Source organism: Gluconobacter cerinus (assembly GCF_002723935.1).
GTDB classification, from domain to species: domain Bacteria; phylum Pseudomonadota; class Alphaproteobacteria; order Acetobacterales; family Acetobacteraceae; genus Gluconobacter; species Gluconobacter cerinus.
The window spans coordinates 230,687-288,357 of record NZ_BEWM01000002.1; the positions used below are offsets into that span (position 1 = coordinate 230,687).

At 54.1% G+C, this 57,671-nt stretch carries 45 protein-coding genes and 1 pseudogene (2 of these 46 running past the window's edge); 28 read left to right on the forward strand and 18 right to left on the reverse strand.

Features of this window, described 5'->3' with window-relative positions:
• The 6 genes in view from GCE01_RS05020 to GCE01_RS05045 are tightly spaced (at most 59 nt apart) and all read left to right on the forward strand, a layout consistent with a single transcriptional unit that may run on beyond the window.
• Window positions 1-250: the 3' end of a DeoR/GlpR family DNA-binding transcription regulator gene (locus tag GCE01_RS05020; RefSeq protein ID WP_099211414.1), read on the forward strand. 590 nt of this gene lie to the left of the window's left edge; the window shows 250 of its 840 coding nt (coding positions 591-840); its start codon lies off the left edge, out of view; the stop codon is at window positions 248-250.
• Window positions 251-265: 15 nt separating this feature from the next.
• The gene (locus GCE01_RS05025) at window positions 266-748 is read left to right on the forward strand and encodes an RpiB/LacA/LacB family sugar-phosphate isomerase (protein ID WP_099211416.1); all 483 of its coding nucleotides are present in this window, start codon (window positions 266-268) and stop codon (window positions 746-748) included.
• Window positions 749-807: 59 nt separating this feature from the next.
• Window positions 808-1,728 (forward strand): substrate-binding domain-containing protein, encoded by a 921-nt coding sequence (locus GCE01_RS05030; protein ID WP_099211418.1) that lies wholly within the window; start codon window positions 808-810, stop codon window positions 1,726-1,728.
• A gap of 28 nt (window positions 1,729-1,756) precedes the next feature.
• The gene (locus GCE01_RS05035) at window positions 1,757-3,262 is read left to right on the forward strand and encodes a sugar ABC transporter ATP-binding protein (RefSeq protein ID WP_099211420.1); all 1,506 of its coding nucleotides are present in this window, start codon (window positions 1,757-1,759) and stop codon (window positions 3,260-3,262) included.
• Window positions 3,252-4,271 carry an ABC transporter permease gene (locus GCE01_RS05040; protein ID WP_099211422.1) on the forward strand — a complete coding sequence of 340 codons (1,020 nt, stop codon included), beginning with the start codon at window positions 3,252-3,254 and terminating at the stop codon, window positions 4,269-4,271. Before GCE01_RS05035 ends, GCE01_RS05040 begins: the two co-directional genes overlap by 11 nt.
• Window positions 4,272-4,310: 39 nt before the next feature.
• The gene (locus tag GCE01_RS05045; protein WP_099211424.1) at window positions 4,311-6,065 is read left to right on the forward strand and encodes a dihydroxyacetone kinase family protein; all 1,755 of its coding nucleotides are present in this window, start codon (window positions 4,311-4,313) and stop codon (window positions 6,063-6,065) included.
• Window positions 6,066-6,190: 125 nt separating this feature from the next.
• Here the strand turns inward: GCE01_RS05045 and GCE01_RS05050 are convergent, their stop codons facing one another.
• Entirely contained in the window at window positions 6,191-7,921 is a 1,731-nt protein-coding gene (locus GCE01_RS05050; protein ID WP_099211426.1) for a Hint domain-containing protein, read from the reverse strand.
• Window positions 7,922-8,473: 552 nt separating this feature from the next.
• Here GCE01_RS05050 and GCE01_RS05055 point away from each other — a divergent pair.
• From GCE01_RS05055 to GCE01_RS05070, 4 genes are all read left to right on the forward strand, one after another.
• The gene (locus GCE01_RS05055; RefSeq protein ID WP_046900504.1) at window positions 8,474-9,106 is read left to right on the forward strand and encodes a TetR/AcrR family transcriptional regulator; all 633 of its coding nucleotides are present in this window, start codon (window positions 8,474-8,476) and stop codon (window positions 9,104-9,106) included.
• 157 nt (window positions 9,107-9,263) lie between these two features.
• A complete protein-coding gene (locus GCE01_RS05060; RefSeq protein WP_099211428.1) occupies window positions 9,264-10,418 on the forward strand; it encodes a M24 family metallopeptidase in 1,155 nt (384 codons plus the stop codon).
• Window positions 10,419-10,490: 72 nt separating this feature from the next.
• A complete protein-coding gene (locus GCE01_RS05065; RefSeq protein ID WP_099211430.1) occupies window positions 10,491-11,834 on the forward strand; it encodes an MFS transporter in 1,344 nt (447 codons plus the stop codon).
• Window positions 11,835-11,934: 100 nt separating this feature from the next.
• On the forward strand, window positions 11,935-14,283 hold the full coding sequence (locus GCE01_RS05070) for a TonB-dependent receptor (protein WP_174694791.1): 2,349 nt from the start codon (window positions 11,935-11,937) through the stop codon (window positions 14,281-14,283).
• A 57-nt stretch (window positions 14,284-14,340) separates the two neighbouring features.
• Here GCE01_RS05070 and GCE01_RS05075 read toward each other — a convergent pair whose 3' ends face one another.
• Entirely contained in the window at window positions 14,341-15,141 is an 801-nt protein-coding gene (locus GCE01_RS05075; RefSeq protein WP_099211434.1) for a helix-turn-helix domain-containing protein, read from the reverse strand.
• An 89-nt stretch (window positions 15,142-15,230) separates the two neighbouring features.
• Here GCE01_RS05075 and GCE01_RS05080 point away from each other — a divergent pair, with 89 nt between their 5' ends.
• Window positions 15,231-15,626, forward strand: coding sequence for a nuclear transport factor 2 family protein (locus GCE01_RS05080; RefSeq protein ID WP_099211436.1), 396 nt, complete (start codon window positions 15,231-15,233; stop codon window positions 15,624-15,626).
• A 138-nt stretch (window positions 15,627-15,764) separates the two neighbouring features.
• Here GCE01_RS05080 and GCE01_RS05085 read toward each other — a convergent pair whose 3' ends face one another.
• The 4 genes from GCE01_RS05085 to GCE01_RS05100 form a co-directional block, all read right to left on the reverse strand.
• Complete coding sequence (locus GCE01_RS05085) at window positions 15,765-16,703, reverse strand: metallophosphoesterase family protein (RefSeq protein ID WP_099211438.1); 939 nt, start codon at window positions 16,701-16,703, stop codon at window positions 15,765-15,767.
• A gap of 19 nt (window positions 16,704-16,722) precedes the next feature.
• Window positions 16,723-19,257 (reverse strand): TonB-dependent receptor domain-containing protein, encoded by a 2,535-nt coding sequence (locus GCE01_RS05090; protein WP_099211440.1) that lies wholly within the window; start codon window positions 19,255-19,257, stop codon window positions 16,723-16,725.
• A gap of 91 nt (window positions 19,258-19,348) precedes the next feature.
• Complete coding sequence (locus GCE01_RS05095; RefSeq protein WP_099211442.1) at window positions 19,349-20,251, reverse strand: FecR family protein; 903 nt, start codon at window positions 20,249-20,251, stop codon at window positions 19,349-19,351.
• Between the two features lie 5 nt (window positions 20,252-20,256).
• Complete coding sequence (locus GCE01_RS05100; RefSeq protein ID WP_099211444.1) at window positions 20,257-20,739, reverse strand: RNA polymerase sigma factor; 483 nt, start codon at window positions 20,737-20,739, stop codon at window positions 20,257-20,259.
• Window positions 20,740-21,382: 643 nt separating this feature from the next.
• Here GCE01_RS05100 and GCE01_RS05105 point away from each other — a divergent pair.
• From GCE01_RS05105 to GCE01_RS05115, 3 genes and pseudogenes are all read left to right on the forward strand, one after another.
• Window positions 21,383-21,865 carry a hypothetical protein gene (locus GCE01_RS05105; protein WP_099211446.1) on the forward strand — a complete coding sequence of 161 codons (483 nt, stop codon included), beginning with the start codon at window positions 21,383-21,385 and terminating at the stop codon, window positions 21,863-21,865.
• Between the two features lie 15 nt (window positions 21,866-21,880).
• On the forward strand, window positions 21,881-23,284 hold the full coding sequence (locus tag GCE01_RS05110; RefSeq protein ID WP_099211448.1) for an aminotransferase-like domain-containing protein: 1,404 nt from the start codon (window positions 21,881-21,883) through the stop codon (window positions 23,282-23,284).
• A 380-nt stretch (window positions 23,285-23,664) separates the two neighbouring features.
• Window positions 23,665-25,046, forward strand: a pseudogene (locus GCE01_RS05115) (sugar porter family MFS transporter).
• Window positions 25,047-25,109: 63 nt separating this feature from the next.
• Here the strand turns inward: GCE01_RS05115 and GCE01_RS05120 are convergent.
• The 4 genes from GCE01_RS05120 to GCE01_RS05135 all read right to left on the reverse strand — a co-directional run bounded on the left by GCE01_RS05120 (window position 25,110) and on the right by GCE01_RS05135 (window position 32,105).
• Window positions 25,110-26,435, reverse strand: coding sequence for a UDP-glucose dehydrogenase family protein (locus tag GCE01_RS05120; protein WP_211516767.1), 1,326 nt, complete (start codon window positions 26,433-26,435; stop codon window positions 25,110-25,112).
• A gap of 90 nt (window positions 26,436-26,525) precedes the next feature.
• On the reverse strand, window positions 26,526-28,406 hold the full coding sequence (locus tag GCE01_RS05125; protein WP_099211452.1) for an AsmA family protein: 1,881 nt from the start codon (window positions 28,404-28,406) through the stop codon (window positions 26,526-26,528).
• A 124-nt stretch (window positions 28,407-28,530) separates the two neighbouring features.
• Window positions 28,531-30,186, reverse strand: coding sequence for an OprO/OprP family phosphate-selective porin (locus tag GCE01_RS05130; protein ID WP_099211454.1), 1,656 nt, complete (start codon window positions 30,184-30,186; stop codon window positions 28,531-28,533).
• 227 nt (window positions 30,187-30,413) lie between these two features.
• Window positions 30,414-32,105 (reverse strand): OprO/OprP family phosphate-selective porin, encoded by a 1,692-nt coding sequence (locus GCE01_RS05135; RefSeq protein ID WP_046900973.1) that lies wholly within the window; start codon window positions 32,103-32,105, stop codon window positions 30,414-30,416.
• Between the two features lie 323 nt (window positions 32,106-32,428).
• Between GCE01_RS05135 and pstS the strand changes: the two genes are divergently transcribed.
• Together pstS and GCE01_RS05145 are read left to right on the forward strand one after the other, a co-directional pair.
• Window positions 32,429-33,445, forward strand: coding sequence for a phosphate ABC transporter substrate-binding protein PstS (gene pstS / locus GCE01_RS05140; RefSeq protein ID WP_046900519.1), 1,017 nt, complete (start codon window positions 32,429-32,431; stop codon window positions 33,443-33,445).
• A 147-nt stretch (window positions 33,446-33,592) separates the two neighbouring features.
• Window positions 33,593-34,837, forward strand: coding sequence for a multidrug effflux MFS transporter (locus GCE01_RS05145; RefSeq protein WP_064275263.1), 1,245 nt, complete (start codon window positions 33,593-33,595; stop codon window positions 34,835-34,837).
• 43 nt (window positions 34,838-34,880) lie between these two features.
• Here GCE01_RS05145 and GCE01_RS16800 read toward each other — a convergent pair whose 3' ends face one another.
• Both GCE01_RS16800 and GCE01_RS05150 read right to left on the reverse strand, forming a co-directional pair.
• Entirely contained in the window at window positions 34,881-35,021 is a 141-nt protein-coding gene (locus GCE01_RS16800) for a hypothetical protein (protein ID WP_157091237.1), read from the reverse strand.
• A 278-nt stretch (window positions 35,022-35,299) separates the two neighbouring features.
• Window positions 35,300-35,803, reverse strand: coding sequence for a DUF2721 domain-containing protein (locus GCE01_RS05150; protein ID WP_064275264.1), 504 nt, complete (start codon window positions 35,801-35,803; stop codon window positions 35,300-35,302).
• A gap of 107 nt (window positions 35,804-35,910) precedes the next feature.
• Here GCE01_RS05150 and GCE01_RS05155 point away from each other — a divergent pair, with 107 nt between their 5' ends.
• From GCE01_RS05155 to GCE01_RS05165, 3 genes are all read left to right on the forward strand, one after another.
• On the forward strand, window positions 35,911-36,756 hold the full coding sequence (locus GCE01_RS05155; protein WP_099211456.1) for a creatininase family protein: 846 nt from the start codon (window positions 35,911-35,913) through the stop codon (window positions 36,754-36,756).
• The gene (locus tag GCE01_RS05160; protein WP_099211458.1) at window positions 36,753-38,039 is read left to right on the forward strand and encodes a YncE family protein; all 1,287 of its coding nucleotides are present in this window, start codon (window positions 36,753-36,755) and stop codon (window positions 38,037-38,039) included. The genes GCE01_RS05155 and GCE01_RS05160 overlap by 4 nt, the downstream gene beginning before the upstream one ends.
• Before the next feature lie 338 nt (window positions 38,040-38,377).
• Complete coding sequence (locus GCE01_RS05165; protein WP_099211460.1) at window positions 38,378-38,719, forward strand: hypothetical protein; 342 nt, start codon at window positions 38,378-38,380, stop codon at window positions 38,717-38,719.
• A 17-nt stretch (window positions 38,720-38,736) separates the two neighbouring features.
• Here GCE01_RS05165 and GCE01_RS05170 read toward each other — a convergent pair whose 3' ends face one another.
• A complete protein-coding gene (locus GCE01_RS05170) occupies window positions 38,737-41,109 on the reverse strand; it encodes a mechanosensitive ion channel family protein (RefSeq protein ID WP_244591094.1) in 2,373 nt (790 codons plus the stop codon).
• A 194-nt stretch (window positions 41,110-41,303) separates the two neighbouring features.
• Window positions 41,304-41,720 carry a winged helix-turn-helix transcriptional regulator gene (locus GCE01_RS05175; protein WP_099211462.1) on the reverse strand — a complete coding sequence of 139 codons (417 nt, stop codon included), beginning with the start codon at window positions 41,718-41,720 and terminating at the stop codon, window positions 41,304-41,306.
• Between the two features lie 107 nt (window positions 41,721-41,827).
• Here GCE01_RS05175 and GCE01_RS05180 point away from each other — a divergent pair, with 107 nt between their 5' ends.
• Both GCE01_RS05180 and GCE01_RS05185 read left to right on the forward strand, forming a co-directional pair.
• A complete protein-coding gene (locus GCE01_RS05180; protein ID WP_099211464.1) occupies window positions 41,828-42,892 on the forward strand; it encodes an SDR family oxidoreductase in 1,065 nt (354 codons plus the stop codon).
• Between the two features lie 123 nt (window positions 42,893-43,015).
• On the forward strand, window positions 43,016-45,139 hold the full coding sequence (locus GCE01_RS05185) for a protein-disulfide reductase DsbD family protein (RefSeq protein ID WP_244591122.1): 2,124 nt from the start codon (window positions 43,016-43,018) through the stop codon (window positions 45,137-45,139).
• 67 nt (window positions 45,140-45,206) lie between these two features.
• On the opposite strand, the gene GCE01_RS05190 is transcribed toward GCE01_RS05185, so the two are convergent.
• Window positions 45,207-45,692 carry a cupin domain-containing protein gene (locus tag GCE01_RS05190; RefSeq protein ID WP_064275269.1) on the reverse strand — a complete coding sequence of 162 codons (486 nt, stop codon included), beginning with the start codon at window positions 45,690-45,692 and terminating at the stop codon, window positions 45,207-45,209.
• Window positions 45,693-45,775: 83 nt separating this feature from the next.
• Entirely contained in the window at window positions 45,776-46,684 is a 909-nt protein-coding gene (locus GCE01_RS05195; RefSeq protein ID WP_046900529.1) for a LysR family transcriptional regulator, read from the reverse strand.
• Window positions 46,685-46,855: 171 nt separating this feature from the next.
• Here GCE01_RS05195 and GCE01_RS05200 point away from each other — a divergent pair, with 171 nt between their 5' ends.
• From GCE01_RS05200 to GCE01_RS05220, 5 genes are read left to right on the forward strand one after another with little or no spacing between them, the layout of a single operon-like run.
• Complete coding sequence (locus GCE01_RS05200; RefSeq protein ID WP_099211468.1) at window positions 46,856-48,307, forward strand: SidA/IucD/PvdA family monooxygenase; 1,452 nt, start codon at window positions 46,856-46,858, stop codon at window positions 48,305-48,307.
• A gap of 15 nt (window positions 48,308-48,322) precedes the next feature.
• Window positions 48,323-49,222: an allantoinase PuuE gene (gene puuE, locus GCE01_RS05205; RefSeq protein WP_099211470.1), complete on the forward strand. Its 900-nt coding sequence runs from the start codon at window positions 48,323-48,325 to the stop codon at window positions 49,220-49,222.
• Window positions 49,219-49,743 (forward strand): 2-oxo-4-hydroxy-4-carboxy-5-ureidoimidazoline decarboxylase, encoded by a 525-nt coding sequence (uraD, locus tag GCE01_RS05210; RefSeq protein WP_099211473.1) that lies wholly within the window; start codon window positions 49,219-49,221, stop codon window positions 49,741-49,743. The genes puuE and uraD overlap by 4 nt, the downstream gene beginning before the upstream one ends.
• On the forward strand, window positions 49,740-50,072 hold the full coding sequence (gene uraH / locus GCE01_RS05215) for a hydroxyisourate hydrolase (RefSeq protein WP_099211475.1): 333 nt from the start codon (window positions 49,740-49,742) through the stop codon (window positions 50,070-50,072). Before uraD ends, uraH begins: the two co-directional genes overlap by 4 nt.
• A gap of 6 nt (window positions 50,073-50,078) precedes the next feature.
• The gene (locus GCE01_RS05220) at window positions 50,079-51,485 is read left to right on the forward strand and encodes a nucleobase:cation symporter-2 family protein (RefSeq protein ID WP_099211477.1); all 1,407 of its coding nucleotides are present in this window, start codon (window positions 50,079-50,081) and stop codon (window positions 51,483-51,485) included.
• 57 nt (window positions 51,486-51,542) lie between these two features.
• Here GCE01_RS05220 and guaD read toward each other — a convergent pair whose 3' ends face one another.
• Entirely contained in the window at window positions 51,543-52,853 is a 1,311-nt protein-coding gene (guaD, locus tag GCE01_RS05225; RefSeq protein WP_167386118.1) for a guanine deaminase, read from the reverse strand.
• Between the two features lie 267 nt (window positions 52,854-53,120).
• Here guaD and GCE01_RS05230 point away from each other — a divergent pair, with 267 nt between their 5' ends.
• Both GCE01_RS05230 and trhO read left to right on the forward strand, forming a co-directional pair.
• Window positions 53,121-54,485 carry an autotransporter strand-loop-strand O-heptosyltransferase gene (locus GCE01_RS05230; RefSeq protein WP_099211479.1) on the forward strand — a complete coding sequence of 455 codons (1,365 nt, stop codon included), beginning with the start codon at window positions 53,121-53,123 and terminating at the stop codon, window positions 54,483-54,485.
• 112 nt (window positions 54,486-54,597) lie between these two features.
• The gene (trhO, locus tag GCE01_RS05235) at window positions 54,598-55,539 is read left to right on the forward strand and encodes an oxygen-dependent tRNA uridine(34) hydroxylase TrhO (RefSeq protein ID WP_174694808.1); all 942 of its coding nucleotides are present in this window, start codon (window positions 54,598-54,600) and stop codon (window positions 55,537-55,539) included.
• Window positions 55,540-55,885: 346 nt separating this feature from the next.
• Here the strand turns inward: trhO and uvrA are convergent, their stop codons facing one another.
• Window positions 55,886-57,671: the 3' portion of an excinuclease ABC subunit UvrA gene (gene uvrA, locus GCE01_RS05240; RefSeq protein WP_099211481.1), read on the reverse strand. Its footprint extends 1,247 nt past the window's final position; only the last 1,786 of its 3,033 coding nucleotides appear in the window; its start codon lies off the right edge, out of view — the gene reads right to left on this strand; it ends in the stop codon at window positions 55,886-55,888.

The following is a 57,671-nucleotide window of genomic DNA, read 5'->3' on the forward strand; positions in this document are numbered from 1 at the left end:
CATCAAAGCCAAGCAGGCCTTGATGAATATTTCCGATCGCAAAATCCTGCTCGTGGACAGTACGAAATTTGGTGTCATCACGCTCAATCGTTTTTCCGATTTAACGGAATTCGATGTGGTGATCACGGATTCAGGTCTCGAAAAAGACCTGGAGGACACGCTCCGCAATGCGGGGATCAATCTGAAAATTGCGGAAATCTCCACCGTCAGGGCGAGCGGATTAAGCACCTCCCCTGAACGTAACCCATAAAGACGGAGAAAAATCATGCGTATTGCGATTGGAGGCGATCGGGCCGGAGAAGGTCTTGCAGGTCTCATTGCTGCACATCTTCGCGCCACAACACCGCATACGGTTGTTGATATGTCCCATCCTGAAGATGATCATCCTGAGCTCTATTCGGAGCTTAGTGAGCGGGTCGGTCTCGCGATCACGCACGGGGATTTCGATCGGGGAATCCTGTGCTGCGGAACGGGAATTGGCGTTTGTATTTCCGCCAATAAAATTCCGGGAATTCGGGCCGCGCTAACGCACGACACCTATTCTGCAGAACGTGCTGCCCTTTCAAACGATGCCCAAATCATCACCATGGGGGCACGTGTCATCGGGCCGGAGCTGGCCAAAAGCATTGTGGATGCCTGGTTGGCGCATAGCTTTGACCCGTCTGGGCCGTCCGCAGGCAACGTTGCGGGCATTGAAGAATTGAGCCGGAAATATTCCGAGCATCATCTGCAAACATCCAACTTCTGAAAATACTTCACCTGTTTCCGATCTGATGCCGGAACGGGTTATCTGGAAAGACGACGAACATGAAAAAAGCTCTTTTCCTTGGTGCTGTTCTGGCTGTAACGCCACTTGCTGCACAGGCCGCTGACACCAGCACGCCGCTGCGCTTTGTTCTGATTCCGAAAGTTGTCCATCCGTGGTTTGACAAGCTCAATACGGGTGCTCGTGCCGCAGCAGACATGATCACCAAAACCACGGGACAAAAGATCGAAATCGAATACCGTGCGCCGCAAACAGCTGACGTCTCTTCCCAGAATGACATCATTGAAAGAGCAATTGCTACGCACCCTGACGGACTTATTCTCGATCTGCTGGATGAGAAGGGAAATCGCGCGACGATGGATGAAGCCATCGAGCAGAAAATTCCCATGACCGTTTTCGACTCTCTCCCTCCGGAGGGTATGAATATCACGGCAGTAGGCGCCGATTTCTGCGAGCAGGGAACGATTGCGGCCGAACGGCTTGCCACACTGATTGGCAAAAAAGGTGAAGTGGCCATCATGATGGGTGTGCCAACAGCGCCCAACCATACCTTACGTGCAGAGTGTGAAAAGAAGGTCTTTGCAAAATACCCGGATATCAAAGTTGTCGCGACCGGAATTGATAACGATAGCATCGAGACAGGTCAGAAACAGGCCTCTGCCATCATGCAGGCGCACCCCAATCTCGTGGGATGGGTTGCCTGTGATGCATCTGGTCCTGTGGGCATCGGGCAGGCCATCCGGGAAAGCGGGAAGGCAGGCAAAGTCCAGGAAGTCGGCCTCGATAACCTGAACGATATGCTTCAGCTTATTCGGGATGGTGTTGCGGAATCAACTGCGTCCAGCCGCCCGGAGATGCAGGGTTACTGGGCTGTCGTCTCTGCATGGCAGAGCGCGATGGGACAGAAAACACCCAAATACATCGATACGGGCATCGACGTCATCACCAAGAAAAACCTCTGAGTCTGGCTCTGAGGCAGGAGTAACGATCATGGCGGTTCTCCAGGTTGAAGCTGTCCGTAAAAGCTATCCCGGTGTGGTCGCGCTCGATCACGTCGATCTGACGCTGGAGCCGGGCAAAATCCATATCCTGGCCGGAGAAAATGGTGCGGGTAAATCAACGCTGATCAAGACCCTGACAGGTCTTGTCACACCTGACGAAGGAACGGTCCTGATCGAGGGGCAGGATGCTCTGGCGGATCATAGCCTTTTCTCCCGTATTGCTTACGTACCGCAGGAACTGAATCTGTTTCCGTCCATGACGGTTGCTGAAAACATGTTCATGCCGTTTCATCGTTCGGGATTTGGTCATCTGACGATTTCCCGGAAGGCCATGGAAGCGGAGGCATCCCGTTTTATCGAGCGCTTTGGGATTCATGCCCGACCGGGACAGACCGTCAGTCGCATCAGCGTATCAGATCAGCAACTGCTTCAGATTGCGCGTGCGGCCTGCCGGGATGAGTTCAAGGTTTTGATCCTGGATGAACCGACATCTTCCCTCACGGCGAACGAGACGGAACATCTTTTCCGCATCATCACCACGTTGCGGGACAGTGGCTGTGCAATTGTTTTTGTCTCGCACAAAATGGAAGAAATTTTCAGTCTGGGAGACACCGTGACCGTTCTGCGCAATGGTCGCAGTGTTGGGACGTACCCGATGGATGGCATGACGGAAGATCAGCTTATCCGTCTGATGTCTGGCAGTTCTGTTCAGCTTGAAGAGAAATTCCAGCCGCGGGGTGACATTGATGATTCTGATATTCTTCTGAGTGTGGAAGGCCTGACGGGACCGGGCTTTTCAGATGTCTCTTTTCAGCTCCGTCGTGGCGAAATTCTTGGTTTTGCGGGGCTGGTGGGGGCTGGTCGCTCGGAAGTGATGCAGACCATGTTCGGTTATCATTCCGCAAAATCCGGACGATGCATGTTTAACGGTAAAGAAATACCTCGCGGCAGAACAGATCGGGCTGTGGCTATGGGCATGGTCTATCTTTCCGAAGAACGAAAACACCACGGTATTTTTCCGCTTCTGAGCGTGCGTGAAAATATCAGTCTTTCCGTGCTCGAAAAGATGAAGCGCGGTGGCATCATTTCTTCTGGTAAAGAGAAATCAATTGTTTCTGAAACGATCCAGAAATTTGATGTGCGAACATCTTCTGTAGGCAAGAAAATTGTCTTCCTGTCGGGTGGAAACCAGCAGAAAGCCATTATCGGCCGTGCCATGGCGCGTCGTCCTCGCATTTTGATTTTCGATGAGCCCACAAAGGGTATCGATATCGGCACGAAATTCCAGATCTACCGCATCATGCAACAGCTCGCGGAAGAGGGTGTCGGTATTATCCTCGTCTCTTCTGAAATGACTGAATTGCAGCGTTGCGCAACGCGGATCATCACCATGTATGGCGGTCGGACCACCGGGTCCTTCGACCAGGCTACCACTGACGTCAATACGCTTGTGGGCGCGATCATCGGCGCCACGGAGACCCGTCATGTCGCTTGAAACCACGCTCCCTGGAGCAACTCCCACGCCTCCAAAGGTGTCCTCCATTCGTGCGCTTATAGCCAGAATGGTCGCCAATCCGCTGGGTGGCGTCATTGGTGCGATGATCCTGATTTTCGGGATTTCGTGTCTGTTGTCGCCGCACTTCCTGACATCATTCAACATGATCATCATCGCGCGTGCGCTTGCGTTCATCGGCTTGGTCACCATCGGACAGGCCGTCTTGATGATCCTTGGCGAGCTTGACCTGTCCGTTGGTGCGATTGGTGGCCTCGCTGGCGTCGTTGGCGGAATGTTGATGGTGCAGGTCGGTTTGAATCCCTGGCTCTCGCTGGCTTTGTGCCTGTTGATGGGAGCGGGATGTGGCTTATTGAATGGCCTGCTGATTACTCAGCTTCGTCTGCATTCTCTGGTGCTGACCATCGGTATGGCGGGCGTTTATGGCGGTGCCAATCTGGTGGCGACACGCGGCGTCGCCATTACCGGAGTGCCGCATGAAATCAGCTTCCTTGGTAGAGGTCTTGTCCTCGGCGTGCCGGTTCCATTTCTGGTGCTACTGGTCTGTCTGACGGTTGTTGCATTCGTCATGATGCGTACGCCTGTCGGGCGTTACATTTACGCCATCGGGAGCAACCCGCAGGCTGCAAGAATGCTCGGTATTCGCGTTAATGCCATTCGTATGGGCGCGTTTGCTCTTGCTGGTTTCCTGTCTGCTCTGGCTGGCATTCTCATGGTCGCGCGTCTTGGAACAGCACAGCCATCCATTGGTGACACATGGGTTCTGTCTCCGATTGCGGCAGCCGTCATTGGGGGCGTTGCAACAACGGGTGGCCTGGGAAGCCCGGTTGGCGCTGTTCTGGGGGCCGTGATCATCGGGATCATTGAAGACATCATCGTCCTCTTTGGTATCTCGCCGTACTGGCAGTCCGTTGTGAGCGGCGGCATCGTTGTGCTCGCCATCTCTCTGGACTCCCTCGCCCGTCATTATCTCAACCGCGACGCGTCCTGACCGTCAGCAGCTTTTCATCCTGATGAAGGAGAGACTCACATGACCAAGATCTGTGGCGATGCTTCCGAATTCGCAGCCTCGGCCCTGCATGGATACAGCATGGTGCATCGAGACCTTGTCAAAATGGTCCGGGGTGGTGTTGTGCGCGCCAAACCGGGTTCAAAAGGTAAGGTGGCTGTCGTCGTCGGGGGAGGATCAGGGCACTATCCGGCATTCATCGGATATGTGGGAACTGGTTTTGCAGACGCTGCCATTGCTGGAGATATCTTCGCGTCTCCGTCAACGCAGGCCATTCAAAGCGTCGTGCGTCAGGCTGATCTCGGAGGAGGCATTCTTCTGGGCTTTGGCAATTATGCTGGAGATGTTCTGAACTTCGGTATCGCCGCCGACAGGCTGCGGGCAGAGGGATATGACGTTCGCATTCTTGCAACCATGGATGACGTGGCCAGCGCGACAGAAAACGAGAGGGAACGTCGGCGCGGTATTGCGGGTGATCTGACAATTTTCAAGATTGTGGGTGCTGCTGCGGAAGAAGGGCTGGATCTGGACGCTGTCGAACAGATTGGTCATCGCGTAAACCGTCAGACACGAACATTCGGCGTTGCTTTCGATGGCTGCACACTGCCGGGCGAAGCAGACAAGCTGTTTCACGTTCCGAATGCCCGTATGGCGCTTGGGCTTGGTGTGCATGGGGAGCCGGGGATCGGGGAAGAGAGTATTCCGACACCGCAGGTCCTGGCACAGATCCTGCTGGAAAAAGTCCTAAATGAACTGCCTGCCGGGGCATCCCGGCGTGTGGCTCTGACTCTCAACGGGTTGGGAAGCACGAAACAGGAGGAACTGTTTGTTCTATGGGAAGCACTGGCACCCCTGTTGGAAAAAGCAGGCCTGACGGCTGTGGCCCCTCTGGTTGGAGAATATGTCACCAGCCTTGATATGGCAGGCTGTTCACTGACCTTGACCTGGCTTGATGACGAACTGGAGCGCCTCTGGTGTGCTCCGGTTGATACGGCCGCGTTGCGCCATGGTCTGATTGAAGAAGTAGATACAACCTTCGAAGACGCCCCGGCCGAGACCAGCGTGACATACATGAAATCGTCCACAGCAGAAGGGCGGCGAGGTGGTCAGTGCGTCTCGGGAGTTATGATCACCTTGGCCGAGGCTCTTGCAGCGGCAGAAACTGAGCTGGGTCATATCGATGCGGTGGCAGGAGATGGAGATCATGGTCAGGGAATGGCCCGCGGTTCGGCTGCTGCCAAGGCCGCGGCCGCTAGAGCCGCGACTTCAGGGGCTGGGCCTGCAACCACTCTTTCAGCGGCGGCAGACGCCTGGGCGGATCGTGCGGGCGGAACGTCTGGCGCTTTGTGGGGCGAGGGCCTGAGAGCGTTCAGTCTGGCGCTGGACGACAATGCGCTTCCCTCTTCAACGCAGCTTGCTCAGGGAGCAAGGCAGGCAATGGAGCGCATCATGTCTCTTGGGAAAGCAAAGCCTGGGGACAAAACCCTCATTGATGCTCTCGTGCCATTTGTGGAAATGCTTGAGCAGGAGCTTTCAGGTGGTGCGGCTCTGCCCGTTGCGTGGTCTAAGGCCGCCAATGCCTCACAAGCCGCTGCCGAGGCTACGAAAGATCTTCTCCCTCGCATGGGGCGCGCTAGAACCCATGGTGAAAGAAGCAAGGGTCACCCTGATGCGGGGGCTCTTTCTCTCGCGCTTTGTGTCGGTGTGGTGGGAAAGGAACTGCAGACTCAGCTTCTTGAAGGTGAGCAAAAACGCACAGTTTCTCTGGGGGAGTAAGGGAAAACCGGACGCTTTCTCAGAGAAACGCGTCAGGGGAGGCCTTTTCTTGAGAACTCCTTACCTGGCGAACGTGAAAGGTCAGGAGCTTTCTCTCCAAAAGCTCCTGACCCCTTTATAACGGCTTAGCCGAAAGAAAGCTGGAGCGCTGAATCTTCCTTGCTCTCAAGAAGATATGGCCCTGCGTTCAGAACCTGAACTTCCAGCATCCCGATCGCATCAGCATTCCGGTTCCCCAGAGACACCAGAGCATTGCCATTCGTCCAACGGGCTTCACCGTTGGTTTCAGCGTACCAGCCCGTATCCTCGGATGCAGAAAGATGGGACGTGATGGAATGGCAAATGGTGCTGTCCCAGAGTTTGATTTGCCCAACCAGAACGCCGAGATTGCGACGGTCATCAACAAATGGACCAATAACATCTGCTGGGCGGCTGCTTCTTGAAACCAGACGAACCGATGTGACGCCCGGCTGGATCTGGAACAGAACCGATCCCTGCATTGTCCGTGATGGATAAATCACGGTGTTGTCCGTCGTGACCAAATGCAAATCATGGTCATCAGTTTGTTCTACGGGAGGCGATGCGTCGCCGATATCCAGCGTGGTCGCACGTTCCAGGAGCGCAGTGTAAAGCGGTTCGACCTGCTCGCGGTTTACACCGAGCGGCGCCGCAGCATCAGACACCCATGTCTGATTGTTCAGGCGAACAACATCTCCGGTCTGTTCGAACGAAGTGCGGTTTCCCGTGTCCAGATAGCTTTCAGCTTCTGCTCCATCGGCGATAAGAACGCCGTGTGTTTCGAGTTCCACATGGAAGATTTCGAAAAAGCTCTCGGACGTATCTGTCGTGATGGAACGACCATTGACCAGCATCCGCGCCGGAACCATCAGATCATTCAGATGCAGGCAGTGCTCCGAGGTAATACGAAGGTCCTTGTGTGGGACGTTGTTGGCGAGTGCGTTGGCCTTGATGCAGACGGGCCATTTGTCCGGGTCTGCACTGGCTTTGACGTCCACAAAACGACGGCCCACCCAGCGGATTGGCTCTGGCTGAAGTTTGCCATTCCGTTTGACCATGACCAGATCGCCAATCTGCAAAGTTTCAACGGCCTTTTCACCATCGGGCGTTAAAATCATGGTGTTGGACAGATAGCAGACCGTAACCCGGATGCCGCCGCTATCGTACTGACCCGAAGACGCTGAGACGTCGAACTTATGACCATCATAGGCAGTCGTATCTAGGCCCACGGACTGTACAAGCTTACCTGCTGAATAAACATTCAAGGTCGAGCCACTGACACTGGCTGACATGCTGGAGCCAGCCTTGAAGTCTGCAAATGTCAGCAGAGAGCCAGAGGTAATGTCCAGGCCGCTGATAATGGCGCCTGAATGAACTGTATAAATTCCACCGGAAGACACCGTGGCGCTAATGGACGACGCCCCAGCCTGCACGGAGAATTCTCCGCCATTGGCAACAGTCGTATAATAGTCCTTGGATGGGCCGTAGCTGTTGCCGAATTCCTGGGCAAAGCCACCAGAGGAAACGGTGACGTTACTGAGCACACCGCCTCGGTTATTGATTTCAGCACCGGAAAAAACCGTGACACCTGTGACTGTCGCGCCGGAATAGGTGTAGAGCCGAGCGCCATTGGCAGCATATTTCGCGCCGCCAGAACTCAGTACGATGCCAGAGGCGCTTCCACTTTTGACATTGACAACGCCGCCCGAAGAAACAGCGATGCTGCTGGCTTTCCCGCCACCTGAGACATTCAGTGTGCCGCCACCACGGACAACGAAACCGCTTTGTGTTGTACCGCTAACGGTCGTGGAGCTTCCTGAACTGACTGTCGTTGTCATGTGAGTCCTATGCTTCTTCGTCGACGCTGAATGCGAGCGGTTTGTTTTAAGCAAACTAATGGTATGATTTCAGGTGGTTTTTGTAAAATGGAAATATTGATTTTCACGATTTTCCACGGCCGAAAAATCAAAAAGAAAACACTGAGTTTCTAAAAAGTCCTGATCTTTTCAGGAGAAATAATTTTTGAGAAAAATTCATTCTAGAGGGCGGCGTTAATCGGAATTTTCATATTGGATTCCGAATGTGAGATGGTGATAGGCCAGAAAAGCGGCCTGATATTTTCAAATCATGGATGGCCTTCGGTAGCATACTCTTTTCTGGAAATGCCTCCTTTCCGGCAAATCTGAGAGGCTCATTTGAGATGTGGAGAGACTAATGATCTCGATAACTTCATGTCCCGAGCTCTTTGCTTAGAACAGCAACCCTAAGAGAGTGTTGATTGGAAGAAGCGTTGGCGAATGGAATTGAAGAGGAATTTCCGGAAGCGGGAGCTTCACTGTAAGAGAATTTCCTATCGTTGATTTTGGTATCAGGGGCCTGTCTGTAATCTCATGAGTGTTTCTTCCGTCCCCGTGCGGCGGCGTACGCAGGCTGATCGTAGCGCCTCGACGCGTGCCAAGGTTGTGCAAGCGGCCGTCAATCTACTTCAGACGCAGGGCTATGCCGCGACAACAATACAGCGCATCGCAAAGGCGGCGGGTGTCAGTCTTGGGGCGTTGCAGCACCACTTCCCCACAAAATCACTGATTATGGCCACGGTCCTGCGTCATTATGCTCTTAAGCGCGCGCGCCTCTACAGGCAGGCCATCAGCAACAAGGAAACACCTGAGCAGCGTGTTGATGCCATGCTGGATACGATGTGGGCACTCGTGACCGCAGGGCCGGAATTTATTGCGACGGTGGAAATAGAGCTGGCAAGGCGAAGCGATCCGGATCTGGAAGAAGTGACGGCTCCGGTTCTCGCCCGCATTGACCAGTTCATGACGCGGTGGTTGTCCGGAAAGCGGGGTGTGGCGCCCAGTCAGGAGTTTATTGATCTGCGACTTCTGAATGCTGCGCTTTTGCGTGGGTTAGCAGTTGAAACGGCACGAGGCATTCCGCTGGAGGATCTCTATCGCTCCTTTGAAGTCTGGCGCAGATTTGCCCGTGAAGAATTCCTTCGGATTGCCTTGAAAACTCCCTGATTGAGAGGGCTGGGAACGTCCCGCACGGACGGGGTCGAATCATTCCGATACGCAAATAATTTATCTTGACGCGCAACAAACAAGTAGGTTGTATTGCTTTTATAAGAATTTGAATGGGAGCGTTGAGAGACCTCCCTCCAGCACAACAGGGTCAGACATGACAATGCCGCCTCTTACTGCTTTGCAGGTTTCTCCCGCCGAAATGGCCGAACGCCATAAGAAGGTCCGGGAAAAAATGGAGGCAGCCGGCCATGCGGCGTATGTCTCTTTTGATCCTGACAACATCTATTACCTGACAAATTTCGCTAATTTCGTTCATGAGCGTCCATTTGTACTGGTTCTGACTGCCTCTGACGCGACGTTCATTGTTCCCAGGCTTGAGATCCCGCATGTGGAGCGGCACAAGGTCGGTGCCCTGACACTTGCGGAGTATGCCGAATTTCCAGCCCCTGCTGGAGCGCGATGGTCTGATCGTCTGGCGAGCATTCTGCCAGCGCAGGGCACAATTGGTATTGAGGCTGCCTGTCCGGCTTATTTGCAGGCAGCGATCGGACCTCGGTGCCAGATCCTGAATATCGTCGATGACGTCCGGCAGATTAAGTCTGCCCATGAGATTTCACGTATCGCGTGGACAAGTGACGTGATGACCAAGGCTCTTGCCATGATGATGGGCAAGGTCAAGCCAGGTGTGATGGTGGCTCAGGCCATTTCAGACGTGACACCCTATTTTTACCACCGCTGCCTGACGGAAGCACCGGCTTATAATGTCATGTCCAGCAAGGCTGCCGGTCTCATCCAGCCACCTGCCTTTACAGACGATCCGCATAATTTTTCATGCCTGACCGCACCTTGTGAATCAGGAGGCCCGTTCATGGGGCTTATTGCGGGGCGCATTAACGGATATGGCGCTGAAATCGAGCGAACATTCTTTCTGGATCATATCCCCGAAGACGCGAAACGCCCTTTCGATACCATGATGGAAATGCGCCATACCGCGTACGGTATGCTCAAGCCGGGTGCGATTGGTTCCGAAATTGATGCGGCCTGCCAGGCTATTGCGCATCGCGCGGGTTATGAAACGCCGCTGCACCGAACTGGCCATAGTTTCGGCGTTACCAGTCATGAAGCTCCGTTCCTTGCGTTGGGTGAAGATAACGTCATTCAGCCGGGTATGATTTTCAGTGTTGAGCCGGGAATTTATATCAAAGGGCAGGGTGGATACCGGCATTCGGATACAGTTCTGATCACTGAATCCGGATACGAAATACTCACAAAATATCCCGATGAAAAAGAAAATCTCATCGTTCGTTAGGCCTGAGGCACACGCTGATTTTTCCTGACGAAGTTTGTTTTTTCATTCTCCCTTGTGTCGGGAACGCTATCGATGACTATTTCAGAACGGCTGGAGCAGCTTCCTTTTTCCCGCTTTCATTACAAGCTCCTTCTGGTGGGAGGAGCAGGGTACTGCTTTGACGGGCTTGATGGAGCCATTCTGGCATTCGTTATGCCCGCTATTCAGCATTTATGGGGCCTGTCCCTGTCACAGCTGGGGTTATTGGGCAGCTCCGCGTTTTTGGGATATTTCATTGGTGCGCTGTGTGCCGGTTTGATTGCAGACAGATGGGGCCGCCGATCTGTCATGATGTGGGCTTTGGCCTGCTATTGTCTGGGATCTTTGGCTTCGGCCTTCTGTACAAACTGGCACAGCTTTATTCTGACACGGATGATCGCGGGTCTTGGGACTGGCGCTGAATCCGCCATTATCGCTCCATATCTTTCAGAGTTTGTGCCGCGCCGTTATCGCGGAGCCTTTACTGGTGCTCTGGCCGGCTTCTTCTCGTTTGGTTTCGTTGCTGCGGCTCTGCTGGGATATGCCCTGATCCCGGGATCAGCGGACGGGTGGCGTTGGGCGTTGGCTCTGACAGCCTGTCCGGTGATTTTGCTCCTTTGGTGGCGCAGATCTCTGCCAGAATCTCCCCGCTGGCTTCAGATCGTCGGGCGTGGACAGGAAGCTCATGCTGTTCTCAGTGGCATCGAAAGAGAACTAGGGCGCCCATCGGTGGCTTATGAGGCAGAAGGCGCGCCATCATCACCATGCACGCGTATGTCCAAGCAATTCACGCAGCTTTTGTCGGCACGCCTGCGCAAGGTCACCGTCATGAGCTGGCTTCTCTGGATGTCCATTACGTTCAGCTATTATGCGTTCTTTTCCTGGCTGCCTACGCTCCTGATCGCTCGGGGTTTTACCATTGCGCATAGTTTCGGTTTTTCAATCGCAATCTACGTAGCGCAAATCCCCGGGTATTTCAGTGCTGTTTATTTCAATGAAGCGTGGGGACGAAAAGCGACCATTGTGGGTTATCTAGCTGCCGCGATGGTTAGCGCTCTTGGTCTGGGGATGGCGAGTTCTTCGACCGCAGTTCTCGTATTCGGCCTTCTGCTCTCCTTCTTCATGAATGGAACATATGCCGGGGTTTACGCCTACACTCCGGAGATTTTCCCAACGTCTCTCCGCGCGACGGGCATGGGAACAGCATCGGCACTTGGTCGAGTAGGAGCGATTGCTGCCCCGCTCTTGATTGGTGCTGCATATCCCAAAGTAGGCTTCGCAGGAGTGTTTGGTCTGACAGCCGTCATTTTGTTCGGTGGCGCGCTCAGCATCCTCCTGTTCGGACCGTCCACCAAAAACCGTTCTCTGGAGGCGATTACTGGAGATTACGGCGTGTAAGTCACGTCTGCCTCCACGCGTCCCTCTTCACCAAATTCGCTCATGCGAATGCATGAAACACGCCACCTTCATAACCGGAGATATTCCGGGGAGACCTGAAATGTTCCGATATAACAATTATTTTCTTTTGTGCGGCACCGCTCTTGCCATGACGCTTTCCGTCTTTACGGAAACATCTGTCGCTGCCCCAATCACAAAGGGCGCAGTTCACAAACATGCGTCTCACCCCAAAGCTGGGGCAACTGTACAAAAGCCTGTGTTGTCTCCCGTTCAGCATAATCGCAAGGCCATGCAATCTTCGCAACCTGAGACGATTATGGTTCGGCAGACGAGAAACGTGTTTGGGCAGGCGGCGAGACAGAAGCAGGGCATTTCAGTCACTCATATCGATGCTGCGGATCTTGCAAGGCATCAGGTGACCGACGTTAAAGGTCTGATGAACCTTGCGCCCAATCTCACAGTGCAGCCTCAAGGCGCGAGTTCAAGTGTCAATTTTACATTGCGTGGTGTGGGGCTAAACGATTTTACCTCTAACAATACGCCATCCGTCATGACCTATGTGGACGGCGTAGCTTTGCCTATTGGATATATGGCAGGCGCTGCGATGTTTGATATGGCGGGTGTGGATGTCAGCAACGGGCCATCCGGTTACACGCACGGACAAACCGTGACGGCTGGTGAGATCAACGTTCAAACGGCGGACCCGACGAAGGCGCTTCACTATGGTGCGTCGGAAGATATTGCGACTTATAATCGCAGCATTACCAACCTCTATGTTTCCGGCCCCATCACCTCCAACGTGCAATACCGGATTGCTGGTTTTACTCAGCAGGGGGGAGGCTTTCAGAAGAACATCAACACAGGCCAGACTTTGGGAAATGCCAACAAAGGCGGTTTGCGCGCAAAGGTTGCCTGGCAGCCTGACGATAAGACGAACATCGTTTTTAGTGGGAACTGGATGCAGGATAATTCCCAGGCTACCGGCGTTTATAATATTCAGGATCTATCGAGAAATACGCCAGCTTACAGCAATAACAGGGATACCTCGTGGGGCTTTCGCCCGGAATTTCTTAAGTTGTCAGGTAATGAGGGACAGACAAAACCATCTTATAACAACACCTTCTGGGGGGCAGGCGTTAATATCACGCGGAACCTAGGATTTGCGAACCTGACAACCATTAGCGCATTCCAGCAGATGTATGTTCATAATCTCATGGATCTGGATGGCACGCGCTATGCGATCTATGACGTGGACGTCAACACGAACGCCAATATGTTCTCGCAAGAGGTCAAGTTAGCATCGCGCAACCCGCAGTCACGCCTTCAGTGGACGGTGGGGATGTATTATGACCGCACGCAAATGCGTTCTTCCATTTTTAATGATTATTCCCAGTCCGGGTCCCGGCCTTATGTGCAGCGGACCAGCTATAATCAGGATCAGCAGGCGTTCAGTCAGTATGGCCATTTGCGCTTTGCCCTTACCAAGCGGCTGCATCTTCAGGCGGGCCTGACGCATGAATCCGATGACCGTACGCTCTATAATATGCGGACTATGCGGTATAACACTCCGGCGTATCCAACGCCTTTTGACAACCGGTATGGCCGACATGGTGCTCTGACCAATCAGTTTTCCGGAATGGGTGGCATTGAATATCAGGCGTTCAATAATCTGATGTTTTATGGGTCAATTCGGAAAGGGTTCAAGCCGGGCGGGTTTACAGCCAACAATACGGTTGTTGAATCGCAGCTTAATCCAACAAAACCGGAATCCCTTCTGGCGTATGAAGTTGGCTTCAAGTCCGATTATCTTCATCACAAGCTTCGTATCAATGGTGATGCATTCTGGTACGATTATCATAATCAGCAGATGATCGGTTTGGCCGTTATCCCGCGTTATGGCGTGGTCGGCCAGTACGTCAACATTCCCAAGAGCCGTATCTGGGGCGTGGAGATGGAGATTGATGCCAACCCGATCCCGGGGTTGGTTCTGCACCAACATATCGGATACGAGCGCGGGAACTATAAGGATTTCAACGCTATCGACTCAACAGCAGTCGCTCTCGCGTACATCAAGACGGGCGTGCTGAGCGCGCAGTACAAGAATTTCAATAACGTCGATATGGGAATTCCGAAGCTGACGCTTGAGGGCTCTGCGTCCTACAAGGTGAAGCTCGGTGAGGCATGGGGGCTGACGCCCTATGTCGATTACAGTTACCGCGGATCCCAGTTAAATATTCCTGGAAATAACCTTTACCGGCTGCCAGCTTATTTCCTGCTGGACGCTGGTCTGACGTTCGCACCTAAGAGCGGAAAATGGTCCGTCTCGGCCTATGCAAACAATCTGCTTAACCGCCATTACGACGTAACACGGGACACGGGTTTGAATGGTATTTTCGGCGTTCCAGGAACGCCACGCATGGTTGGTGGTCGCCTGAAAGTAGACTTCTGATCACGGCAGGCAGGTTCGACACCTTGACGCCCTTTCCTGAACAAGGGCGTCAAGGTTTTAAATCTTTCTGGTGACCCGTTTCGTGTAGTCGCTTGGTGAGTATCCGGTGCTTTTCTTAAACGCCGCAGCGAAAGCACCCAGACTCTCATAGCCTACCGCGGCAGCTACGCAGGTGACCCTCTCGCCACGCGCCAGTTTCTCCTGCGCGCTGAGAATGCGGAGCTTCTGGCGCCAGACTGAAAATGACATTCCCGTATCAGCGGTAAAATGGCGCACGAAAGAGCGCAAGGACATCCCGGCAAACTTTGCCCAGTCCTGCTGTTCTCGCACATCAGCCGGATCACTGCTCAGAGCTTCGGTGACCAGCTTTAGCCTGACGTCTTTTGGGGCAGGCAATGTGACGGAACTGCAGGGGATGGAAAGCAGTTCATCCCAAAAGCTTTCAGCCAGGCGCGTTGTACGGTCATCCCATTTTTCATCAGCAATGACAGATGTCAGGCGCTCGGCTTGAGCCATTATCAAGCGCGTACTATCTGCGACAAAAGGCCTGACCGGAAGGGATGCGCACCTATCTTCCCTGACATACAGGCTCCATCCAGAAATTGCTCCATGAGAGCGAGCATCGTGATTTGTCTTCGGTGGGACCCAGAGAAATTGTCCCGGGCCGATCAGCCAGTAAGCCCCTTCAGTTTTGACGAGCATAATCCCGTGTTCCATCAGAATAATCTGGCCGGTTTTATGGATATGAAGGTCGGTTACACGTCGCTGAGGTTGGCTGATTTGTCCTGCAGACAGCCACGGGGTGTCAGTATTTGTGGAAAGCGTCCTTGGTACGGGGGAAGATATTTTGGCGCACATGAGTCGAAATATGACCTATTTTCGAGAGAGCGCCATGTTTTTCTCCAATATGATGCCTGGTGACATTCAGAAAAATTAATGGAGGCTTCATGTCATTGGAAAAACACGAGCGTACAATCCGCCAGATGTTCGCCACTTTTACGGATTTTACCTCAGACATCAGTGGACTCTCCAATTTCATGACGACGGACTATCGACAGTTCGTCGATGGACAGGAGATGACGCTCGATGATTTTCGTACCCATACCACGGCTTTACGCAGCGGTCTCCGAAAGCTGGATATTAGCATCCAACATCTCATCTGTGCCGGTGACAGCGCGGCTACGGTGCATTTCGCTCGCGCTACACGTCATTCCGGCGAGCATAGCCTTATCAAGGTTATTGCGTTCTACCGGTTTCGAGGTGCCCGTATCTGTCTCGTGGATGAACTGACGCACGTCATTGAAGGTCATTACGAAGATAAGGCATTGGGATCGTTGCAGTAATAGGTTGCCCAGATGGCTTTGTTTGAATCGTATCAGGGTAAAGAGAAAAATGAGCTGAGCCGCTTTCAAATCGATTGCAAAATCAGAGTGAAAGCGGCTCAGCCAGAAAATAATTCCCCAATTAAAGCTAAGTTTGAGTCAGTCAGTGTTCTGAGGGGAGACGGTGTGAAATCCGTAAGTTTTATACTCCGTGCGAACGGTATTGTTCTCGACATGAACCATCATGTAGCCCTCAGGGGTTCCAAGATGTACTCCGTGCCACCAATTTCCGCTGACAGCGCCGCCAGTGATGAACTGGATACCGTTATGTTCCACCTGTTCCAGAACGTGAGTATGGCCCTGAAAAACAGCCAGAACGTTATGTCCAGAAAGTAGGGCGAGAATTTCTCGTGTATTCACCGTGCTCAGCGCCTGGTGCTTGAAAAGAGACGGGCTTTCGTCAGCATAGGTGTAAAATGCGGTCACCATGGGAATATGCGTCGAAATAATAATCGGTGCTGTTGCAGGGACGTTCTGAAGATAGGCTTTCAACCAGCTTACTTGCCGTGCGTCAAAGCGCCCCTCGTAATCGCGATCTGGCGTGATTGTCACGGAATCCAGAACGATGAAATGAACACCTTTATGCTCAAACGCATAATAGGTTTCGCCAAAAGCCTTACGGAAAAAATTCTTTCCGAATTCAGCATTCTGCGTTGAAGCCCCGCTCTTGGCATAGACCCCAAAACAGTCGTGATTGCCGACAGTATGGTAAACCTTTTTACCAAGTTCCTGCTCAGTCATTTCATACAGATCAAGCAGCTTATGCGCGCGAGGAAGAGAAACTTCCATTGCGTCATAAACGTGATCTCCACCCTGCAGGACAAAATCTGCTTGTTCTTTGGAGGCTGCCCGAAAGGCCATCTGGCAGCCTTTCATGGCATCCAGTTCTGGCTGGAGATGCGTGTCCGTTATGAACAGGAATGAAAAAGGCTCGTGCGAGATGGCTGGCGTGCTTTGTCCAAAAGCGCCCTTGACCAGAGTGGTGGACAGCAAGGCACCTCCGGCTCCCAGAATGCCGCGACGTGATAGTGATGGCATGAGAATTTTCCTTGGCTGATCAGAAGAAATGTTTGCTCAGGGTGAAAAAGACCTGCCGTGGTGCACCGGCCTGGAGCGTCTGATAGGCCCCGGTTGGATCACTGTTCTTGAAGCCGGTGGTGCCAATGCTGGAAATGTATCCTTTGTCGAAAAGGTTCACGACGTTGACCTGTGCTTCCAGCCCCTTGAGAATTCCCGGGCGATGGAAACGATAACCGGCTGACAGGTTGAACAGGACACGCCCTGGAAGGGGAGAGTCGTTCAGGAACGTGTAGAAACGGCGGCTCATATATTGGCCACCGAACTGGCCCCAGATGGTCCCGTCGTCATAAGCGAGCTTGAAATTTCCGATGTTGCGTGGGGCAGCCACCACCTGCTTGCCCGAAATGCGCAGAATGGACCCATCAGAGCTTTTGATATTATCGTTGTAATGCGCGTCGTTATAGGACCAGGCGCCATAGAGAGACCAGTTCCGGAAAAAGCGCCAGGTTGCTGCGGCTTCTACGCCGCGAGATGTTACGCTTCCGACGTTTTCAAGCACATTCTGGTTGCCCACAATGACAGAGCTCATGGAGGAGGCCAGAAGTCTATTTTCGAAATCGACGTAATAGCCCGTCAGAGAAGCCTGCACGCTGTCGTTATGGAAACGGTAGCCGAGCTCTTCTGTATTCGTTGTTTCAGGTTTCAGCTTGTTGTGGATGTACGAAAATCCTGCCTGTGTCGTTGAAAACGGCCCGGTTGAAGCTGACGCCGTATAGGCAGACATGTTGCGTGCGAAATCTGCAAAGATTTCATGATGGCGATTAAAGCGATACAGAACGCCAACCTGAGGCAGAAATCCATTGGATGCGGAAATGGAGGCATTAATCGGATTTGCGCTTTGGGCCGTTGTTACAGAGCTGCTCGACACCAAAGATTTGAAGCCAGCATTTACTCGAAGCTTAGGTGTAATTGACCAGCTATCTTCCAGGTGGAACTGATAAACATGCGTGCGGAATGTATATTGCCACTGCACGGCAAACGGATTTTCATAAAAACGCTGAAAATTTGACGGGGTTACCCCTTCCTGAAGCGGGTAGAGCTTTGCAGCCTGACTGAAAAGATTGTTTTCAAACCAGAAGCCGGCTTCGATTTTATGGTTCCAGCGCTGATACGCGAGACTGGTCAGAACGCCTTCACGTTGCATTCGATATTCTGTTGTCGAAACAGAAAGCGGCGACCCTCCAAGATTGGCAGGCGTGGGATCGTACGGATCAGACCACGTGCCCGGTCCACGATCATAATGGCCATAAACTGTCGTAGAGCCTGTCAGGTGCGGGAGTAGGTGATAATCGAATTTTTCATAGCCCACCATGTCCTGACGAACACCGCCCCCACGATAATATGTATCGTCTGGTGATGTGTATGGAGAGGGCAGAGTTTGTCCTGCCTGGTAAGCACGGGCAATCTGTTCAGCCAGCTTATAGTTGTTGCTGATGTCGTCATGATTATAGCCAAACCGCTTGATCAGGCTGGTAGAAAGATCAAGATAATCGTCCTCGCGACGGTCATCAAAATCCAGATAAGTGGTGGCTTTGACTGCATCGCCCAGAGGCTGAATATATTTGAAATTGAGCTGTTGCTGCTTTTGTTGTCCCCAGCCTTTCCACTTGTCTGCATACTGATAATCATAGCTGGCGTAGAATTTTCCTCCGCCCGGTAAAATGCCACTGTTGAGTCGCACAAATCCACGCCACGTGTTCGAGCTTCCCACGGTTCCGGAAACATCCAGTCCATAATGATCTGTTGGATCAATGGATGAGAACTGGATCGTGCCGCCAAGATTGCTGGTTGAGGCCGTGCCCAAGCCACCGGTACCTTGGGCAAGGGTGACGGGACCGTTATTTTCGGTCTCCAGTGCGCGCCCAATGGCTAGGCCATTGTTGTTACGGTACTGCATGTTTCCGAGTGGAATTCCGTCCAGGGTATAGCCGAGCTGATCGGTAAAAAAACCACGAACGGTAATCTGCTGAGCCCACTCGTAAGCCCCGAGGGGGTCGGAAGACTGGAAGTTGACGCCAGGCAACTCGGAAAGCACGGCTAGGGGAGAGGTCCCTGGTGCGGCTTTGTGCAACTCACTGCGTGAGAGTGTCTGAACTTGTCTTGATTGCCCCGTGCCAAGAACGACCATAGCCTCTTCACGGACGGGAGCAGACTTTTCGGCTACGGGGCGCGGAGTTTTTTTTGGTAACGCTCCGCCTGTTTTGACGGTGATGGCGCCGCTGACATCTCGGGAAACAAGCAGGCCGCTATTCTGTGTGAGCCGCTGTAATGCCTCATCAAACGTGTACTTTCCGTTTAATGCGGGAGCTGTGCGTGATCCCAGTGCTGCCTCTGAAAACAGGATATCCTGATGGCTGATACGGGAAAGCTCTGCCAAGGCGGAGGACAGTGATTGCGAACCAATATGCAGTTCTAGCGAGGGGGGAGTGGCTGAAAAAGCTGAGTCTGGGAGGCTTGCGAAAATCGTCGCGGCCAGCATGGCCTGTCGGAAGGACGGTCTGAGGCGAAGCATGAGTGAGTCTCCGAAGCATAAAGCCGCAATGGGTGTCTGCTTCGTTGACGAATGGGAGGCGTATCCCCTCAGTGGAAAATGATCGTTGTCATTAAAGCTTAACGATCGTGATAGTCTTTTCAAAGCTGGCGCGAATGGGCAGAAAATTTTCAAGCAGGCGCGCAAAGGTCTCGTTCTGCCCAAAATGATAGAACCCTGAAATTCGCAGATTTGCAGCAGAAGGACTGATCTCCAGCTTTCTGGTCGAATAGCGGTTCATTTCATCCGCAACCTCCTTTAACGGCGTATCTCGAAATGCCAGTCGCCCACTCCGCCAGGCGAGTACATCTTCCAAAGACGGACGATCAATTAGCAACCTATTATCAGGCAAAATCGTAGCGCGTTCGCCTACCTTGAGTATTTGCGATCCGGCCATATCCGGATGTGCCAGAGCTGCTGCTCCGTTTAAAACCGTAATGGTGTTTTTAAGGGAGGACTTCGACAGATTGAACGTTCCTGAAATTAGCCCAATATTCCACTGATCAAGGTTTATCGTATTACGGGCTTCACAGTTTTTGAGGTTAACTTCGACCTGTCCATACAACAGATCCAGAGTGTTTTTTTCGCTGTGAATGGCAACGGAGCTGTCACTATCCAGCAGAATTGTCATTGCAGGTGAAACGGACACTCTAATTTGTTGACCAGTTCTGGTTGCTCGTATCGTCGCTTCTGCCGGGGCTGGAAGAAGAGCAAATGAGCCAACAGCCATCGCTATAGCGCCAGCCAGCATTTTGCGGCGGCTGAAGCGATATGCGGCGATAGTGAGTGGTGTTTCCGCAGAGTGCGAAGCGACCTTTCCGGATGCACGCCAAATAGAAGAAACAAGCTCGTACGCCTGCGCGTTGGCGGTATTTTGGTGATACCATACGGAAAAATGCTCGCGATCCTGCTCCGAACAATCGGGAGCATTCAAACGCGCAAACCAGAAAGCTGCCGTCTCATGAAGGGTAGGCATAAATCTTAATCCAAAAGTCTTTTTGTCAGAAAGGCCAAAGCTTTGCTGATATGTTTTTCCACATTGCTAATTGAGCATCCGGAACGTTTTGCAATTTGTGGGTAAGACAAGCCTTCGAGCCGATGAAGTAGAAATATCTCTCGTGTCCGCGGGTCGAGATCTTTTATGGCGCCTTCCAATATGTCCAAGCGTTGTCGAGACATGACTGTTTCAACGGGCGTGGGGCCTGTGCAGGGAAGTTCTCTTATATCGTCGTCTTCAACATAGGCAACGGGGCCATTCTGTTCTCGTCGATGACTGTCATAGGCTGTATTTTGGGCTGTTTTTACAAGATAGGCTTCTACATTACGGATGTTGGATGGTTTGAGCTCCAGAAGCTTCAGAAATGCAGATTGCAACAAATCTTCAGAATCTCTGCGTCCTGTCCGACGCTGAATTTTGGATGAGAGAAGAGACCAGCATGACTGCGATTTAACCAGTTCCGTCATCGTGTATCACTGAGGCAAAAAGCGGAAAGGTCATTCCTGGATATGGAAAACACAGGCATCTCTTCCGTTCGTGGATCAATGCTTTGCCTGCTAATGGAACGGGATGCGTTTTTGAAAGGAATATCTTCTCCTTTCTTAAAACCTTCACAGAGTTACAAAGTAAGCCAAGGTCATTATGTCGAAAGATTTTATTTTTAAGGCGCACTCGTGTGACGCTGTGAGCACATAGTATTTTGAACTCAGAAGCTTTCGATACATACATTTTTAGTTTTCAAATGTACGATTTAAAAAATTGTAAAATTTTTATGCCTCTTATTTAGAGGTGTTTGGGAGGAAACGTATTTCGATACGAAGATAATATTTTTATATTAAATTCCATACATAAAAAAATCATTATAAAACAATATGATATGCGAAAATTTATGTTTGATGGCGACCTATAGAAATATTGTATGCCCCGAGGGTACAGATTTTTCCAGAATTGTCTTCATTTGTATTGATTTACAACGACATTATCTGTTTGCAGAAATTTGCATATTGGCGCTAAAGGGCAGACAATCTGCGCCAAAGAGTGGAGGCTCATGGACAGAGGATATACTGACCTCGACGCCTTGGACCGTGCTGCAGGACAGAGAATAGAATCATGATTGAGCAATTTAATAAGAACGAAGTTTATAATAATAAAAACGTTGAAGCTGAGACAGTCTTGAAGCATCGGCTTTTTGGCATGGTTCTGGGGCTATTCTTGGCGCATGCCTATGTGGCGCTGGCTCTTTACTACACATATATTGACGATAAAAATCACTTCCACACAAGCTGGATGGCATTGTTCGGTTGCTTTGTCTCATCAATGATTTTTCTGTATCATATTGGTATATCGAAAGCGATTTCTGAAAAAGAAAATGGGATTTACGGGCGGTATTTCGCTCCCTTTATGTCGTCTTCGCTTTGGGGTTTCGTTTTGGTTGCCATAACCGTCATAACGATTATTCAAGGCCAGGCTTGGTTTGCACCGTATGAATATCTTGCATGGCCTCTGGCATTTGCATCCATATTCGTTGGATATTTTATTGGTCCGGCGATGGACCGCTTTTTCGGTTTTATCCTGAAGTCGCTTAGAAAATAATCAAGCGTCTTATCGATGAAAAACAAAAAATTATTAGAAAAATGGAACGAATACGTAGGCCTTTATAACGGGCCTATGTACCTCGCGATTGTAGAGGCTTTGGCGGCCTCAATCCGTAATGGTATTATTCACGGTGGTGAACGGCTTCCTACACAGCGGGAAATAGCCAGTGCCCTTGAGACAAACCTTACAACCGTAACGCGGGCATTCAGGGAAGCGCATCGCCGTGGACTGATTAATGCAACAGTAGGGCGCGGCACTTTTGTCAGGATGGGGGCCGAGGTCAGCCATTGGCGATCTCCCAAAGCGGCCATTGTTGACATGACGATGAATTTGCCGCCGATACCTCAAAATCCCCCACTTCAACGCATTATGCAGAGTGATCTTGCGGCTCTTTTGAAGAAGCAGAATATCTCCAATCTCATGTCATACCGCGTAACGGGTGGGACACTGGAAGAGCGCCAGCATGCGGTAAGGTGGATTGAGCCCGTTATTGGATCAAGACGTCCAGATGATGTGCTGGTTGTACCTGGCGCTCAGACTGCTCTTGCGGCAGCCATGAGTATTCTGGCTAGCCCGGGCGACATTATTTTGACGGATCGTATTACCTATTCAGGGATACGGACCGTTGCTGATCAACTCGGGATTATTCTTGTCGGGGTAGATGGCGACGAAAATGGGTTCTTACCCGAACAACTGGAAATAGCCTGCCGACAATATCAGCCAAAAGCGCTTTATTGTATTCCCGCTATTCAGAACCCGACGACCGTAACAATGTCGCTGGAGCGCCGTAAGGACATCCTGAAGATTGTCCACGATAATCGTCTCTATGTCGTGGAAGATGATCCTTACAGTTTGCTGCACGACAATCCCATCCCTGCATTGGCCGCCCTCGACCATGGCCGTGTAATCTATATCTCTACCTTGGCGAAGGTTCTGAGCCCTGGCTTGCGAACCGCTTATGTGGCTCTGCCAAACGCCGAAATGACCAGACGCTTTGCTGTGGCCGTTCGCGCGTTTTCCCTCACAAACGCAGGACTATTGAGTGCACTGACATTGCGCTGGATGCAGACGGGACAGTCCAAAGAGATTTTGGGGTCTATTAAGCAGGAATTACGACTCAGGCAGTCGATCGCCCGAAACATTCTGGGGGATAGCCACGGCATGGATCCCAATGGTCCGCATGTGTGGTTAAAGCTTCCTGAGTGGTGGAGTAGCGTGGATTTTGTATCATATGCGCGCCATCGTGGTATCGCATTGGTCCCGAGCAACGTGTTCACAGTGGATGGTGACTTTCCACAGCGCGCCAGAATTTCTCTCGGAAGTATCCTTGATATTTCCAATTTAGAAAATTCTCTCCATGATATCGTGACTATTCTCAGTCACAAAAGAGCTACAGATTTTTTATCGATCGTATGATGTGTAGAGCGGATGGATTCTGATCCATCTGTTGTCTGATTACTCCGTTATTGACGGGAGTTTTCAATATTCCGGGAGAACAGGCCTGTCACGCCGCTCCTCGCCGGATGGTGATCGTGGTCTCTTCCTAAAAACGGACTAGTCTTGGGAAAGCGAGCCTGATGTTCGCTTTGTCCCTGTGGTGACAGACAAAGTTCAACCGCCAGCAATGCGGTCAGATGTGACAAACTTGCATCATCGAATGTCACATCTAGGTGATAAATAACATAAATATCATCGAAATATGAAAATACTCACTTTTATGATGTTCCTTTAGGTGCTGTAACGTTAAAGAAGCACCCACCCCGAATGACCCTGCTCACGGACGGAAGAAGACCCTAATGACGCAGTCCCTTGATGTTTCACGACGGCTCAGCGGAGAAGCGCTGACCAACTTCATCGCCACCATCTCTGCAACGGGTGGTCTGCTTTTTGGGTATGATACCGGGATCATATCGTCAGCACTTCTACAGATTCGTGAGCAGTTTCATCTCGATACGATCGGGTCCGAAATTGTAACGTCCGCCATCATTCTCGGTGCGCTGATTGGCTGTCTTGGTGCAGGCGGAATTTCAGACCGGTTTGGCCGCCGCCGGACGGTCATGCTTGCTGCCGCCTTGTTTCTTGGTGGCACCGCGCTTGCATCGGCTGCTCAAGGGGTTACGGTTCTCATTGTGTCGCGTCTGATTCTGGGGCTTGCGATTGGTGCGGCATCCCAGATTGTCCCGATCTACATTGCAGAAATTTCGCCACCCAACCGGCGTGGACGCCTGGTTGTTGGCTTCCAGCTTGCGATTGTTTCGGGTGTCACGATTTCCTTCCTGACAGGCTATTTTCTCCGGGACAGCAGCTGGCGGATCATGTTTGGCATCGGCATGCTGCCGGCACTGATTCTCTTTGTCGGAATGGGTTTTCTGCCTAACAGCCCACGGTGGCTCGCGCTCAAAGGACGCACAGACGAAGCTCTTGCTGTTCTGCGTCGGGTGCGGTCTTCGGAAGAAGTTGCCCAGAATGAGCTTCAGGCCATCATAGACAACCATGATGAGCAGGCTCCTTGGTCAGAACTTGCCAAGCCTTGGGTTCGCCCTGCGCTTATCGCGTCTGTTGGTATTGCGCTGCTCTGTCAGCTAACCGGCATCAACGCGGTTTGTACTATGCTCCAACGATCTTTGCGGATGCAGGCTTCGGACAGGAATCTGCTCTTCTCACTTCCGTTGCTGTCGGTCTGGCAATGGTTTGCGCGACGATCTTTGGTGGTTGGGCTGTCGATAACTGGGGCCGCCGGACACTGATCCTGCGTTTGTTGCCTGGTGCGGTTATTTCCTTGATCGTGCTCGGTGCAATGTTTGCTCTTCATATGAAGGGCGGTGCTGGCGCATGGATCACGGTTATAGCGATCATGGGTTACACGATCTGCAACACGGGTAGTCTGTCGGTTGCGGTCTGGCTGGTTGGTGCTGAGGTTTATCCGCTGTCCTGCCGTGGCAAAGGTATGAGCCTTGTCGCGGGTAGCCATTGGGGAGCAGATCTTCTGATCTCCCTGACGACTCTCTCGCTGGTTCAGGGGCTGGGTGCGCACATGACGTTCTGGCTTTTCGCCCTCGTCAATGCAGCGGCATTCCTGTTCGTGCTGCGCTACGTGCCGGAAACCAAAGGACAGTCTCTCGAGCAACTTGAAATGAGCCTTCGAAACGGAACCTTTGCCCCCGTTCACAAGTCCTGATTTCACGGAAAGCAATGTCTCAAAAAAAAGCCGGCTCCCTCATGGAGCCGGCTTTTTTTATACTCAGATTCGTCCAATCGAGCTGTACTCAAATCCGGCAGCCCGCATGGTCGCGGGGTTCCAGATGTTTCTGAGATCAGCAATTGCCTTCCCTCGCATGGCATTGCTCAGGCGGTCCGGATCAATGGCGCGAAACACGTTCCACTCCGTCAGAACGACCAGAATGTCAGCGTCGGTAGCTGCTTCCAGTGCATCCTCACAATAAATGACCCCGTCAGGAAGAAGCGCACGGGCAGGTTCCATGCCCTCTGGATCAAAGGCTTGAATCCGGGCGCCTGCGTCATGAAGATGTGCGAGGATAGGTAGGGAAGCGGCCTCCCGCATGTCATCAGTGTCTGGTTTGAAGGTCAGGCCTAAAACGCCCACTGTCTTTCCTTGGACGGAGCCTCCAGCCTGAGCAATAATGCGTTCTGCCATGCGACTCTTGCGGTCTTCGTTTACCGCCACGGTGGCTTCCACCAAGCGGGATGGAGCGCCAGCGTCACTCGCGATGGCTGTCAAGGCGCGTGTATCTTTCGGGAAGCATGACCCGCCATAGCCGGGCCCGGGATGCAGAAAGCGCCGACCAATCCGCTGATCGAGGCCCATGCCACGCGCGACATCATGGATATTGCCTCCAACTTTTTCGCAAAGATCAGCCATCTCGTTGATGAACGTGACTTTCATGGCGAGAAAGGCATTGGCTGCGTATTTGGTGAGTTCTGCCGTCTCAAGATCGGTGATGACGATCGGTGCCTCAATAAGATGCAGAGGGCGATAGACTTCACGCATGATTCTTGTCGCCCGCTCGCCCTCATCGGGGCCCGATGTATCGATTCCGATGATCACGCGATCCGGACGCATGAAGTCCCCGATCGCGTTACCTTCGCGTAGAAATTCGGGATTTGAGGCAACGTCGAATGTGAGCTCGGGACGTGTTTCTCTTAGGATACGAGCCACTTCGCGTCCCGTTCCGACGGGAACCGTAGACTTTGTAACGACGAGCAGGCCTTCTTTGGCCGATCGGGCGATTTCTTCTGTTGCAGCATAGACGTAGGTGAGGTCTGCATGACCATCGCCGCGTCGGGTTGGGGTGCCGACGGCGATAAAGACAGCATCCGCCCCACTAATGGCGGCTGACAGGTCGTCTCCGAATGTTAGGCGCCCGGTCTCGGTATTCTTGGCAACAATGGCATCAAGACCCGGCTCATAGATGGGAATACGGCCTTCACGCAGGGCTGCCAGTTTCTTGGGGTCCCGCTCGACAACGGCTACATCTGAACCGAATTCGGCAAAGCACGCACCAGAGACCAGTCCGACGTAACCACCACCGATCATTGCTATACGCATAACAGAAACTCTCCAGGCGCTATGGGGTCTGCATAACCTGCGCACATTGAGGGAGCAAATCGGTGACGTCCCAACCGCTGGAATGGTGTGTCATTGCGTGGGGCGAACGCAGGCATTCGATGATGCAAAGGAGCGGAGTGCGGCAGGGAGGACTGTCAATTCGTTGGAATCAGCCAAAAGATCCCGTCCCTTTTTTGACCACTTCGCAATGCTCAAATTGGGGCTGTCAAAACGCCCGCTCACACGTATTGGGATATCGAGAGCAAAAAAGCTTGTTGAGAATGGTCGGCTCGCGAAAACAAGATCTAACCACCGACGGTTCAGATCAAAATCTGCCTTGGCGGCCAGGACACCGGTACTGGTTTTCAGACGGAGCGGAACAACTTTCCCAATCCCCTGGTGCATCTCCAGAACACCAAGCATACAGGTGATCGGTGTCGTTCCCTTGGCGTGCCGGAACAGTAGCCGAAGATCCATGGATGCAGCTTCCACGATTTCACGTGCAATTTCGCCTTTTTCCATGCTGACCGCGGCAACCAGATCGGCCTTCCGTGTAGCTTCGTTCAAAGTGCGGACATTATTTGCTGAAGCGATAATACGGATCGACAGGGCACCTTTGACCGGGACGGGAGCGAGACCGGCGGTACGGCGAAGGCGATCAATGTCACCATGGGATAGAGCAATGTTGGCTGTGACGCGCGAATGTCCGCCTTGATCTTCCATGTGACCGTTGGCCTGAAGCCCCGCTCCAAGATAGCCTAGTGCTAAAGTGCTGACGTCAATGCGACCCGGTGTTTGGGATGCCTCCAGTCTCAGTTTCGAGAATGTAAGGGCGTTGTAGAGGATCTCATCTGCAGTGAGTTTGACGTGCAGAACCGGATCCGGATTGGCAGGGGCAATCAACGGAATATCGGTTGATCCGGAAGATTTTCCGGATGAGAGGGCTTTATTCAGATCATTGAGATCTACGCGGCCCAGATTCAGGTCTGTCGCAATGATATCGGGCTTGCCGTTACTGCCCTCGTTGAGATCGAAGGTCCCACTTTTTATTTTGCTGTTCTGGAAGCTGCCTGAGGCATTCGTAAGATGCCAGTTGTCTCCAGTATGGCTGAAGGTTCCTTTCAGAGCCAATGGAACAGCGGGGTGAGTGCCCGATAGCCCAGCGAGTTCGAACACTGGAGACGCAGTTGGTGTGGAAAGGGCAATATTGCCGTTCACACCATCAAAGTTCAGAGCGTCTGTCAGGGTGCCGTCGAAATCGATGACAAGATCGCCAGAAGTAATGTGTGCTTTAGCCCCATAGGGCTCTGGCGCGCGGCGTAGCACCTTAAGCGGCTGCATGGTGGCATCCAGCGTAAGGGGAGTGCCGTTGTACGCGCCCTGAAACGTCATAATCAAAGGTGATGCATCATTATCGGACTGAAAAGTCACATGCTGCATGCCGACTTGATACGAAGAGCCCTTTGCGGAGCGATAAGTGACATCGCTGTCCTTAATCGTAGCGTTACGCAGTCCTGGGAACCAACTCAGGTCTGGCTTGTCAGAGCCGGAGTGTTCGGTCTCTGCATGATCGGAAGTTTTTTGAGGCTTAAAGCGCCAGTTAGGTGTTCGGTCCGGCGTTCGTTCAAAAAGGCCTGAGAAGTGGTCAATCGTGACATCGCGTGTTTCAATTGGCCCATGCAAAAGTGAGGTCACCCGTATCCTGACATGCAGGGCGCCCACACTCACCATATCTGGACGGCTTCCTCCGGGAATATTGGCCAGATGCAGATCCTTGGCGTCTATCGTGATCCAGCGTCCAGCGCGAATGCGTAGAGAACCGATCGTGACCGTTCGGCCTGTGGCTTTTTCGAGCTTCTGGGTCGCAAGTGCAGCGAAATCTTTCTGGTCGATCCAGAACCAGCCGCCCCCGAGGATCGCACTACAAACGACAAGAAGGCAGAGGAGCGCCCCAAGAAGCCATTTAAGCAAGAGAAAGTCTTTCCAAATACCGAATATAAAATTCTACAATAACTGGAAGATCTCTGGAGCGGGAGAGTTTGTCTGGAAAAAATAATTTTCCGGAACATTTCATTGGGTTTCAAATGAATGCTGTTCAGAATGTTGACTGAATGCGTCCGACGACCGCATCCCCGTTGCGACCATAGAGGTTAACGGTGGCGGAAGAGCGACTGACAATGAAGTGGTTATAGTCTAGCATAAATTTAAAATAACGATTGGGATACCAGCTCAGGCCTGTCGCCCAGACAGTCTGCTGTCCACCACGGATGCCATCTGCATCGCCGATGCGGCTGTTTAGATCCGCCACACTGTAACGGGCTGCGATTTCCAGAGCTCCCCAACGATCATGCAGTGGGTCAAATTCCTGATCCGGAGAAACGCCGGGCGCGAGAAATCCTCCTTCCTGAATGCTGTATCGCCGTGGGTTCCCAAACAGCGTGTACCCAACGGCCCCATACCACCCCTGAAATCCAAGTGAGGGCAGGCCGCCCGAGCGTTCTACACCAATGCGATAATACTCGGCTTTGACCAGGAGCCGCTTCCATCGCAATGCAAACTCCGGCCCTGCCGACCAGAGCTGTGCAACATTATTGATGGCGCCTGTGGTCATAAGAATGGATTCACCCAGATTGATTTCAGGGCGTTGAGCAAAGGTGTAACTGCGGCCGGTTGCGCTTTTTGCCACCTTGAAAGACGCAATGGACGAAATGCCGACATGCATGTCCACATCTTTGGTCACGATCGGGCGCCCTGCGACCCGGAAAGTCCCGCCTGTCTGACTATCTGTGATGTTGTCCCCGATGCTGGCGTAATAACCACGTTCGTTGCGGTTGCCCCATTCCTGGCCAGTGAAGTAACTGCCAATCCACCAGCGATCGGCATAGTGCATGCCGCCGACGCTGAATCTGGCATCGTTAGCGGCGATCGTGCGAACAAGGTCAATGATTGCCGGGCGTTCGACAAACATGAAGTCATTCGAACTTTCCGCATCTTCTTCCGTCACACGCGGTTGAAAATATCCAACGGTCAGGACGGTGTTGTGGAGGCCGGCATAATTGATGTTGGCTTCATAAAGGCCCACCTGCCCGTCATTATTTCCATGCCCAAAGTCGGGCGTGACGTTTGCGACCCAGTCCTTGTAGCGGAAAGTGAACGGAATGCGGAGACGCCGACTGTTGGACGTGAAGCTGTTGAAGTTGCCGCGGTCCTCCCCATTCCTACGTGAAACGCTTGGGAAACCTCCAAAATCTTCCTGAAAAGCCAGACCTATGGATAAGGCGTAGGCACCATCAGATGTCTTGAAGGTCGGGCGTCCATTGGGGAAGCCAATCTTGATCCCCCCAACGCTGACTTCCTCATCCTGAGCTGTGGCGGCCCGGAAATCCCGCCATGATGTCACGATACCGCGGTCGGATGGCGGCGTGTCCTGCGGGTGGGCACCAGGTCTGCGGATTGTAAGTGGGGCAATTGCCGGCATGGCCTGAAGGAGGGGAGGAGGCGGAAGGAAGGCCGCGCGTTGCCGGTAGGGATTCGCTTCTGTCTCTTCGCGCTGATGTGCCAGGACGGCCCGTGCCTGCCTGATCTCCTCATTGCGCTCTTTCTTGAGTTTCTGAACTTCAGCCTGCATCGCCCGGATCTGGCGCTCCATGATTTCCAGTCTATCGGCAGAGAAAGCGGGAAGGGCAGGAGCCAGAGATAATAAAAGGGTCGTTGCTGCGAGGGAACTCAAACGGGGCAAAGAGACATACATAAGCGAAAGGGCGTCCTGGAGGGGCAGCTCGTCTGTCGGGGCCAATATCGCAAGCGTAATACAAGCGAAGGCCGACTACTTTAGACAGAAACCACAATGAGGTGCGTGTCATTGTGCGACAGGAAGCTGGCTGCTGCGGACGATATTGTTCTTGTCTCATACTCCATAAATGAAAAAGGCGGGTTGGATCCATGATCCGCCCCGCCTGTCTAAGAAAAGGTAGAGTATTAGAAACCAGCCTGAATTCGGGCTGCAATAGAGTTTCCAGTGCGACCGTACAGGTTAGTCGCCTGCATGCTGCGGGACACGATGAAGTGGCTGTAATCCAGCATGAAGCGGAAATGACGGTTGGGGTACCAGTTCAGGCCACCCGTCCAGACCGTCTGCTGACCACCGCGGATGACATTGCTTGGGTTGGGATCGTTCAGGTTGCTGTTGAGGTCGATCACGCTGTAGTGGCCAACAACTTCAAGGGCGCCCCACTGGTTAAGAGCAGGGTTGAACTCCTCAGAAGACTTGACGCCAGGGGCACCAAACGCACCTTCCTTATAGTTGTACATGCGTGGATCGCCGAGGATCGTGTAAGCTGCGGAGCCGTACCAGCCCTGGAAGCCAGCAGACTTCAGGCCAGCGCCAGAGCGCTGAACGCCAACATGATAGTACTCACCCTTGACGATCAGGCGCTTCCAGCGAACGCCCAGTTCAGGACCGGCAGCCCACACCTGTGCGGCATTGCTGATCGTGCCCGTTCCAGCAAGGTTGGCTTCACCGATATCAAACTCGGGACGCTGACCAAAAGACGTGGAGCGCGAGCAGGAGGTGGTGCTCGTTCCAGTGTTGCAGGCTACGCGAAATGCGGAAATGCCTGATACGCCCACGTGGACATCCCAGTCCTTCGTGGCAACCGGACGGCCTGCAACACGAAGCGTTCCGCCTGTCTGGCTGTCAACGGTGTTGCTGCTGCCGCCACCATAATAGGTGCTGCCATTGTCAGAGCCATTGCGGTGGCCCCATTCCTGGCCCGTGAAGTACCCTGCAACCCACCAACGCTTTTCATAATGCAGCCCGCCAACACTGAAGCGGGCATCGCCAGCAGCGATGTTGCGGACCATGTCGGTAATGCTCGGACGTTCAAGCGTGAAGAAGTCGTTGGAACTCTCGGAGTCCTCTTCCGTCACGCGAGGCTGAAAGTAACCGGCGGTAAGGATTGTATTGCGGAAGCCCGTGTAGTTCAGGTTGCCTTCATAGAGTCCGACATAGCCGTCGTTATGGTTCGCACCAAAGTCAGGCGTAACGGCTGCGACCCAGTTCTTGTAGCGGAACATGAACGGAATACGCAGACGGCGCATGTTGGAGGTAAAGCTATTGAAAGCGCCACGGCTTTCACCACGGCGTGGGCCCGAATTAAAGAACCCGCCAAAGTCTTCATGAAAGGCGAGGCCGATGGAGAGTGCGTAAGCTCCATCAGAAGACTGGATGGTGGGGCGGCCCTTCGGGAAGCCGATTTTCACACCGCCGACAGTAACTTCTTCGTCCTGGGACGTTGCGCGCTGGAAGTCAGCCCAGGAGGTGATGTCTGCACGGTCTGACGCCGGGCGGCCACTGTCCGGACCACCTGTGCCCTGCCGCACAGTGATAAGCGGCGCCGTGGATTGCTGGTGTGAGCCGATGTAGCTGCTGCGCTGACCGTAAGGATTGTTTTCAGCCTCTTCACGCTGGCGGGCAAGGACGGCTTTGGCCCGCTTGATCTCGTCGTTATGCTCTTTCTTCAGGGCATTCAACTGCGCCTGCATCGCGTGGATCTGACGTTCCATGATTTCCATCTGGTCAGCCGCGTGTGCCTGTCCAGCGAATATTCCAAGAGACATCAGGGTCGAAGTCGCCAGAAGAGCAGTTGTTCTTCGGAGAGAAAAAGTCATTGCCGTGGTGCGTCCTTGCATGAATGGCAGGTGATCCACAGCGGAGGTATCTGATTCCGTTTTTCGAAGAGTGGGAAGGTTTCATGACGGGAAAAAGACTCATTTATGACAAAGCCTGTCATCTCTTTGAAAATATGTGTCTTTTAGGAAAAGACGAATTTCCCCCGTTATTTGGCTCATTCGGGGAATGAAAAATGGGTGTGATATTTGTGCATCAGGCCCTCTGAGTCTGTCATGAAACTATCATGAGGCTCCCCCTGTTTCCCTTGAAGGGCTGGGGCTAGTACATAACTCCGTTTACCAATGCCCGGTTAGGGATCATCATGATTAAGAACAAGCTCGCGCTTTTCGGTTTTGTCGCAATGACGGCCCTTGGTTCTGTCTCGCTGTCTTCCGCCCGTGCTGCGGAAATCACGGGTGCAGGTTCCAGCTTTGCCGCTCCCATCTATGGAGCATGGGGTGCTGGCGCCAAGACGCAGATCGGCGTCAACGTGAACTATCAGAGTGTCGGCTCCAGCGCCGGTCAGGATCAGGTTATCGCTCGTACCGTCGACTTCGGCGCTTCGGACAAGCCGATGGCTGGCGATCGTCTGGCTGCTGAACACCTGTATCAGTTTCCGACCGTGATGAGCGGCATTGTCGTTGTCGCCAACGTTCCTGGAATCGAGCCAGGCAGCCTGCGTCTGGACGGCCCGACGCTTGCGGCCCTGTATGATGGCGAAATCACGGAATGGGATGACGACCGCATCAAGGCCCTGAACCCGGGTCTGAAGCTGCCGGAAACGGATGTTGCGCCGGTTCATCGCGCGGATGGTTCTGGCACGAGCTTTGTCTTTACGTCTTATCTGTCCCAGGTTTCCCCTGAGTGGAAGCAGAAGCTGGGTGCTGGCACGTCAATCGCATGGCCGGGTGGCTCTGGTGCTCGCGGCAACGACGGCGTGGCAGCAATGGTCAAGCAGACGGAAGGTGGCATCGGCTACGTCGAATATTCCTATGCTGCACAGAACCATCTGAATATTGCCCAGATGAAGAACCATACGGGTGCGTTTGTCTCCCCGACGCTCAAGAGCTTCGTGGAAGCCGCAAACGCTGCTGACTGGGTTCACGCTGATCATTATGCTGTGAACCTGCTCGACACGGCTGGCGCAGGCGCTTGGCCTATCGTGACTGCAACATTCGTCCTGGTTCCGACGAACCCGAAGGATGCAAAGGCAGCCAAGGCCGTTCGTGACTTCTTCGCCTGGGGCTTCCAGAACGGTGACGCGGACAATGCCCGCCTTGATTATGTTGGCCTTCCGAAGAGTGTGAAGGACAGCGTGCTGGCTGGCTGGGGGAAATAATCTTCCAGTCTTCCCTGTTTTCCTGATCGTTTCTGCTTTTTCGGGGATGGTCAGGGCGCATAAAAAGGCGTTGAGTACCGAAACGGGCTTCTCTTTAATGAGGGGCCCGTTTTCCTGTTTATCGCCCTGCCATGACGTGGTGTACTTTTGTCCACTTCCTCCACCCCTGATGCTCCTGTAACGACCCTTTCGCCGGTCGTTCGGATTTTGATCGGTCTTATTTTCATTCTCGGACCGGTTTCGACAGATATGTATCTGCCAGCATTTCCCATGCTGGAACATGATCTGGGGCAGGGGGCGGGTTCAGCCCAGTTGACGCTAACAGCCTGGCTCGCCGGGTTGGCGATCGGGCAGTTTACACTCGGCCCACTCTGTGACCGCTATGGACGTAAATTACCGCTTCTGCTGGGGCTGGTGGTCTATGTGATTGCGTCTGCCCTGCTGGCCGTGGTCACAAACTTCCACCTGTTCTGCATTCTGCGTTTCATCGCGGCCATGGGAGGGGCGACAACGTCGGTAGCGCCACGAGCCATGGTGCGGGACGTTGCCACCGGGCCGGCTGGTGTGAAGCTGATGTCCCAGCTGATGCTGATTTTTGGGCTCGGGCCGCTTCTGGCACCTTCCATCGGCAGTTTTCTGCTGGATCTGGGGGAGTGGAGACTGATCTTCTGGGTTGGCGCAGGGTTCGGAGTGTTGCTGTTTATTGGAACGTGGTTCCTGCTGCCAGACACGTTTCCACCAGAGAAGCGGTTTGCGCTCCCTTTTACAGGAGTGGTCACCCGGTATTGGGGGCTAATTACAGAGCCGCTGTTCTGCTCTGCCGCCATGGTTGCGAGCTTTGGCACCTTTACGATGTTTGCCTATCTTTCCAATGCCCCGGCTCTTTTTGAAGGCATTCTGCATTTTTCGCCGCGTCTATTCGCCATCTTCTTCGGGCTGAACGCGGTAGGCTTCGTCATTGGATCACAGATCAATGCACGGATGGCGCAGCGCTTTCTGTTTACCAGAGTCATGGAATACGGAATGCTGGCTGTTCTGACTTTCACACTGCTTGGTGTGCTGGTTTGTTCGCTGGGGCTGGTTGGGCCACAAAACCCCTGGATACTCTGTATCCTGATCTTCTGCACGACGTCGTCGCTCGGATTTGTCGGGCCAAACGCTGGTGTTCTGGCCCTGACGCATCACGGGCATCAGGCAGGAGCAGCATCTGCCCTGATTGGTACACTGAACTGGACCATCGCAGGAGGCGCAGGCGTTTTAATGGCGCTGCTACCGTCACACTGGATCGGGTCCACATCAGTGGGCATGATGATCGGAATCATGGGCTGCTGGATCAGCGACTTGTGGCGTCGTCGTCTGGATCCGAATTCCTATTTATCCGTTCGTCACTGAAGCCCTGCTCGCGAAGAGCCAAGGCGTGACCAAAGGCTGAATGTCAGCCTTTGGAAGAAACGCGGTCAGCTGCAACAGTAGCGATCATCAGGGCGCCGATAACAGGCACGAATGCGACCATTGAGAACTGGGCGAGAAGATTGGTTGGCAGGCCGATCAGGTGGATCAGGGTCATGGACGTCATGGAATTTTTCTCCGTTTTACTTGCCGTTGATGGCGTGGGACGGGAGAAACTCCAGAAACCACTTTCAAGGCAACAAATGAAGACGCGGGATCAGACCTGCGTTTAACGCATAAATCCCTGCCAGAACTTTGCTGCAATTCATGAAATGCCCTCCCCTGACCCGAAGCAGCGATTATTTCACGTTTCAGTTCAGGGGTGTTCTATTGTCGCTTCCCTAGCAATTTAGGGTATCAAAATTTTGGAACTAGCCCATTCGCGCAATAAAATTGCGCGAGGCCTCAATTTTTCTTGGGGGACGAAAGAGAAAGCCCGTCGCGTCGTAGCCCGTGCCAACTGAGAAGCGTGTCCGCCAGAAAGAAGAAAAGAGCGCCAACAGTGCAGGCCAGAGCTATGCCGAAAAAGGCTAGCAGCCATGTGGATGTGCTTGCATCGCGCAGCGAGCCGACGAAAAGAGCCATTGCCGCGCCGCAGGTCGAGGCCCCGCCGATGGCGTTGAGCATGATGGCTGCGTCCAGAACAAAGATTCGCCGATGGAGTCTGAGCTCGTGGGCTGCCAGCCGTTCCGGTGTATAAAAAGGGTCTGGCGTATCGGTGTCGGAAGGTGGGGCAGCCAGTTTTTTTCGTACGTCTTCTAGGTGGTCTGCCACACGGGCAAGACGTGTGTTGAAAACGTTGATCAGTGTTCCAATGCCAGAAAGCATGAAAACTGGCGTCAGTGCGACTTGAATCAGATGGGCGGCGCTGTCGACCGCATCGGGGTCATAAGAAACAGGAAAAGGCATACCGCTCTCTATACTGTATCTTCCGAGAGCGAAAAGATGGCGTGCTCTGGAAAACATACCCCCGGATGGAGTAGGGAAAGACGACCATTTTCAGAGATGCCTGTCTTATGCCGATTTATCCCCGTCTATTGCGCTCCGCCTGTGCGATGCTTGGCCTGGGGATTGGTATGGCTCCGCTGGCATTCGGGCAGGCCGTGATGCATTGCTCGGGAACGGCGGCACAAGTTGAATTCGCCTGCCACACCTGGACGGAAATCGACCGCTCCGTGCATGGCGGTACGGATACTATTATCATTCCTGTCGGCGGTACGGAGCAAAGCGGGCCTTACATGGCTGTCGGCAAGCATAATGTGCGGGCGCAGGTTCTGGCTGACGAAATTGCTAGACAGGCCGGGCAGACGTTTGTAGCCCCCGTCATTGCTTATGTGCCGGAAGGTTCAACCTCCCCGCGAACCTCTCACATGCGTTTTCCGGGAACGATTTCCGTGCCGCCTGCCGTGTTTGAGGGAATGCTGAAAGGTGCTGCTGAAAGCTTTCGTGTGCAGGGTTTCCGGAAAATCGTTTTTCTCGGAGATCATGGGGGCTATCAGGCGTCCATGGCGCATGTGGCCCAGGAGCTGAACACGCGATGGAAGGGTCAGGCAGCAGTTCTGGACCTGCGCGATTATTATGAAGTTATTCCCCATCAGTATGCTGATGCCCTGAAAGCGCAGGGCCATGCAGCAGAAGTGGGTATGCATGCGGAGCTGAGCGATACGTCCCTTATGCTGGCCGTGGATCCGTCCCTGGTCCGTCAGGAAGCGCTTCGCACCGCTCCAAAACCCAGTGTCACCGATGGCGTTTATGGCGGGGATCCGCGCCAGGCTACGCCCGGACTGGGACGTATCGGCACAGAGATGCAGATACGCACCGCTGTAACGGCACTTCAGTCCTTCAACAGGAGCCATCCATGAATTTCAAGACCCCCCTTCTGGCGGCGCTGACGCTGCTGGGAGCCTCTGCGGCGCACGCCCAGACCACGGCTCCTGCGGATGCAAGTGCACCGATTCCTGTGCCTCCGGCCCCGGCGGCTCCAGCAGCTCCGCCAGCTATGGTGCCTGTCTCAGCGCCAGCACCTGCTGTCGCATCTGTTCCTGTCGCCCCTCCGGTTGCTTCAGATGCGGTGCAGACCATTCCGGGCATGCCAGCCGTGATTGATCCGCACAATATTTATAGCGAGACCACGCCGTCCCATATTTCCCCGGCGATCGCTCATGATCCGGCGCGGGTTTATGTCCCGAATCTGCGTGGAAACAGTATCTCCGTTATTGATCCGGTGTCTTTTCAGGTTGTGGATACCTATCCCGTTGGTCGCTCCCCGCAGCACGTCGTGCCGTCCTGGGATCTGCGGACGCTGTGGGTGACCAACAACAGTGAGGGACGTCCGGATGGCTCCCTGACGCCGATCGACCCTGCGACCGCAAAGCCCGGCGCAAATATCGCAGTAGACGATCCGTACAACATGTACTTCACCCCGGATGGCAAGTACGCGATCACGGTGGCTGAAGCCCACAAGCGTCTTGATTTCCGCGACCCGCACACGATGGAGCTAAAGGGCTCAGTCGAGACGCCGGAGTGCAAAGGCGTCAATCACGCTGATTTCTCCATTGACGGCAAGTACGCGATCTTCACCTGCGAGTTTGGCGGTTATGTTGCCAAGGTCGATACCGTGAACCTGAAGATGATCGGTATGCTGAAGCTGTCCAAGGGCGGAATGCCGCAGGATATTCTGACGGCTCCAGACGGGCATAAGTTCTATGTTGCCGACATGATGGCTGACGGTGTGTTCGTCGTGGATGGTGACTCCTTTACGGAAACCGGCTTTATCCCAACGGGTATCGGCACGCATGGCCTGTATCCGAGCCGTGATGGCAAGGTCATGTATGTGGCGAACCGCGGCTCCCATCGCATTCACGGCAAGCGCGGTGGTCCGGGTGGAGTGTCCATCATCGATTTCGCGACGGATAAGGTCATCAAGACCTGGATGATTCCGGATGGTGGTAGCCCGGATATGGGCAATGTCAGTGCTGACGGCAAACTGCTCTGGCTGTCTGGTCGTTTTGACGACGTGGTTTATGCCATCGACACGGACACAGGGGCTGTCCGCAAGATCCCTGTTGGAGCAGAGCCACATGGCCTGACCGTCTGGCCGCAGCCAGGCCGTTACAGTGTGGGTCACACTGGCATTCTGCGCTGATCTGAGATGAGCGATGATGGAGACGTCAGTTGATGTCTCTATTGTTGAAAGCCCGGCAGAGATGCCGGGCTTTTTTTTTATTACAGAGATCAGGGCGTCTTTGTCTGCGCTGGCGTTTGGCCGTTTTCGTTTCTGGTTTCACTTCGCGTGATGCCGGGCGCTATAGGCGAAGTCTGTGAGTGTGGACCAATTAGGGTCTCTTCGAGAGGGCGTCCTGGAAAGATGCTCTGCGTGTCGATCTGATATGAGGCGCATGATGTGTGCACGAATACTTGCAAGCATTTTGCTCCCAGATCCGGTAATGTCCGGAAACACATGAGAGAAAAGGTGACTCGAAGATGTTGATTGCTTCGATGTTGTGCTTCACTTTAACGGTTATTGCAGGCATATGGCTCGGCCTTTGCGTTCTCCGGAGCAAGCGTCCGTTGAAGGCTCTGTTGCCAGTCCATGTCGGGTTTGCCCTACTCGGCGCGGTTTTCATGATTGTCGCACTGGCGAATGGTGACAGCCGACTTATGCTGAATGTCGCTTTAGCCGTGGCCGTTGCTGCTTTTGGCCTTCTCATGGGATGGGCAAGGCGGCGGGGCTATGTGATTGCCCCGCTCTACATGTGCCATATTCTGCTGGCAGTGATGTTTTACCTGTCTCTGGTCAGCTTCACGCTCTTCCCAAACTTTTAAAACGCCTTCTACAGGGATCAGGCTTTCTCAGGTGCGGGCTGAACGGGCTGCGGTCCTGTGTCGTTGGCGACCTTGAATTGCATGGTGTTGCCTGGCGGTGTGGTGGTGTAAGCCGTCGGCGTATAGAATTTGACGCCTTCTTCCGCGAAGCGGTTGGTCACGATACGGTTGAATTCGCGTTTGACCTTCCACTTCATCATCGGTGTGGTTCGGATGCTGCCAATCAGGGTGGCGCCTCCGCTGTCGCTCTGATCCACGCCCAGATCTGTGTAGTCGGACAGGATCATCGGCCCGAAAACCGGATCAGCACGCATTTCCTTAACGGCTTTTTCCATGATGGCAGAGACGCGTGGCAGGTCTTCCGACAGATCAAGCTGCTGCTTGATGACGATCTGGTTGTAGCCGCGCGCAGTGTTGGCAATGGAGGAGACGGACGAGAACGGGATGATGTGCAGATCGCCCGTAATGTCGCGCACCTTTACAGTCCGGATTGACAGGTTTTCCACGGTTCCCGAGACGCCGCCTGTCGTAACCCAGTCACCGACCTGGATTGCGTCTTCAACGAGCATGAAGAAGCCCGTGATGAAATCCTTCACCAGACTTTGGGAACCGAAAGCGATGGCTGCGCCAAGGATACCTGCACCAGTCAGAAGTGGCGTTACGTTGATGCCGATCTGCGAGAGTGTCGTCACGGCAACGATGATGATGATGATGGCCAGAAGAACGGTGCGGATGATTGGCATCACCGTACGCAGGCGGGTTGCTCGGGAACGCTGGCCTGAGGTCTCGAAAGACGAGAGCTGCCGGTTCAGCATGATGTTGACCATTTCCCAGATTGCAGCAGCCACAGTCGCTGCAATCAGCATCGTCAGTGCGGTATCCATCAGACGACGGCCTAGGGCATTCTTGATGAAGAAGCCGAAGGTTGGCAGGCCCCATGCTTCTGTGATGGCAACCAGCGTGAGAAACAGAATGGCCCCCGTCAGCACCATGCGTGCGACAGGGTAGTATCGGTCAGCGCGTTTCTGAAGTTCCGGAAACCGCTCCACAAGCTGTGGATTGACGCGGAAAAACCGGTCTTGAAGCCCGTAGGCCAGAACCGCACCCAGACGGGACGCTACCAGCACACCGATCGTGACGCCTGTCGTTTTGAGAATCCAGGCGTAGCCGCCCTGCAGATGGGCTGCCCAGACAATCCAAAGGGAAATATCCAGGAACATGGCAGGCACCCACCACAGGCGCGTGATGGCGGCAATAACCGTCCACATTCCTGTTTTCTTGCCAACCGTGCTGGGCTGAAGCGCATTGCTGACAATGTGACGGATGCGCCAGATGAAGGCGGCGATCAGCACGTGTTCAACAAGAACGACGGCTCTGATCATGGCATCCGTCCCACGGGGGGCCAGATTGAACTGTGCGCCAAGTTCAGAGAGGCAGATGACAATGGCGGGAGCCGCAACCAGTACGTTCCACCACCGTGTCACCATGAATGCCGTCGGCGTGCTCGCTGGCAGGAGCCGGATGGTCGGTGATCGTGGAGTGAGACCCGTCTCGACCAGAAGGTAGAGTGTGCGTGCCCCGGCGTAAGAGTATGCGAGCGTCAGGATAACGTTCACAGTTCGCTCAGTCAGGGGCAGAACCAGCACCGCCAGACCTGCCAGAAGCAGGAATGCCAGAACAGGCAGGGCTTTGAGCAAAAAGTGCCCCAGAGCGTAAGGAATACGGGACAGGAAACGGAGCGTCTCGACCTGACGTCTCTGGTCTTCTGCACGGGTCTGGCTGGAGTTTCTGGTGGCTTCGGTGTCCGCTGGAAGAGGTGCCGGATCTGTTTCAGGAAGCGCCTGAATGTTCCGGACTTCCCGCGCCTGTGCCTTGAGCGTCAGGTTCTGGAGCGGTTTGCGCAGCATCAGCGCGATGGTCCGTTCAAGCCCCAGACCACATGCGATAACCAGCGCGGCAATTCCAAATGCATGCAGGATTGGCGCGCGTGTCTCTGCCGACAGCATCTGTGACCTGAACCAGTGGCCGACCAGCCCCAGATCACTGAAGAGGTTCAGGAAGTTGTGAACATATCCCAAAGACTGCGTACGAACGCTTTTCAGACCGTTATCAATCTCTGGCGACACGTCCGGCATGGTCGCGGCCTTGGACGCCGGGCTTGCCGCAGGCGTGTCTGTCTGTTTGACACCACGCGCCATGAGCGAGAGCGTGTGTGTGAAGCTGTCACGCTGTTTGGGGTCATTCAGAACATTCAGAAGCTGCTGGGCTTCCTGAGCCGACAGAGGAGCCGACGTGGGGCTGACTGTCGCCGCTGCGGTTTTTGCAGGTGTTGTTTCTGCCCAGCTGAAGGGTGTTGCCAGCAGGGCCGTCAGGAAAACCAGAAAGGCCATGAAGGAATGGCGTTTCTTTTGACGGGGTGTTCGTGACTGGGCTGGCCGTGAAGGGGAACACATCGGTCTGAAATGTCCTTGATATGCCTTGAAGCTGGAGCATGTCCGCGCAAGGTGGGGTCTGTTCTGGCCGGGAGGGCCCTTTTCAAGCAGGAGTGCCACAGGATGAGGCCCTCTGTCCAAAAAGTGATGCGTTATTCTGCGGCTTCCAGTGAAGGGATTGAGGCCGCTGTCCTGCTTTCATTGGCCTCCAGCGCTTCCAGTGCATCTGCATGGTCGATCCCCCACAAATAGAGCTGTTCAATGGGCTCGACGAAGACCTTCCCGAGAGATGTCAGGCTGTATTCCACATTGGGTGGCATGATCTGGTGGATCTCACGACAGACGAGTCCTTTTTCTTCGAGCTCTCTTAGCGTCTGGGTCATCATTTTTTTTGAAAGACCAGGAATGCTTCGCTGAAGGCGACCGGGGCGTGAACTTCCTCCCAGAAGGTGGAGCGTATGGAGGATCATGGTCGTCCATTTCCCGCTGAAAAGTCTCAGAACCCGGCGTGGCGCGCAGTCTTCGTCAAAGGGAGCCCGGCGATAGTGGGCTGGGAGGGAAGTTGTCATTTCTTGGGAACCTTTTGGTATCCAGGGCACAATATGGTGCCGTCTGGAACTGTTCACGCCAAGGGCTCAAATGAAGGGCGAACCACTTTTCGGGAAAGGAGACCCTGATGTCCCGTATTGCTCTTGTTGTCGGATCGACTGGAATTGTTGGCCAGACGCTCGCGACGCGTCTCGTTGCCGAAGGCTGGACTGTTCATGGGCTGGCACGCCGGCCCCGACACGACATGGCCGGCGTTCTGCCGATTGCGGCAGACCTGTTGGATCTGAACAACCTTAAGTTGGCCCTGAAGGATCTGACGCCCACACACGTCTTTTTCTGTTCCTGGCTTCGTCAGCCCACGGAAGAAGAAAACTGTCGCGTTAATTCCGCGATGGTCCGCAATGTGTTTGAGGCACTTCCCGCGCCAGAGAGGCTTGAGCACGCTGCGCTTACAACGGGTATGAAGCATTATCTTGGGCCATTTGAATCTTATGCTTCAGGTGAGCCACCCCAGACGCCATTCCGCGAGGACATGCCGCGTCTGCCCTTGGCCAATTTCTATTACGATCAGGAAGATGTGCTGTTTGCCGCTGCGGAAAAATACGGCTTTTCCTGGAGCGTACATCGTCCCCACACCATCATCGGATATGCTGTTGGGAACGCGATGAATATGGGGAGCACTTTGGCTGTTTACGCGACGATCTGCCGCGAAACAGGACGCCCCTTCGTTTTCCCTGGCTCGCCTGTACAGTGGGATAGCCTTACCGACCTGACTGATGCCCGTCAGTTGGCCAGGCAGCTTCTCTGGGCGTCAACCTCTGAAAGCGGATGGAATGAAGCCTTCAACGTGGTGAACGGGGATGTGTTTCGCTGGAAATGGCTGTGGCCGCGCCTTGCTGCATGGTTCGGCTTGGAAGCTGCACCTTATCCCGGTCACGCGACAGATCTTGAAGAAATACTGTCGCAAGATGGAGACTTGTGGGCGCAGATTGCTGAGAAATATGGTCTGACCGAAAGTCGGATCGATCACCTTGTGTCTGCCTGGCATACGGACGCGGATCTGGGGCGTCCTGTCGAATGTGTGACGGACATGTCCAAGAGCCGTCTGGCAGGGTTTGACGGGTGGCAATATACGCCAGACTCGTTCTTTGATTTGTTCGAGCGCCTGAGAGCGGAGAAACTGATTCCCTGAGACAAAAACCATAAAACAGGATTTATTTAGTCCTGTTTGTGGAAAAGCACTGTTTTCTCAGACATAGAGTGTTATGCAGGCTGTCCTGTTTTGTCCTGAGGGAATGAGACTACCTTGCGTCGTGTGTTAAGTCTGTTGGCCCTGCTTGCAGCGGGGATATGTGGTCTTGGTGTCAATGGGGCGTCTATTGCAGCGGAAAGCCCTGCTGTCGTCTCAGCCAATGATACGGCAACTCTGGTTACTGACCGTGATTCCATCGGTCCGGACCAGTCATTGCGTGTTGGGTTGAGGCTGCAACTTAAACCGGGCTGGCACACATATTGGATTAACCCCGGAGATGCCGGGGACACTCCGACCCTCGATGTAACGGCGCAGGGCGGAGCAACTGGCAAGACTTCGGACATCCACTGGCCGATGCCAGTTCGCCTGAGTGAAGGCGGTCTCATGTCCTATGCCTATGTCGGAGATGTGCTGCTTCCAGCCAGTCTGACCTTGAAAGGGACTGGCGGGACTACACTTCATGCACATGCGGAATGGCTTGTTTGTGCCGAAGTCTGCATTCCTGAAAGCGGTGATTTTTCGCTGACACTGCCTGCGTCTTCCGGTCCCGCTCCTGAAGGCGCTCAGGCTGGTCTGTTTCAGGCCGCAGACGCGAAAATGCCGATTCCGTCCCCCTTCAAGGCGCATGTTTCTGCAGAGGGTATCCTGACACTTGAAGGCAGAGGACTGTCCTCTACAGCAGTTTCGGAAGCCTGGTTTTTGCCGGAAGAAGGTGGCCTGATTGATCAGGTTGCTCCGCAGCCGCTGAACGTTGGCAAAGACGAGCTTTCTCTTCACCTGAAGTTTCTGAAAACTGCTCATCGGGATGCGCCGCTTAAGGGGCTGGTCGTGTTGAAGGATGAGGCTGGTCAGGAAAGCCCTATCCAAATTTCTGCTGAACAGACGGTGGGTCCAACCAAGGTAGAAGATGCCGCAGCGGCGCCCGCACCTACTTCTGCAGACGCCGTACCAACCGGTGCCGGTTGGCTCCGTGTGATGCTGTTCGCTTTTGTCGGCGGTCTGATCCTCAATCTTATGCCTTGTGTTTTTCCAGTTCTGGCCATGAAAGCCTTGTCATTGGCGAAGATGGGCGGCGTTGGGCGACGTGTGCAGTTGCAGAGTGCACTGTTTTACACGCTGGGCGTTACAGGAGCCTTCGCAGTTCTTGGTCTTCTGATGATCGGACTGCGCCTTGCCGGATCTTCAGCTGGATGGGGCTTCCAGTTCCAATCAGCGGGATTTGTGGTTGGTGTATGCTGGCTGCTGTTTGGCATGGCTCTGAACTTGCTTGGCGTCTTTGAAATCAGTGCGGGGCGGTTAGGCCAGTTGCATCCACACGGTGCAGGCCATGCGGGCGACATGATGACGGGGCTATTGGCTGTCATCGTCGCGACGCCTTGCACGGCTCCGTTCATGGGGGTGGCTATTGCAGGAGCTCTGGGTGGCCCTGCTGTGATGGGGTTGATGGTCTTTCTTTCCATGGGGCTTGGGTTGGCAGCTCCCTATGTGCTGGTGGCAAGTGTTCCCGGTCTGGCGTCGCGGATGCCAAAGCCAGGAGCATGGATGGGTGTGTTGAAGCAGGCCTTGGCCTTCCCACTTCTGGCAACCTGTGTGTGGCTCCTGTGGGTTGCGACGATTGAGCGTGGCACGAATTTCGTTGTGGTTGCTGGCGGTGGGCTGGTGCTGCTGGGGTTTGCAGCCTGGATTTATGGAATGGGGCAGCATCGGGCGATGCGTGAAGGTGGGCGCGGAACGGTCCTGTTCTGCCGTGTTGTGGCTGTCCTGTGTATGGCCTTCTGCGGTGGTTTTCTGGCGCGGAGTCTAGCCGAGCCGGTTTCTGCAACAGCGACGTCTCCTGCCACGTCAGCTGACAATCAAATTCAGTCGTTTTCAAGTGAGAAGCTGGCAGACCTTCGTGCAAAGGGAGAGCCGGTTTTTGTCGATATGACGGCGTCCTGGTGTATCACCTGCATGGTGAATGAACGGGTGGCGCTCGATGTGGACTCTGTCCGTAAGGCGTTTAGTGCGCGGCATGTCGCTTATCTCAAGGGCGACTGGACCAACAGGGACGCTGGAATTTCCGCTTACCTGAAAGCTCACGGGCGCGATGGCGTCCCTCTCTATGTTTATTATCCGGCGCATGGATCGGAAGTTGTATTACCGCAGATACTGACGCCAGGTCTGGTTCTGGGAATTATTGGCCACTAAATTCTCAGCTCATTTTGATAAAAAGCCCTGCTTCACATGTGAAGCAGGGCTTTTTTGTCTGACGGTCTTAACGATTTGTATGCTGCGGATCATCCTGTGGGTTCACGTAGGTCATGGTAAATGGGCCTGTTCCCGAAACCTGCACAATGGCGCCTTGTGTCCCCGCTTTGAGTGCGTGCGGAACATTGGGAGGGAGATGAACAAACCCTCCGGCTGTCAGGATTTTTTCATCGTTCGCTGTGATACTCTCGCCAATGTAATGATGCACACTGCCTGCCAGGACCGTGAGCATTTCATCCATGTTGTGCGTATGGGGTGGAATGGTTGACCCTGCGGGCATCATAACACGCATGGTAAAGGGGCCGGGCTTGTCTGAGGCTCCGTACAGGAAGGACATGCGTGTTCCGCTTGGGAACATGGGAGGCGCAGCTTTCCAGACAACATTCTCTCCGCCCTGAACAATTCGAATGTCGGCGGTCGTCTGTGCGAGGGCGCCGCTTCCTGACAGACAGCAGATGAGGGCGCTGGCAGAAAATATCCTGAGAAAAGACATAGGATTGTCCTTAGATGTTCTGGCTTATGCCTGCCCTTCCTAACGCGGTGTAGAGTTTGTCGTTCAGCATGCTGCTTCTGAAGTTATATCTCTGTCGGGTGTAGGAAGGTTTTTTCCACTTCTGCAATCACCAGTCTCGCGGCTCCGGAAAGTTGTCGCGCCTGGTCTACGCACAGAGCCAGGGTCAGTGGGGATACGTCCCGGTTTGAAATGGGGACAAAAGCCAGTTCGCCACTGAGAATTTCCTTCATGGCATCAAGACGACTAAGGATTCCCAGCCCGACGCCCTCCAGAACCAGTGACTTTATCATCTGGATGTTATCAGAGGATGCTGCAGGCTGGACGCTGACATTGCTGTCAATTTCCAGAATTTCAATCTGTCGCTGCAGCGCAAGAGGCTGCTGCGGCATAACCATCGGGTATTCAGCACAGATGCTGAAGCGGGCGTCCTTGTGTTGGGCAATCGGATGGTCGGGAAGACAGACGAAGCCTAAAGGATAATCGATATGGGTTCGGACCAGCAGGCCACGGGCCTGTGTCGGATTCAGGAGAAGCGCAAAATCAACGTCTCCGCTGATGAGGGCCTGCTGAATGACAGCGTTATCCAGAACGTGAGTGCAGATTGTGATGCCTGGATGGCTTTTTCTGAGATCTTTGAGAATGCGTGGCAGAAATCCGGTCGTCAGAGCATCTGGCAGAGCGATGTCCACCTGTCCCCGTCTTAATCCGCGCATATCTTCCAGTTGGGTGCGGACTTCCTGCATCTCCCGCGTCCATTGCTTGCCCTTGGTGTAAAGGAGTTCGCCGGCAGCCGTCAGGCGCAAGCCGCTGGGCAGTCGCTCGAAGAGGGGGGTGCCGAGAGCTTCCTCACCGTGCAGGATCTGACGATCGATGGCAGATGCCGCAATCCGCAGATGTTCAGAGGCCTTCCGGATCGAGCCGTATTGGGCAACGGACAGGAAGTAGCGAAGGAAGCGGGAAAAAACCGGCATGGGATACGCTCTTTTTTCGAGAACGGCAGGGACGTTTTTCTGAGATATACGAGATTACCCCTCTATGAAACACTTCAGAGCGGCAGGTGAATCCTGTCATTTTGACATAGGAAGAAACTCTGGTCATTTCTTATGAAAGACCACGATCCTGTGCCTGTTCTTTAGGATAAGATGCTCATGACACGTTCCTCCTCCCCGACTGACGGCCTGGCCACCCTTTCGGCGCAGGTTCATGAGGATCTGGCGAAGATCAGGTATGCGACGGGGAACTGGAATATTCCGGTTCAGAAAGATGAGGAAGATGTTCTGGATGTTGCCATTATTGGCGGCGGCCAGGGGGGGCTGACGGCCTGTTTCGGGCTGCGTCGTCAGGGCGTAACGAATACCCAAATTTTTGAGCGGGCTGCGAAGGGCGGGGAAGGCCCTTGGGTGACATTTGCCCGAATGATCACGCTGCGGACGCCAAAGCATGTAACGGGGCCGGATCTGGGGGTGCCCAATCTGACGCCACAGTCCTGGTATGAAGCCCGGTATGGCAAGGAAGCCTGGCAGTCGCTCGACAAGATCTCGCGGCATGATTGGCAGTCTTATCTGGACTGGGTGCGGGACACGCTTGAACTGCCGGTCGTCAACGATCAGGAACTGGTTCATGTGGAGTGGACGGACGGCCTTCTGCGCCTGACATTCCGGAATGCTGCGGGTGTTGAGACGAAGCGTTGGGCGCGTCGGATGGTTCTGGCTACGGGGATTGACGGTGGCGGAGCATGGTTTGTCCCGCCGTTCATTTCAGACAATCTTCCGAAGTCGGTTTATGCCCATACGCATGAGAATATTGATTTCGCTGCTCTGAAGGGTAAGCGGATCGGCGTTCTGGGTGCTGGTGCGTCCGCTTTTGATAATGCTGCGACGGCGCTGGAATCCGGCGTGGGTCGTGTGGATCTGTGTCTGCGTCGTACGAAGATTCCGGCTATCAATCCGTACCGCTGGATGGAAAACGCGGGCTTTCTCGCGCATTTCTCGGAGCTTCCGGATCTGACTCGCTGGCGCTTCATGCGCTGCATCTACAATTTGAACCAGCCGCCGCCGCAGGATACGTTCTGGCGCTGCCGCAAGCATGAGAACTTCGCGTTCCATCCCGGTACGCCGTGGAATTCTGCGCGTATGGATGGCGATGAGATTGTGGTCGAAACGCCCAATGGCGAGATGCGCTTTGACTTCCTGATTATTGGTACGGGTTTCTCGATTGATCTGAAGCACCGTCCGGAAACGCAGGACTTTGCGGATTCCGTCATGCTGTGGAGCGACCATTTCACGGCGCCGGAGGGAGAGGAAAGCACACTTCTGTCCAGCCATCCGTATCTGGGGCAGCGCTTTCAGTTCCTGCCGAAAGATCCGGCCGATCCGAAGGCGCCGATGCTGGCGGCAATCTACAACTTTACGTTCGCGTCCATGCCCAGCATGGGTCTTTCCGGGGCATCCATCAGTGGTATGCGTTTTGGTGTCGAGAAGCTGACACGCGGTATTGCGCGTGATCTGTTTGTTGAAGATGGCGAGAAGCATCTGGAGAGTCTGCTGTCTTACGACACGGAAGAACTGATCAGCCTTGATCCGCCAACGGTTTGAGGGGGAGCAGCACAGATGAGCACCAACACCTATCCCCGTGATATGATCGGCTATGGCCGCACGCCGCCTGATCCGAAATGGCCGAATGGTGCACGGATCGCGGTCCAGTTCGTCATCAACTATGAAGAAGGCGCGGAAAACTCGGTCCTGCATGGAGATGCGGGGTCGGAGGCTTTCCTGTCTGAAATGGTCGGGACGAAATCCATCATTGGCGCGCGCTGTGCGCAGATGGAAAGCCTTTACGAATATGGGAGTCGCGCTGGATTCTGGCGTTTGCATCGCCTGTTTGAAAAGGCTGGCATGACCACAACCGTATTTGGTGTTGCCAAGGCTTTGGCGCGCAACCCGGATGCCGTAGCTGCCATGCAGGAAAGCGGCTGGGAAATCGCTACGCACGGTCTGCGCTGGATTGATTATCAGGACTTCCCGGAAGACGTAGAGCGCGAGCATATCCGTGAGGCGATTGCGCTTCATACGGAAGTAGTCGGGGAGCGCCCATTGGGGTGGTATCAGGGCCGCACCAGCCCGAACACGGCCCGTCTGGTCGTGGAAGAAGGCGGCTTTGTTTACGATGCCGACTCTTACGCAGATGATCTTCCGTATTACGACTGCACCCATGGTAAGCCGCAGTTGATCGTGCCTTACACGCTTGATGCCAATGACATGAAGTTTGCGGCGCTCAACGGCTTTACCGAGGGGGAGCAGTTCTTTCGATATCTGCGAGATACGTTCGACATGCTGTATGCGGAAGGGGGGCGGATGATGTCTATCGGGCTGCATTGCCGTCTGGCCGGCAAGCCTGCGCGTGCGCTGGCGCTTCAGCGTTTTCTGGAACATGTGGCGTCTCATGAGGATGTCTGGGTCGCGTCCCGGCTGGATATTGCGCGGCACTGGATGAGTGTGCATCCGGCATGAAGACTTCCGATGTGAATGCCATGACGTCGGATGTTTTTGTCCAGACGTTTGGGGGACTTTACGAGCATTCGCCCTGGGTGGCTGAAGGGGCTCTGGCAGCGCGGCCATTTGCTGGTGTAGAGGCCATGCTTGCGGCGTTTTCTGACGTTGTGCGGAATGCGGGCGAGGAGGCTCAGTTGGCATTGGTTCGGGCGCATCCTGAGCTTGGGCATCGCGCGGGAATTGATCCGGATCTGACGGCGGAGTCTGCATCCGAGCAGGCTTCTGCCGGGCTGGATCGTCTGACGCCTGCGGAATATGAGCGATTCAAGACGCTGAATGCGGCCTATGGGACGGCTTTTTCCATGCCGTTTGTGATCTGCGTGCGTAAAGTCGCGGCCCCCGGGCAGCTGGCCAAGACGGTCATCATGGATGAAATGGAACGTCGTCTGGGCGGGACGCCCGAGGCGGAACTGAAGGAAGCCCTCTCGCAGATCGATGCGATTGCAGGGTTGAGACTGAAAGATCTGGTGACATCATGAGCTCATTATCCACGCATATTCTGGATACGGTCTCGGGCCGTCCGGCGGCCGGGGTGTCTTTCCGGCTTTTTCAGGAAGATGCCGTTCTTTTCGAGGGCTTGACGGACCATGATGGGCGTTGCCCCGCCTTGCGGGAGATCCCGCTGGAACGTGGCACCTATCGTCTGGAATTCGAGATCGGGGCGTATTTCCGGGCGGCGGGGCATGTGCTGTCTGATCCGCCTTTTCTGGATGTTGTGCCAATTGTGTTCGGTCTGGGTGAGGGCACGCATGCGCATGTTCCGCTGCTGGCTGCGCCTTATGGATATTCCACATATCGTGGAAGCTGAGACCTGATGGCGTCTGATACTTCTGCGGTTCATCCGGTTGATGAGAAGCTTCCGCTCTGGCGTCTGGGGGCTTATGGCTTCCAGCATATTCTTGCGTTCTATTCAGCAGCGGTAATTGTCCCGATCCTTGTGGCTGGGGCTTTGCACCTGCCACAGGAAACGCTGATTCATCTGATTGATGCGGATCTGTTCACCTGCGGGATTGCGTCCCTGTTGCAGTCAGTCGGGTTTGGACCGGTGGGTGTTCGTCTGCCGCTTCTGCAAGGTGTGACGTTTACGGCTGTTGGCCCGATGATTGCCATTGGGTCTGCGGTAGGCGGTGGAACGCCGGGGCTGCTGTCGATCTATGGATCGGTGATTGTCGCAGGGATCGTCAGCCTGCTCATCGCACCATATTTTGCGAAGCTGGTTCGGTTTTTTCCGCCTGTGGTGACGGGGTCGATCATTCTGGTGATTGGGCTGGCGCTTTTGCCGGTGGCTGCCAATGACATCGTGTCTGGCCATGGACCGGGGATGGTGCAGGATCAGGTTCCGCTGCGGAGTCTGTGTTACGGGCTGGGAACACTGGCAAGTATTCTGGTTGTACAGCGCCTGTTTCGCGGCTTCATTTCAACGATTGCTGTGTTGATCGGACTTTGCATTGGCACATTGGCTGCGTGGCTGATGGGCGATGCCCACTTTGGGGGCGTGGCGTCCGCGCCTCTTGTGTCCATTACCCAGCCGTTTTTCTTTGGGACGCCGGTTTTCCATGTGGTGCCGATCCTCTCCATGGTGATCGTCATGATCATCACCATGGTCGAGACGATTGGCAACGTGTATGCGACTGGCGAAATCGTCGGAAAAACCATTACCCGCGAGGATATCGCGCGGACGCTGCGAGCTGATGGTATTGCAACGCTGTTGGGTGGGATCTTCAACTCTTTTCCCTATACCTGCTTTGCAGAAAATGTCGGTCTGGTTCGTATGACGGGCGTGAAGAGCCGCTGGGTTGTGGCATCTGCGGCTGTCATCATGATGATGCTGGGGTGCCTTCCAAAACTCGGAGCAATTGTGGCGGCGGTTCCGTTACCTGTTCTGGGAGGGGCTGCTCTTGCGATGTTTGCGACAGTGGCTGTGGTTGGTGTTCAGACCCTGACGCGGGTGGATTTCAACCGTCAGAGCAATGTCATCATCGTGGGAACCAGCATCGGACTGGGAATGCTCGCGACGGCGCAGCCTCATATCTCAGATACATTTCCGATGTGGGCACAGATTGTCTTCGGAAGCGGTATTACTCTTGGGGCATTGTCCGCCATTTTTCTGCACCTGTTGTTCAACGTCCGTCGGACACTGGCTGTTGATCCGGAAGCAGAAATTGTAGTGGCTGATCTCCCTGATGAGAGAATTCTGATGGGGCTGCCTGTTGAGCCTTAGGGTCCGGTGACCGAAGGGCGGCAGCGCAGATTCGGCTGAAGCCCCTCGGGTCAGATATTAATCCCGGCTGTGAACCTTCTGACCAGCCACATATGTAGCCTCGATGCTACGGTCATCGCCTAGCATCGTGAGGGCAAACAGGAGATCGGACAGGGTCTCAGCCGTCTGGGTCCGGATTTTCCCGAGAGGTGTTGCAGTAGGATCGAAGATACAGAGATCTGCATGCAGGCCAGGTTTGATGGCACCAATATGATCCTCAAGCCCCAAAGACTGAGCGCCTCCGGCGGTTGCCAGCCAAAGGCCCTGAGCAGGATGAAGTTTCGTGCCTAACCCCTGAGCGACCTTGTATCCGTCTGAGAGGACCTGAAGCAGAGACAGGGAGGGGCCAGCTCCCACATCGCTGCCAACGCCGACTTTGACACGTCGCTCGGGTTTCAAGGCATTGAACAGGGGGAATGACCCGCTGCCCAGAAACTGGTTGGAGCCGGGGCAGTGTGCGATGGAGCAGCCTGTATCATGGCAGCGCTGCAAGTCTTCTTCCTGTGCGTGCACGGCGTGAGCCAGAATGGCGCGAGGGCGCAGAAGGCCCGACTTGTCATACACGTCCAGGTAGGATGAGCGGTTGGGAAAGAGTTCCTTGACCCATTCGATCTCAGACCGGTTCTCGAGCAGGTGCGTCTGCATGAAGAGGTCAGAGCGGGTAGCAAGGAGAGATCCAGCTAAATCCAGTTGTTCGGGTGTGCTGGTAGGGGCAAAGCGTGGTGTGACGGCGTAAAGCTGTCGTCCGCGACCATGCCAGCGTTCTATAAGTGCGGCAGACTGATCGTAGCCTGTCTGGGCGGTGTCCCGCAGGTTGTCAGGCGCATTGCGGTCCATCAGGACCTTCCCTGCGATCATGCAGGTATTGAGGCGTTCTGATTCCTCAAAAAATGCGTCTACGGATTCTGGATGAACCGTGCAGTACACGGCGGCCGTTGTTGTACCGACGCGGAGAAGCTCTTTCAGGAAACTGCGGGCGATCTGGCGTGCATAAGTAATATCTGCGTAACGGGCTTCAGCAGGGAAGACATAGGTCTCCAGCCATTCCAGAAGCTGTTCCCCATACGAGGCGATCACAGGGAGCTGGGGATAATGGACGTGGGTATCGATCATTCCGGCTGAAATCAGCCGGTCTGGATAATGATCTACGGTAGTACCTTCCGGGATTTGGTCTCTCAGATCTTCCCATGCGCCTGCAGCGGTGATGACGCCATTTTTGCAGAGAATCAGGCCGTCTGGCTGGTGCGTGAGTGCAGCCATAGGGTCGACCGTAAAAGGGTCAGCATGAAAGGTCAGGAAGGGGCCACGGATTGCAGTATGCTCTGTCATGATCCTCTGGGTATCGCATAGCATTTCCGCTCTGGGAACGATCTGTCTTGAATGGTTGAACGTTTCTTTTAATGTCCAAAGATCTTGAGTTCATTTTAACCTTGGCACTGTTTTGTGGCAGACTGAGGAAAGTCTCTTTTCAAGAGATGAATTCAGGTTTGAACATGGTTTTGGACTTTTAATATTGAGCCTGCTTTTGTGGGTGCGGTAGAGGCGGGTCTCTGTCTCTGTACGGCCTGCGGGAACGGTTTGGAGACGCTTTTACTGATGTCTGATGTGACCTCTGTTTCTTCCCAGCCTGCAGAAACTGTAACGCCTGCCTCCGGTCTTCCACAGGAAGGTGCTTCTCCTGCCGACGGTAATCCCGTGCAGAAGGAGGACGAGAAGAGCCCCTATCTGGCCATTCCATCTGTTCCCGTTGTGGAAGGAGGGCAGGGCGTCCGCTTTGACTTCAATGATGGTGCCCGTGTCATGGTGCCTGATATTGCTCCGGAACTGGGGCAATGGCACGTGAGACTATCAGATTACTCGACCGGGAATATTCTCTTCGATGCCCGTTTAAAAGGCGGCATGGTCTCATCCACCAAAAAGTACTTTGTTCCATTCCTGATCGATGTCTGGCTGGAAAAGCCTGACGGTACGCGGGAGGACATTCTGCACCACGAGCTATCCCTCACGGGAAGGCCTGTTTTGGTGCAGTTGCCTGTTGGAACGCTTGGAGACACGATTGCCTGGCTTCCGGCAGCTATTCGCCTTGCGCAGCAGACGGGCGCGAAGGTGTCCTGCTCCGTTGCAGATGTCATTCTGCCTCTGGTGAAAGAGGCTAATTCAGACATCACATTGGTCGGGCACGATGAAGCTCAGGCAAACAAGGCGTTCACGTCCGGTTTCTACGCTTCATACAATATAGGTCTGTTTTTCACGGATACGGAGCTGACACATCAGCCAACGGACTTCCGGCATGTAGGTTTGCACCGGACTGCAGCTTATATTCTGGGTGTTGATCCCTGGAACGATAATCCTCCTGGCATCACGATCCAGGATGGGGATACCCCACCTATTGATGGGCCGTATGTCGTGATTGCGACGCAGGCCAGTACTCAGTGCAAGTACTGGAATAATCCGGCTGGCTGGCAGGAAGTGATTGGTTTCCTGAAATCTGCCGGATACCGCGTGATCTGTATTGATCAGAAAACGTTCCATGGCACAGGGTATGTCTACAATCATATTCCCCATGGCGCGGAAGACGAGACTGGCAGCCGTCCGTTGTCAGAACGTGCGCGTTGGCTGAAGCACGCCAGTTTTTTCATTGGTCTCTCCAGTGGACTGGCTTGGCTGGCGCATGCCTCGGGCACACCTGTCGTCATGATTTCGGGCTTCACGCATCCGAATAATGAATTCTTTACGCCCTATCGCATCATCAACTGGCACACCTGCAATTCGTGCTGGAACGACCCGAGACATCAGTTCGATCACAAGGATTTCTTCTGGTGCCCCCGCCACAAGGGAACGGAGCGGCAGTTTGAATGCACGCGTCTGATTACTGGATCGCAGGTCATTCAGACGGTGCGTCGCGTGATCAAGGATCGCGGACTACCTCTTGCAGAAGCAGCAACCGCCTCAGTCGCCTGAGACCTGGGTTCAGGAGTTTTCTGGAATTGAAGGCGCGAGCCTGATATTGGCGGGGGCACATTATCACCTGATCGTGGGTCTGCCTGCGGTCGCAGAGCTGGATGGTTGCCCTGTGTCTGATGCTCTTCCGCCGATCCGTATCGTCGCGCTTTACAACTTCACGCCGTTTGAAGACATCGTTGCGTTGCGCGGGCCTTTGCAGGAGGTCTGCGACCGCGAGGGGATCAAGGGCATTCTGCTTCTGGCACCAGAAGGTATTAACGGAACGATTGCCGGGTCAGATGACGGAATGGAGCAGGTTCTGGAGCATATTCGGGCGATGCCTGGATGTGAGGAGCTTGAAATCAAGGAGTCCCGTGCGCCGGAAATGCCCTTCCGCCGCATGAAGGTGCGTCTCAAGAAAGAGATTGTTACCATGGGGCAGCCGAATATCGATCCTCGCAAGGATGTTGGTCAGTATCTGGCACCGGATGAATGGAATGCTCTGATTTCTGATCCGGATACGATCGTGATTGATACCCGGAATGACTACGAAGTCGCGATCGGGACATTCAAGCGGGCTGAAGACCCCAAAACACGGTCATTCCGGGAGTTTCCGGAGTGGTTCCGGAATCGGCGCAAGGAGCTTGAGGCCAAGGGCCGTGTTCCAAAGATTGCCATGTTTTGCACAGGCGGAATTCGCTGTGAGAAATCCACGTCTTTTGTGAAGGCAGAGGGACTGGACGAAGTTTACCATCTCAAAGGCGGTATTCTGAAATATCTGGAGACTGTTCCAGAGGAAGAGAGCCTCTGGGAAGGGGAATGTTTCGTCTTTGACCAGCGTGTTTCTGTGAAGCATGGCCTGGAAATTGGCAGCTACGATGTCTGTCACGCCTGTCGTCGCCCTGTCAGCGAGAAAGACAAGGCTTCTACGATGTTCGTACAAGGCGTCTCCTGCCCCCATTGTCATAACGAACGGACAGAAGAACAGCGCCAACGATATGCTGCCCGTGAGCTACAGGAGAAGCTGGCGCGCCAGCGCGGGAAAGAGCATCTCGGCACTCAACAGAAATAACTGCCGACCAGTCAGCCGGTAATTTTTCTCAGAAGGGAGCAAATGGATTGTTCTGGGAGGATGATCCGGACCGCTGAGCGCTGATGATTGCTCTAATCTGGCTGCCGTCTCGTATGTTGATTGTTGCCGTGGGGTTTGCACCAGCAAACCCGATTGGAAAGGGTACGGCTGCGTCTTTTTGCGATTACTGTTCTGGTGTCGCCTGTCGGGGGCTGAATTTCTGGCTCCCGATCACTCTGGTCCGGAAGGCATTGGGACAACGGCCTTTGACACCTTTTTGTAGCCTAGCTTGCGTAGCGTCCTTTGTTGTCCTGAAGAGCGGGGCTCTTCAGGACTTGATCAGGAATCAGGCTTTGGTTTTGTTGCGGGAGCCTGAGGGGCGGCCACGAGGTTTCTTGTCCCCCACTATTTTTGCCTTAGGCTCTTTTGTCGTTTTGGCTGGGGCTCGCTCCGCCTTTTGGGGCAAGCTGGCGGCAATCATCGCCTGAGTGATCCTTTTGCCTGTAGGCTCACGGTGCTGCCTGACACCGGGCGCATCCAGAAGGGGAGCCAGGAAGCGGCCAGTGTGACTTGCTTTGCAGGCAGCAATGTCTTCCGGTGTTCCTGCTGCTACGATTTTGCCGCCACCATCACCGCCTTCTGGTCCTATATCGATCAGCCAGTCTGCTGTCTTGATGACCTCCAGATTATGCTCGATCACCAAAATGGTGTTGCCCTGATCAACCAGCGTATGCAGCACTTCCAGCAGCTTACGCACGTCTTCAGTGTGCAGGCCGGTGGTGGGCTCATCAAGAATGTAGAGCGTGCGACCTGTAGCCCGTTTGGCAAGTTCCTTGGACAGTTTGACGCGCTGAGCTTCACCGCCTGAAAGCGTGGTGGCCTGTTGGCCTAGGGCGACATAGCCGAGACCAACCTGCTGGAGAATGGCGAGGCGGTCCCGAATTCTGGGCGCAGCCTGAAAAAACGGCAACGCCTCGTCCACGGTCATGGCAAGTACATCAGCGATGGAGTTGCCACGGAACTTCACTTCCAGCGTTTCACGATTGTACCGCGCGCCTTTGCAGGTGTCACAGGTGACAAAGACGTCAGGCAGGAAGTGCATTTCGATTTTCAGGACGCCATCGCCCTGACAGGCTTCGCAGCGGCCGCCCTTTACATTGAAGGAGAAGCGGCCTGGTTTGTAACCGCGTGCCTTGGATTCCGGGAGTTCGGCAAACCAGTCCCGGATAGGGGCGAACAGGTCCGTGTAGGTGGCGGGGTTGGAACGGGGTGTACGGCCGATCGGAGACTGATCGATTTCGATGATTTTATCGAGGTTCTCTACGCCTTCCAGTCGGTCATAAGGGAGTGGAGACTGGCTCGATTTCATGAGCTGCCGGGACAGCGCTTTGTAAAGGGTATCCACGACCAGGGTGGACTTGCCGCCGCCTGATACACCGGTGACCGCAATAAAGGTCCCCAGCGGGAAATCGACGGTCAGATCCTTGAGATTGTTTCCCTTGGCTCCAACCAATGTGAGTGTTTTGTCCGAGGTGCGTCGATTTTCCGGAACTGGAATAAACTTCCGACCCGAAAGATAGGCACCGGTCAGGCTTTCTTTATTCTTGGCTACTTCCGCAGGTGTGCCGATCGCGATGACGTTTCCGCCACGCGTGCCAGCACCAGGCCCCATATCGATAAGATAATCAGCAGCGCGGATGGCATCTTCGTCATGTTCGACGACGATGACGGTGTTTCCAAGGCGCTTGAGACGCTCCAGTGTGCCGAGAAGGCGCTCGTTATCGCGCTGATGCAGGCCGATGGACGGCTCATCAAGCACATACAGAACGCCTGTCAGACCCGAGCCAATCTGGGACGCCAGCCGGATACGCTGGCTTTCACCGCCAGAAAGCGTGGCCGATCCGCGGGAAAGCGTGAGGTAGTCCAAGCCAACATCGTCGAGGAAGTGCAGGCGATCCGTGATTTCGCGAAGAATGCGGCGTGCGATTTCCGCACGTTGTGGGGTGAGGGTAACTTCCACGCCAGAAAACCAGTCCAGTGCCTTGCGGATCTGCATATCTGACGCTTCGGCGATGTTCAGGTCATTGACCTTTACGCAGAGGGCTTCAGGTTTCAGGCGTGCGCCATGGCAG

Excerpts from the sequence above, each read along its gene's own strand:
- GCE01_RS05025 (WP_099211416.1), top strand. The coding sequence starts at position 266 with ATGCGTATTGCGATTGGAGGCGATCGGGCCGGAGAAGGTCTTGCAGGT.
- GCE01_RS05030 (WP_099211418.1), top strand. The coding sequence starts at position 808 with ATGAAAAAAGCTCTTTTCCTTGGTGCTGTTCTGGCTGTAACGCCACTT.
- GCE01_RS05035 (WP_099211420.1), top strand. The coding sequence starts at position 1,757 with ATGGCGGTTCTCCAGGTTGAAGCTGTCCGTAAAAGCTATCCCGGTGTG.
- GCE01_RS05040 (WP_099211422.1), top strand. The coding sequence starts at position 3,252 with ATGTCGCTTGAAACCACGCTCCCTGGAGCAACTCCCACGCCTCCAAAG.
- GCE01_RS05045 (WP_099211424.1), top strand. The coding sequence starts at position 4,311 with ATGACCAAGATCTGTGGCGATGCTTCCGAATTCGCAGCCTCGGCCCTG.
- GCE01_RS05050 (WP_099211426.1), bottom strand. The coding sequence starts at position 7,921 with ATGACAACGACAGTCAGTTCAGGAAGCTCCACGACCGTTAGCGGTACA.
- GCE01_RS05055 (WP_046900504.1), top strand. The coding sequence starts at position 8,474 with ATGAGTGTTTCTTCCGTCCCCGTGCGGCGGCGTACGCAGGCTGATCGT.
- GCE01_RS05060 (WP_099211428.1), top strand. The coding sequence starts at position 9,264 with ATGACAATGCCGCCTCTTACTGCTTTGCAGGTTTCTCCCGCCGAAATG.
- GCE01_RS05065 (WP_099211430.1), top strand. The coding sequence starts at position 10,491 with ATGACTATTTCAGAACGGCTGGAGCAGCTTCCTTTTTCCCGCTTTCAT.
- GCE01_RS05070 (WP_174694791.1), top strand. The coding sequence starts at position 11,935 with ATGTTCCGATATAACAATTATTTTCTTTTGTGCGGCACCGCTCTTGCC.
- GCE01_RS05075 (WP_099211434.1), bottom strand. The coding sequence starts at position 15,141 with ATGTGCGCCAAAATATCTTCCCCCGTACCAAGGACGCTTTCCACAAAT.
- GCE01_RS05080 (WP_099211436.1), top strand. The coding sequence starts at position 15,231 with ATGTCATTGGAAAAACACGAGCGTACAATCCGCCAGATGTTCGCCACT.
- GCE01_RS05085 (WP_099211438.1), bottom strand. The coding sequence starts at position 16,703 with ATGCCATCACTATCACGTCGCGGCATTCTGGGAGCCGGAGGTGCCTTG.
- GCE01_RS05090 (WP_099211440.1), bottom strand. The coding sequence starts at position 19,257 with ATGCTTCGCCTCAGACCGTCCTTCCGACAGGCCATGCTGGCCGCGACG.
- GCE01_RS05095 (WP_099211442.1), bottom strand. The coding sequence starts at position 20,251 with ATGCCTACCCTTCATGAGACGGCAGCTTTCTGGTTTGCGCGTTTGAAT.
- GCE01_RS05100 (WP_099211444.1), bottom strand. The coding sequence starts at position 20,739 with ATGACGGAACTGGTTAAATCGCAGTCATGCTGGTCTCTTCTCTCATCC.
- GCE01_RS05105 (WP_099211446.1), top strand. The coding sequence starts at position 21,383 with ATGATTGAGCAATTTAATAAGAACGAAGTTTATAATAATAAAAACGTT.
- GCE01_RS05110 (WP_099211448.1), top strand. The coding sequence starts at position 21,881 with ATGAAAAACAAAAAATTATTAGAAAAATGGAACGAATACGTAGGCCTT.
- GCE01_RS05120 (WP_211516767.1), bottom strand. The coding sequence starts at position 26,435 with ATGCGTATAGCAATGATCGGTGGTGGTTACGTCGGACTGGTCTCTGGT.
- GCE01_RS05130 (WP_099211454.1), bottom strand. The coding sequence starts at position 30,186 with ATGTATGTCTCTTTGCCCCGTTTGAGTTCCCTCGCAGCAACGACCCTT.
- GCE01_RS05135 (WP_046900973.1), bottom strand. The coding sequence starts at position 32,105 with ATGACTTTTTCTCTCCGAAGAACAACTGCTCTTCTGGCGACTTCGACC.
- pstS (WP_046900519.1), top strand. The coding sequence starts at position 32,429 with ATGATTAAGAACAAGCTCGCGCTTTTCGGTTTTGTCGCAATGACGGCC.
- GCE01_RS16800 (WP_157091237.1), bottom strand. The coding sequence starts at position 35,021 with ATGACGTCCATGACCCTGATCCACCTGATCGGCCTGCCAACCAATCTT.
- GCE01_RS05150 (WP_064275264.1), bottom strand. The coding sequence starts at position 35,803 with ATGCCTTTTCCTGTTTCTTATGACCCCGATGCGGTCGACAGCGCCGCC.
- GCE01_RS05155 (WP_099211456.1), top strand. The coding sequence starts at position 35,911 with ATGCCGATTTATCCCCGTCTATTGCGCTCCGCCTGTGCGATGCTTGGC.
- GCE01_RS05160 (WP_099211458.1), top strand. The coding sequence starts at position 36,753 with ATGAATTTCAAGACCCCCCTTCTGGCGGCGCTGACGCTGCTGGGAGCC.
- GCE01_RS05165 (WP_099211460.1), top strand. The coding sequence starts at position 38,378 with ATGTTGATTGCTTCGATGTTGTGCTTCACTTTAACGGTTATTGCAGGC.
- GCE01_RS05170 (WP_244591094.1), bottom strand. The coding sequence starts at position 41,109 with ATGGCCTTTCTGGTTTTCCTGACGGCCCTGCTGGCAACACCCTTCAGC.
- GCE01_RS05175 (WP_099211462.1), bottom strand. The coding sequence starts at position 41,720 with ATGACAACTTCCCTCCCAGCCCACTATCGCCGGGCTCCCTTTGACGAA.
- GCE01_RS05180 (WP_099211464.1), top strand. The coding sequence starts at position 41,828 with ATGTCCCGTATTGCTCTTGTTGTCGGATCGACTGGAATTGTTGGCCAG.
- GCE01_RS05190 (WP_064275269.1), bottom strand. The coding sequence starts at position 45,692 with ATGTCTTTTCTCAGGATATTTTCTGCCAGCGCCCTCATCTGCTGTCTG.
- GCE01_RS05195 (WP_046900529.1), bottom strand. The coding sequence starts at position 46,684 with ATGCCGGTTTTTTCCCGCTTCCTTCGCTACTTCCTGTCCGTTGCCCAA.
- GCE01_RS05200 (WP_099211468.1), top strand. The coding sequence starts at position 46,856 with ATGCTCATGACACGTTCCTCCTCCCCGACTGACGGCCTGGCCACCCTT.
- puuE (WP_099211470.1), top strand. The coding sequence starts at position 48,323 with ATGAGCACCAACACCTATCCCCGTGATATGATCGGCTATGGCCGCACG.
- uraD (WP_099211473.1), top strand. The coding sequence starts at position 49,219 with ATGAAGACTTCCGATGTGAATGCCATGACGTCGGATGTTTTTGTCCAG.
- uraH (WP_099211475.1), top strand. The coding sequence starts at position 49,740 with ATGAGCTCATTATCCACGCATATTCTGGATACGGTCTCGGGCCGTCCG.
- GCE01_RS05220 (WP_099211477.1), top strand. The coding sequence starts at position 50,079 with ATGGCGTCTGATACTTCTGCGGTTCATCCGGTTGATGAGAAGCTTCCG.
- guaD (WP_167386118.1), bottom strand. The coding sequence starts at position 52,853 with ATGACAGAGCATACTGCAATCCGTGGCCCCTTCCTGACCTTTCATGCT.
- GCE01_RS05230 (WP_099211479.1), top strand. The coding sequence starts at position 53,121 with ATGTCTGATGTGACCTCTGTTTCTTCCCAGCCTGCAGAAACTGTAACG.